This window comes from Streptomyces sp. NPDC000229 (assembly GCF_040300825.1).
Lineage (GTDB): Bacteria > Actinomycetota > Actinomycetes > Streptomycetales > Streptomycetaceae > Streptomyces.
On record NZ_JBEPEL010000037.1, the window covers coordinates 1 to 57671 of the forward strand.

Below are 57671 nucleotides of genomic sequence, written 5' to 3' on the forward strand. Positions count from 1 at the left end.
GAGCGGTAGAACCGAGGGTGATGGCGTAGGAACCGAGGTTCCTCCAGGAGGAGGCGGAGATGCCGGCCTCCTCCTGGAGTTCCCGCTGGGCGCATCGACTTGTCCGTACGCCGCCTGTACTGCGAAAACCCTTCTTGTCTGAAGGTGACTTTCGCCGAGCAGGTGCCGGAGCTGACCGTGCGGTACCAGCGGCGCACACCACAGTTGCAGCGCCTGGTGGAGGCCGTCGGTGTGGTGCTGGCCGGCCGGGGCGGTGCCCGGATGCCGCGGATCCTGAACGTCACGCTCTCGCGGTGCACCGTTCTGTCGCAGCTGATGCGGGTGCCGCTTCCGCCACTGCAGACACCCCGAGTGCTGGGGGTGGACGACTTCGCGCTCTATGGCGACACCTACGGCACCCTCCTCGTCGATGCCACCACACCCGACTCCCCCTCACACTTTGGGAGGGACGCGACGTGGAACAGCTTGGCCGCTGGCTTCGTGAACACCCGGGCGTCGAGGTCGCCTGCCGCGACGGCTCCCTCACCTACCGGCAGGGCATCACCGCCGGCGCCCCCGACGCACTGCAGGTCAGCGACCGCTTCCACCTCTGGCAGGGCCTCTCCCGCCGCGTTCAGGACATCGCCTCCGCCCACCGCGGCTGCCTGCCCGCAGCACTGCCCCCGGTCGGCGAGGCCGTTCCCGCATCGGTCGAGGAAACCGCGGAGAATACCGCGGCCAACACCCGGGCCGGGCGGCATGCCCGAAGGCTGTTCGAGGCCGTGCACGCCCTGACCCGCACCGGCCGGAGCCACAGCTCCGTGGCCCGGGAGCTCGGCCTGGACCGCCGCACCGTACGCACATACGCCCGAGCCCACACCTGGCAGGAAGTGATGCACCGCCCGCCCCGCACGCCCTCCACCCTGGACCCCTACCTGGACTACCTGCAACAACGCTGGGACGAAGGGCAGCACAGCGCGAAGATCCTGCACGAGGAACTCCAGACCAAGGGCTACCTCGGCCATTACCAGCGCGTGAAAATGGCCGTCACACCCCTACGACGGGGCCTGCCCCTGGACGAACCACGCGAGCGACCGCCCTCCCCGCGCGAAGCCGCCCGCTGGGTCACCACCCACCCGGACCGCCGCAGCCCGCACATCAACGACCGCCTACCCCGGCTCCTTGACCAGTGCCCTGAACTCAGGCACACCCACGACCTGGTCCGCCGGTTTGCGATCACGCTCGACAACCGTGACGCGACACTCTTGCCAGGCTGGCTGGACGACCTCGCCAACAGCGGGCTGGCCCCACTCGCCGGCCTCGCCGGAGCCATGCGCGAAGACCGGCATGCAGTCACCCAGGGAATCAGCACCCCTGACAACTCCGGGGGGCAACGAAGGCCGCATCACCGACGTGAAGCTCCAAAAACGCCTGATGGGCGGCCGCGCCGGCATCCCGCTTCTCCGCCACCGCGTCGTCCTGATCGCCCACCTCCGCCGCCGCTATGCGGACCGGCCGACCACCATCGCGAGATCGGCGCTGGCCCCTGGAATTTGACCCCGTGGTTTGGTCCTTACGCCTGCCCGGACACCACGTCGGGGGCCTGGCAGCCGTGGATGTCAGAATCGGCGCCATGACTCTCTGTGACTATTTCGCCGCCACTGACGACGACACTGCCGCCGCCGTGGTTGCGGTGCCCGGTGGTCCGTCCCAGGCCGCGCTGGACGTGGTTCCCCTCAAAGGCATCGACCCGGTGGTCACCATCGCCCAGCTGGAAGCAATCGCGACGGGCTGCAGCTATGAGGAAGCCAGCCAACGCCCGCGATCCGGGCAGCTGTTGTCATCGCCGGAAGCCGATGGCCCCTTCGTGTTCAGTCTGTCGGACTCTCTGATCGAGGCACTCGTCACTGCGACACCAGATGACCTCGTGCGCTTCGCCGAGTCATGGTCCATGACCGATGAACTGCAGCAGAGCCAGTTTGATGCCGAAACCGCGGCCGCTGCTCTGGAAGCCCTGGCCAGCCTTGCACATCGCGCTAAGGCGAGCCGCCTGGGGCTGTACTGCTGGTGGTCGCTGTGACTCAGCAGCGTCAGTTTGCAGGAAGCGTCAGCGCGAAATGATCTCCGGCTACGAAAATCTTGCCAGAGCCACATACGCGAGTACGTCGACAGCCCGCAAACTCGCCGCCCGGGAACGGTTCGCTTCCTGCCCGAGCCCTGGACCCTGGCCGGCTTCGACTTCGCCGCCCAGCCCGGCGTCGGCGAGAAGCCGATCCGCGACCTGGCCACCTTGCGCTTCCTGTACGACGCCTCCAACGTGCTGTTCGTCGGCCCGCCCGGAGTGGGCAAGACCATGCTGTCCGTCGCTCTCGGACGAGCGGCTGTCGACGCCGGCCACCGCGTCCACTTCGCCACCGCCGCCGAACTCGCAGGCAAGTGCCACAACGCCGCCCTCGAAGGCCGTTGGAGGATCTGCATCTGATCATCGACGAGCTTCGCTATCTGCCGCTGCCCGAGGCCGGCAGCCCTGTTCCAGGTGATCAACCAGAGGTGCCTGAAGTCCAGCACGATCCTCACGACCAACGTCGGGATCGCCGATTGGGCCGGAGCGTTCGGCGACGCCGCCGTCGCCACCGCCATGCTCGACCGGTTCTGCACCGAGCTGCCGTCGTCGGCATCGACGGCCCCCGGAACCGTCGACCTACTGGCGCCGACGGCAGTCCGGAACTGCCCGCACTGCGACCAGCCCGTCACGGTCGTCGCCGTGCTCACCGCCCAGGAAGCCGCCCGCTCCACGATCATCAACCGCGTCACCGACATCAGCCCGCTCAGACGCCTCCAGCGAGCATCGGCTGACCGTCACCGATCACCCGGCCCGCCGACCTGACGGTCGGCGCGCCCGAAACGTCAGGCCACCGAGCGCAGCCGGTCCAGTTCGCTGCCGATCGCATCCCGCAGCGCGTCATGCCGCGGTCCGAGCCTGAACTGCTCGTCACTCCACCGCTCACGCGGATAGAGCCACACCGGAGCACCCACCACGTCGGCCGGCTCCCACTCGAACCGCGGCCAGACATGTGCATGCAAGAACGGGTCCGTGTTCCCCAGGATCTCCAAGTTGACCCGGCGGAAAGCCGGGTCCAGCCGCCGACAAGCACGCTCGACCGCTTCACCGAGCTGGTCCATGTCAGACAGGAACGACAGCCGCTTCGCCCTCGGCAGGTCCGACAGCCGCTGCACATCCGGCTCGTCCACGAGCAGAACCGAGTAGCCCGGCAGGAACTGAACATCCCCGATCACCGCGAATCCCGCCGTCAGCCGCCGCAGCACGGTCGGGTTCTCGCCCCTCAGCGCAGTCCCGATCCGGTCCGTCCGCCAGTCAGCAGTCACTTGCCAAAACCTACCTTCCGGTGATCAAGGACCGCTCTTCGATCCCCATCCTCCTCACACAGTCCAAAGACCAAGCAAGTGGGGCGAGGAGCGGCCCCGGCCGTCTTCAAGGCTCTGACCCGTGATTCCGTGAAGCTGATGGTCAGTGGCGCCGCTCTTCGACGACGTCGTCGTTCTCATCAGAGAGTTCGAGGCTGTGCTGCCGGCCGAGTCCGGTTAAGAGCGTGGCCAGGTCGTCGATCCGCTGAGGGGCGATCACGCCATTGACCAGGGTTGCCCCGTCGTCGGTCTGATCGATTTCGATGCGGCACCAAGCGGTCTCGGCTTCGTAGGAGCACCAGGAGGCTGACCGTGTGCTCCAGCCAAGTGAGCCCAAGCGGAATGCCACCAGGACGGGGTCGAGGCCACCTTCGAGGATGCCGCAGACGTTGTTGGCCATATCGGCCAGGGCGGCATCGAGCGGCCGGTCACCGTTACCGCTGGTGGGTACGCCGATCTCTGTAAGATCGGGTATTCCGAGGCAGAGCTGAGTGAGGATGCGTGTCCGCAGGAGTTCGAATGAGGCCCGGTCATACACCGTCCTCTTTCAAGGTCTTGACCCGGTTCACGTGTCCTTCGACGACGCCGGAGTTCCATTCGAGGTGAGGCCGGCTGTGACGGCGCAAGGTCCTGGCGCAGGAAGCCTGCGAAGCCGCTCATAGGTTTCGGGGCGTCCTGTTCGGCCTGGCGGATCCATTCGTTCAGCAGGAAGCCGCGTCGGTTGCGGACAAGTTCGGTGAAGCCTCTGGCGAGATCGCAGGCCCTGGGAGATCCGGGCAGACGATCCGGACGTCGAGCAGGCGCCGCTCCTGCTGGGTGTGAGGGTCTCTTGGAGTTGCATGATCCAGCCGGTGATCTTGCGGGGGCTGGGGATGTCCGCCCGGACGGGTTGTCGGCTGCCGGCGCGGAGGGCGGCGAGGTGCTTGCGGACGACCTGGCGGCTGCCACGACAGGCGCGTTCGCGGATCACCAGAACAGGCGGCTGCAGCTGAGGTGGCCGAGGGTCTCGGTGCAGCGGGGGTCGTGGTAGGGCTTGAAGGGGTCCAGCACTCCGCAGGACGCCGGTCATGAGCCGACGCGCACTCGGGGCGTACCACGGCCTCGGGCACAGAGCGGGCAGGGCGGTGGGCGGCCTGGCACACCGTACGTAGAGCGACGCTCGTGAGAAGAGCGCCCCCTTGGTCGCCGGACCGGAGCTCAGGCCGCCGCGGCGCGGAACGCCCTGGGGCTCAGGCCCTTGTGTCGTTTGAACGCGGCACTGAAGCCGAAAGCGTCGGCATAGCCGACGGACCTTCCGATCTGGGCGATGCTGAGGTCGGTGTCGGTCAGGAGCGCCACGGCCTCGTCCATGCGGCATTCGGTGAGGTAGGCGAGGGGCGGGCGGCCCATCAGCTTGGTGAAGCGCTTGGCGAACAGCGCCCGGGAGACGCCGGCTCGAGTGGCCAGCGACTCCACCGTCCAGGCCTCGGCGGGCCGGTCGTGGAAGGCCTGCAGGGCGGGGGCGAGGACTGGGTCGGCGAGGCCCCGGTACCAGCCGGGCGCGTCGGCGCCGGCCTGGTCGAACCAGGTGCGCAACGTGCACACCAGGGCCCAGTCGAGGAGCCGGTCCATCAGCGCCTGCGAACCGGCCGAGAGTTGGGCGGCGTCGGCGGCGGCCGTCTCCAGCCAGGCACAGACCTCGACGTCCTCCTTGATCACCAGGACGGGCGGCAGGGCACGCAGGAGCCGCTCGTGGCGATGGCCCGAGGCGCGGTAGGCGCCCACGATCAGCGCGGTCGCCTCCTCCGAGTCGGTGCCCCAGTGGATTCCGCCGAGTTCCTGGGCGGTGCACTCGGCGTCCGTGGTGAAGCAGGCGATCTCGTACGCGGCATGAGGGCTGTGGACAGTGGTCGGATGGTCCGCGAGATGGAACGGTACGGGGCCGCGCACGATGGCCGTATCGCCCGCGCCGACCGCTCGCTCGGTGCCGTCGGGCAGCAGCAGGGTGCCCCCGCCGCGCAGCACGCTGATCATGGTGAGCGGTGCGTCGTCGGCGAAGCGGATGGTCCAGGGTGCCGTCAGTACGGCGTGGCTGACGACCGAACCCTCGGCCCGGATGCCACTCAGTAAGGAACTCAAAGGATCCACGGGAAGCAGCTTAGACGATCTCCTATGTTCTGGAGCGTTTCTCCTATGGATCATCTACGTCACCGTGGCTGTACTGGATGCATCGCATCGAACCGAGACCAGCCGGGAGACACCGTGACGCAGCACGACAGCCATGCCAGGACAGCCCTCGTGGTCGTCGCACACCACCGCACCGATTCCCTCACCGCGCACACCGCCCGCCGCACTGCCGCCCAACTCGAAGCCGCCGGGTACCGCATCGACCTGCTCGACCTGCACGCCGAGGGGTTCGACCCGCGGATGAACGTGTCGGACCAGCCGGACTGGGGCAACAGGGAAAAGGCGTACTCGGACGAAGCGCACGCCCATATGCAGCGCATCCTCGACGCCGATGTCATCGTCGCCGTCTTCCCGGTGTACTGGCAGAGCGTGCCCGCCATCCTCAAGGGCTGGATCGACCGCGTATGGAACTACGGGTTCGCCTACGGCCGCAGCAAGCCCCGCCTCGCCGGCAAGCGCATCCTGTGGCTGGGCCTGGCCGGCGCCACTGCCGACGATCCCATCGTGGAGGGGATGCAAACCGTCCTCGAGACCAATCTGAGCGAAGGCATCGCCTACTACTGCGGTTTCTCCCATTCCACCGTCGGCCTGCTCACCGACGCGGAGGAGCGCCCGCAGCGCGTCGACGCCGAAGGCAACCTCCTGGTCGGCGAAGCGGTCACGGGCGCTGAGCGGGAGGCGCAGTACGCCGATCTCGACCGGCGTGCGCGGGAGTTCGTGGAGAGCTTCGTCGCCGAGGAACTCGTGGCGGTCTGACCGCCAGGGAGCCGGCGGCCCGTACGCACCCCCCGGTCCCCCGGCCTTATCCGTCCGTCGGCCGTCCCTCGCCCTGGGAGGCGTGCGTCAGGGGCGCAGTCCAGTGTGTGCGAGGGCGGCCGCGCTGAGGGTGGCGATGACCTCCTGGTCGCCCCGGCGCCAGGCGTCGGCGAATCCGCCGGGCGGGGTGGGCAGCTTGACGAGGGCAGTCGGCGGGCCGGTGAGGGCGCGCAGGGCGAGCAGGTCGGCGCCGCCCGGCGCGTCGGCGAGACGGCGGACGATCACGCTGCGGCGAATCCAGAGCAGGCGCGGGGGAAGCCACAGAACCAGGATGAGGAGCACGAGGACGACGATGAGAGCCGTGGTCGTCACGTCGGCGACCTGGGTGACGGTCTCCTGGAACGATGCGCCGGCGTCGGCGAAGCCGGTACTGGAGTCGGCTGCGGACTGGAGCGGCTTCTTCAGGACGTCGCCGATGAGCGGTACGTCCGACGCCGCGTCCCCGGCGTTGCCGAGCTCCTCGGCGAGGCCGTCTCCGGAGCTCTCGACCTTCCGCCCCGGCTCAGCCAGCTGCATGATCACGTCGCGGACGAAGAATGCCGCCCACACCGTGAGGGCGATCAGGGCCACGGCGATCAGGTCCACGAGCACCTGGCGGTTCCGGCGTGCGGGAGTCTGGGCGTAGAGGCGCAACGGCGGGCTCCTGTTCTGTTCAGGGCGTCGAGCGGAATCGGCCGTCCCGCCGGCGACTCGGCCGGCCGGTCGTCGGGGTCAACTCTTCCACCGCGTTCCCCGGGCAAACGTGCAAGACGCGGACCATGGCCGGCCCGGCGCCGCGGTTCACCGCGACGCACCGCGCCCCTGGGCCGGTACCGCCCCGGGGCGGGACTTACCGGTTCGCTGGGAATGGAGGTCCTTCAGCGTCTCTGGAACCAGTTGCTGCCCCTCTCCCCCACCGACCTGGGCCCTGCCACGCACGTCCGTATGCGCTGCCCCTGAGGACCGCCCGCCCCTCCCGACGCACAGAGGGGCGAGACCGCCCGCCGCGAGGGCGTACCGGGCCGGCACGCGGCGACCGGTCCACCGCCACGACCCCAGGCCTTCAGCTCGGTCGAGGACGGTGGCCGCGTTCTCCTCCTGGCGCCGGCAGTCGTCTTCGGCCCGACGGTTCGCCGTCCGCTCCGCGTCGTTCTCCGGGTCCGGATACGGGTTGAGCCGAAGCGCAGTGGTTGTCACCGGCAGGGCCGGTTGAGCTGGTGAACGAGACCGGTGGAAGCAGCCTGGTTGGCAGCAGTGGGCCACCGGGCTTGTCACACATGCTTGTTCGGCAGCCTTTCTGTCACCGGTAGCAAAGAGCGAACGTTCCTGGCTCTCCGGGGAGTTTCCGTCTCGGGCACGGTGATGCCGTTGTCTTGGGCGGCATCGGTGGAGCGAATACGCCCACCGCACAAATGCCCGATCCTCAGTCCTAGGATCGCAACGGGCTTGCCTTCGCCGCTGGTAGGGGCCTGTCCGGGCCAGGAGCGGAAGGCCAGTCGCCGGCCTTCTGCATATGCGTCTTCCAGCTCGGGCCGCACCCTGACGCGGGTACTGATCTGCTCCTTGAAGACTTGCGGCACTCGGCCCGGTGCATGGCTTCGGGCCGGCTCGCCGGCTCCTGCCGCGCGGTCGACCTCCTCATATGCCCGACAGCGCATTCACTCCGCGACCCGCAGAGAGGCCGGCGGGCCCCTTCAGGATCATTCATAGCGATCACACCATGACGCGCTGTCAGCGGATGGCTCTACATTGGTCGGTTGCGCGGGAGAGCGCGCAACCGACCGGAGGGAGGGGGCTTCGGCCTTGCCGTTCGTCAAGGGCTACACCAAGCAGGACGGGACAGTGGTCCGGTCACACTGGCGGGCGCCGGCCGGGACGAGCCGGGAAACCGCGCTCGCCATCGGCATCGTGGCGGCCGTGTTCATCTTCGGCGGCTCCGGGACGTCATCAGGCGGCGGGGCGGGTTCGGAGCGGTTACCAGCGCCGCGGTCCTCGTCGGCGGTGACGTATCCGATCAAGTGGCCCGGCTGGGAGAAGCCGACGCCCCACCCGGCCCCTGCCGTGTCGTACCCGATCCGCCGGCCCGGGTGGGAGGAGACCGCTCCGCGTCCGGTGCCAACGGTGTCGTACCCGATCAAGTGGGACCGGACCAGGGGCGGGCGGTGAGCCGACGCCGGTCGCGGAGGACGAACGGCACCGACCAACTCCTCCAGCCACTGCGGCTGCGTGCCAGCCGGGTGGCGGCCGGGTCGGGGACGGGGCCGTCGGCGGGAGCGGGCTCGTGGCGGTGGTGGACTTCGTACGTGCGTATCCGTGGGTCCCGGTCGTCCTGGTGCTGATCGTCGGCGGGGCGGCGGCCTGGGCGGTCTCGCGGCAGCGGGCCGCGCAGTGGGAGGGGGTGCGCTCCCCTGGGCTGCGCGCGGCAGCCAGCCATCCAGGCCTCCGGCAACCGTCGCACAGCAGACGACTCCGCCGCCATGGCGCGCATACCTGCGTACCGCTCCCCCGCCACCGGCCGAAGAAGCCACGCCCCGCACTACGCGTACGACGGAAAGCACCCGGCTGAGGAATCGCAGCCGGGCGCTTGTCCGGGTGCCGCACTCCACTGACTGCCCATTAGCAATCAGTGGTCACGGGGTGTGTGTCCCGGAGCGGTGCTTCCTGTCCTGTCCCGGCGACCCGCTCACCAGAGGTGGTCAACAGGGGAGAGTGGTCTTGCCGGCAGCGCCGGTGATGCCGGTGGTGCCGTTCGCGAACATGGTGGCGGCGGTGCCGTTGCCGCCCGGCTTGCCCGGGCACACCGGACTGGCCGCGCCGCCGGCGCCGCCTGTGCCACCGGTGTAGCCGCCCCCGGCCTTGGAGGCTCCGCCATTGCCGCCCTTGCCACCCGCGATACCGGCACCGGCATTGCCCACGCCGCCCACGCCGCCCTTGCCACCGGTGCCGCCGACGCTTGCGCTGCCGGTGGCGTTGCCACCGGTGCCGCCGAGGCCACCGATACCGCCGAGGATCCCGACACCGTTGGTGCCATTACTGCCGGGGGCGCCGACTCCGTTGTGAGCCCGGGCGCTGCCCGCGCCGGGCTGGGCGGAGGCGAGGGCAGGAGTGACGGTCAGACCGGCTACGGCGATTGCGGCGATCAGGAAGGTCCGGGCAGTGGCCGTGGTGCGCATGGAGCGCATGAGGTACTTCCTTCGGTTTGTGCAGGGGGAGAGATTCTCCGCCCGACAGGCTTCAACGTAGGGAAGTACGACACGCTGTACACTCTCAAGAATGACTAAATGTCCCTAAAATAGCCTGACTCATCAAATTTTAGCCGCAATTCTCATTTTTAGGCCATTTGTCGATGGTGCTCCGCCTTCCGTCGCCTCACCAGCCGGGGCACCGTGGAGAGAACTGGCCACCCCTGCGCCGATCAGTGCAGCTGAATGTCGGTCACAAAGATGTGCGAGGCGTCCAGCGCGCGCCTGGAGTCTTCGGCCCACCTGGGAAGGGACGGCCGTGCGACCTGGCCCTGACGGGCTGGAGACAATCCGTAGCGAGCAGGACATCACCCACCTGGCGCCGCATCAGCACCCCCTCGATCCTCACCGGCCCGTGAAAGCAGGCGCGTAGGCACCGGCTGCGTCGACGAGGGAGTGCCGCGACGGCCAAGGCCCACGCCGAAGCCGTCGTGCCGGACCAGGCCGCCGACGGCCATTGCCTCGCCGGAACCGTGAGCTCGGTCAGTTCAGCAGTCTCGCCGGGCACTGTGAGCCGGGCGTTGACGTCGTAGCTCTGGATGGCTTCGGCAGCCTCCCGCGCGTACCGGTAGCACGGGCCTTGTCCCGGACCACAGGGCTCAGTTCGAGCTTGAACGCGAACGTGTTCATCTCTGCCACAGGCGATCCTTCACCGCGGTCGAAGGCTGCCGGCTGCGGCCTCGGGGTGAAGGCGCAGACGAGGGCGAGGCGCAGCGGGTGCTCGGCGTGTGCTCGTTCAGCACCTCCAGCCAGGCCGCGGCCGGGCCGGAGCGGAAGCAGAACCCGGTGACGCGCGGGCCCGCCGGGAACGATCGCTCGCGTGGATCAGGCATGCCGACCGACACGCACGCGACGACGAACGGCTCCTCCAGCCCTCCGAGAGCCTGATCATTTGGTCCGCCATCACCTGGATGACCCGCCGCCTGACCAAGCGTTCGCCGGGCACCTGTCGCATCGTCTCGCTGCCTGATCGGGCGCACCGGGAGGTGCGGGGATCCGCTCGGACAGTGTCGGTGGAGGAGGTCTTGCACCGGCGCGGCAGGGCTTTCCGGCAGGGTGACGAGAAGTCCGGCCAGGTCGGCTAAGGTGTCAGGGCCATTACAGCCATCGGTGGGTGAGCGCCGCTCTGCCGTGGCCGGGTATGCCCGCACGGCGGGCGCGCCCGCCACCGCGGACAGTCGCGCACGTGATACGCGGACGGATCTCCGTATCCGTGTATCCATCCGTCTGCGCGTTCGTACGTTTCATGTGTTCGGGGGAGCATCAGTGAACACCCGCCGGGGCGCGTCGTCGTCCCTCCGGTCGATACCCAGTCCGTTCGCGGTCGCCACGGCGATGTCCGCCCCGTCCCGGCCCGACCGGATCGAGGACCCGCTCATCACCGGCCTGCAGTGGGCCCGTACGGCGGTGGGCTTCATCGCCACCGCCTGGCTGCTCCTGGCGTTCCCGCTGGCCGAGGGCCGCGAGAAGGTCGTCCTGGGCAAGCTGGAGGACCTGCTCATCGGAGGCGGGCTCACGCTCACGGTCGGTTTCGTGGCGGTGACGGCCTTCATCGTCGCGGCCCGCGCGCCGCTGGGCCGCCGGTACGCCGCCCGGCTGCTCGGTCCGCTGTGCTCGTTGGGCTCGATCGCGCTGGGCGCCGGAGTGTCGTATCTGATGGTCAAGATGCTCAAGGGCGAGATCATCTCGACGGCCGACATCGGCTACCACGGCATCCTGATCGGCCTGTTGGTCATGGTGCTGTTCTTCGTCGGCACGGTGGTCTGCGCGCTGGTCCTGGTCTTCGCGCTGCTGTGCACGCTGGTCGCGCTGGTGTACGGGGTGAACTCCTGCTTCCGCCTGGGCGATGTGCACGAGCTGCTGCCGGCCCTGATCTCCCCGCTGCTGGTGTGGTCCCTCTTCGGGCTGGGCCTGTTCGACGGCCCCGACGTGGCGGCTCCGCCCCTCGTCCTCTACACCTTCCTCCTCGGCGGCCCCGTCTCGGTCACGGCACTGTCGGTCTGGGAGGTGCACAGGTTGCGGACCCGGTGGGGTGTGACGCTGCGGGGGGCAATGGGGAGATAGCCCGGGTGCCGACATCCTCAGCGACTCAAGGCGGCGCTTACGGCGGGGGATGTCCGCTTCACCCAGCGGTGGATGCCCATCTGCGTGCCGTGCCGGGTTCCACGTCTCACGACGCGGGCACCGTGCCGCCGACCCCGCAACAGCCAGCACGACGGCCGACCGAGCCGACGGCGGACGGCCGAGCCCCAGCGCGCCCCGGTGACACCGGATGCGATCCGGGCGCGACCGCGCGGGAGAGCAGACGCGGGCGCGGGCACTCGGGCCCCGCCGCGGACACGACGCCGGCGGCGAACCAAGCTCGACGGAACGGCGGACGGCCCGGCGGAGCACAGCCCCGGGCAACGGCACGACGACGGACCACCAGCCCCCGACGGAACGGTGACGCCGGAACGGGGCACGGGGAGCGGTCGACCAGACCCGCGCGGCCAGGGCGCGGCCGGGCGGGACGGCCGACAACATGGGAACAGAACGGCGGCCCCGCGGTACGGCACCGCGACGGCGCGGCGGGTTGCCCATGGATTCCTGGTTGTGCATGCCGGAGACAGCCGACCGGCCGCAGACCTCGCTGAACGTGGGGTCGGTGCCGTTCGGGGAGAACAGGTGGACCATACTGCCGTGCTGCTTGGCGTAGGTGCCAGCACACGCTGTACCCGTCGGCGTGGTCCGGCCCGGGAGCAGGGCGGGGGTCAGGCCGCCCTCAGCGGACGACATGCCGCGCTGTTGTAGGAAGAGGCGCAGGCGAACGCGTCACCGTTCAGCGCGTCGGCCGCGTCCACCAGGGCGGAGGCGTTCCCGTTCGCCGCGGCCCATCCGGTGGGTCAGATCCGGTTAGGGGTACGGGAGTTCTGCGCACTGTCGCCCAGGTAGGATCACCTGGCTGTTTCTTCTTCGGTGGCGCGGGGCCGGGGGCGGGGTCTGCCGCCGTTGATGACGCCGATCTTCTCGGTGAGTGGGTTGGACGGCGAGTCTCAGCAGGGCGGCGGGACAGGGTCAGCGGGTCCGGCTTCTGGCTGCGATTTCGGCTGCAGGCTTACAGGGCCTGCCCATGGCGGCGCAGCGTTGCTCAAAGCCGAGCGGAAGCCACCCACGGGCAAGGAGGCGGGGGTGGCTGGGAAAGGCCTCCAAAGCGGCGAGAACGAAGATCAAAGACGCCCAGAGGGTCTGGAGTCGCAAGGTGCAGGGCCGGCCCACAGTGCTGATGAAACTGGTTTCGACCATGTCGGGGCCGACGAGGTCGATGCTGTCGAGGCCGGTGTAGTTCAGCTCGTTGGACGTGTTCTGACCTGCGAAGTGCGCCTTGCGCGGGGTGACGGTGAGCTCGCCTCCGCCATCGACCACCCAGCGGGGCTGTGCGTCTCGAGCGGCCTGCCGGCGACGTACGGAGTTGCCGACCGCGTTGCCGAGGAGGCTGCCGATGACGAACGCCGGACTGCCGAACGCGACGACTTGGCTGCTGGTGTAGGAGCCGTTTCCGAAGGCGCGCCACGTCAAGCGGGTGGCGGGTCCCACCGCCAGGGCCCGTTCGCCTGGGGCCAGGGGGGCGCGGGTGGCGAGCAGGGGTCGCTGGGCGACGGTGCCGCCAAGAACGTCGGCGACGATCTCACAGGTGTGCCAGAGGTGATCGTCGAGGTAGGACCAGCCAGGGGTCTGCTGGGCGGGTAAGGGTTCGGGCACGGGCTGCTCCCAACTACTGGGGGACGGGCTCTGGTTCAGGCGGTTCGGCCGCCATTAATGATGCCTGCCTTCTTCATGAGCCTGGTGCGGATGGCGAGTACCAGCAAGGCGCCGGCGATGAGGACGAGCTCGGTGGAGGTCTGGCCACTTCGGCCGGATCGTCGGCGAGCCGGGCCATGTTGCCCCTCGGGCGCTGCACCGCGAGCTTTGTCAGCGCGGCTCGGCGGCTCCACCGGGGTTTTTGTGGTGCCGTTCGGCCAGGGCGGTGATTCCTGCCGCGGCAGCGGCGGCGAGGTCGGTGACCATCGCGTCGTCCACAGGCAGGTTGAGGATGTACAGGGCCGACGCCAGGGAGCCGAGCAGCAGTAGGTGGGCCATCGCGGGGTCGACGGCCCCGGCCAGCTCGCCGCGGGCCACGGCCTGTTCGATGATTTCTGCGAAGCGGGCCTGTTCGTCGGCCAGGAAGGTGTCTTGGAACCGGGTATCCAGTTCGGGTTTGCCGGCAAGTTCGCTGATCAGGGCTGGTGCCAGCTGTCGAGCCGCCGGGGCGGCCATGCGGACGTGGAACGCGCGGACCAGCGCCAGCAGATCTCCGTGCAAGGAGCCGGTGCCGACCAGCGGAGGCAGCTGCTGCTCGTGCATGGTGGCGACGAACGCCATCTCGGCCTTGGAGGCGTAGCGCCGGTAGATAGCCGCTTTGCCCACCCCGGCGCGCGCCGCGACCTGGTCGACGGTCAGGCCCGGGTAGCCGACTTCGTCGATCAACTCACGGGTGGACTGCAGGATTTTGTGGTCCACACGACTGTCTCGGGGGCGTCCACCCCGTTGCCTTTTCCCTGTCATGCCTGCATGATACGGAACGTCCGTATCGGAACCATGGTCTCGGAACTATGGTTTCGGAGATCACTGGCCCCGCTACGCAGAGACCACCGCGACCAAGCCGCACGAAGCGGCTTCGCGACGAGAACGGAGAACTCAGTGATCAAGTCGGCTGGTTGGATCATCACGGTGTGCGGAGCCGCACACACGGTCGCCGCCCTGACGGCGGAGAAGGCCGCGCGTCACGCCGGGACATGGTTCAGCGGCGGACTGTGGAGCGAGGACCTCGCCGATATGAGCCCGGCGGGCAGCGCGTACTTCCTGAGCCTGGCAAGCTTCGGCGTGCCGCTCACTCTGGTCGGCCTGACGGTGCTGTGGCTGGACCGCCGCGGCCTCACGCCGCCAACGTTCATCGCATGGACGCTGGGAACCTGGACCGTCGTCGACGCCGTGGTCCTCCCGTTCACGCCCTGGCCGCTCTTCCTGTTGGCGTGCGCGCTGCTGCTGATCGGAGCCCGCCGCGCCCGCCGCGACAACCCCGCGCCCAGGGCCGGGCTTCCACAAGCGTGAACACAGGTCCCGCCAGTGACAGGTGGTATGTCGGTATGAGGCTCCCCCGTTCGCCCAGCTTGAGGAGCCTGCGGCCCGCTTGCAGTCCGGCAACGCCGGCTCCCCGTTCCTGACCGGACTGAGCTCCCCGGCACCGAGGTCCCCACAACGACCAGGTCGCCTCCATGACCCTCCGGCCGACCGGCGACTACAACGCCCCTTCCACCGACACCGCCATGCTGAAGGGCGCCGACAAGAACTACCTCATGTCGGGCCTCATGGTGCCCTCTCACTGCACAGGACCGACTCCCACCACGCCTCCTTCCATGTCGCCCGCAGGCCCCCTGCTGCTCAGCCAGCAAGCGAGACAAAGCCGGTGGTGTCGGCCTGTGCCTGGATCAGCTCGGTCGGAGCGGCGACGAAGGGCTGGGCAGCGGTGTCGGCGCGCAGTACGGCGGCAACCTGCTTGAAGCGCCGGTGCGCGGCGAGGAAGACGCCCCGGGCCCGTGCTTCTTGCTCCTTGACCCGCGTGCGACACTGCGGTCCGTGCCTCTTGCTGATCTCACTCTCAACCAGTGGCGGTACTTCGAGTCGACGACTGCACATCGCGTCGCCCATGAAGCCGCCGCCCTGGTGAATGGCCGGGTGACCGACGTCGAAACCGTCGAACACCTGGGTGCCCCGCTGCACCGCGTCCGGATCGAGCGGGACGGGCAGGCATTTGCTCTGATACCCGGGGGCCCGGTGTCCCTGGGCTTCGACCTCGACACCTGGCAGCCGACGCCCGAGCAGACCGCCGACTACGCCGAAAGCCTGGAGCAAGGTTTCGGCTATGGACCTGACCTGCGGGCGCACCTCGCTGAGGTGCTCAGCCCTCGCCGGAACGTCGTCCTGGCGACTGTACTCATGGCAGTGGAGGACGAGAACCTGACCGAACTGCCTGCTGACATGCCGGCTGCTCTCGCAGCTCGTGGCCTGCGGATGCCCAGCGCCGACGAGTGGGAACACGCCTGTGGAGCCGGAGCGGACACCCTCTTCCGGTGGGGAAACGACTGCCCACTCGACCGCATCCCCTACGGAGACCGCACCGGTCCCCAGAACCGGCTGAACGCCTTTGGCCTGCGCATCGCCTACGACACCTACCGCATGGAGTTGACGAGCGACACCACTGCGATCCACGGCGGCGACGGTGGCGAGTCGGTGTGCGGCGGCTACGGCCACATGCTGGCGTGGCTGCCCCTGGCCACGGCCAACCGCAATCCCTCGATGGCTGAATTCGTCTACGGCCCGGACGGAGAGGACCTCTGCGAGGACTTTTCGACCCGTCCTGTGCTCACCTTGTGAGCACAGGAACTATGACCTGATGGAGAGCGCTTCGCTGGTCTGCTCCGCCAGGTGGGCCGTTCACAGCCGGTCGACACCCGGGTCAGGCGGCGTAGGTGGCCCGGTAGTCGGACCAAGCGTTGTCGTCGAACTGAGCCCATCGGTCTGCGGTGCCAGCGTGGATGTCGAACAGGTCGGCGATGACGACGGGCGGGAGGTTTGTGATTGCTTCCTTCATGACCGTGTCGCGTGCGGCACGCACTGGCAGCTCGTGGCGTCTCCGCCATGAGCCCGTCGTGTCCCCCACCCAGCTGTCCGGCTCACTCTTGGCGCCCAGGAGGGCGAACCGACGAAACGCGGGCACCGCAGTGACGAAATACCGATCCGAGACTGCGGAAGCCATCTCTCGCGGAGAATCCGGTGTCTTTGCGGGGCAGTGGGTTCCCCAACTGGGAACGTCAGCCAGCGCACGCTCTTCTGCTCTCCGCTGTACCCCCGCATCAGCCACTTCGTGCGGGGCCGAGAAGAAGGAGACGTGACACGGCGCACCTGCTTCTGCAGAGGGGGGCCTGCCGGCCCGGCCGGCGGCGCCCTGACCGCGATCGAGGCCCTGGCCTGCCCCTCGTGCCGGAGGGCCGTACCCCGGCCCCGGCTTCCCGGCCTCGCTCACCGCTTTCAGGGCATGCTTGCCACTCCGAGGCCGAACTCCTCCTTCGTGACGTCCTTGACGAGCTTCCAACTGTCGCCAGCCGGTTCGAAGACGTAGACGTACTGCCCTACGTAGGGAACGTCCGGCTGCGGATCAGCACCGGAGGGGCTGGTCGTGTAGGGCGTGGTGATCTCTGAGATCCGGACCTTGGCCCGCTCCCCCTGCATCTCCACCTGGTCCAGGGTGACCTTCGTCCGAGCCCGGTCCCACACACGCCCCGTGGGGGCGGGGTACGCCCGCCACTGCGCGTCCTTCTTGTCGGCCTTGGCCTGGAAGATGCTCTCGGCGGCGAGGCGGATCGATTCCCGTTCGGCCTCGCGCTTGGCCTCCTCCATCCGGCCGAGCACGAAGAACAACGCCCCGCCCGTCACGATGCCAGCCGCCAGGGCAGCGAGCAAAAGCTTGTGGATCGTACGCATGGTCCCCCCTCGAACGCCGTAAAGCGCAGCGTACGCGATCACGTATTCACGTATTCACGCATTCACGTCGGCCGACAACACCACGGCGTCCGCGATCGACGGGAACAGCAGATCAGCTGAACCGCAAGGTCGTCCGCGCCCCGAGCTGTCAGCCCACCCACTCGGCCGGGGAGCCATTTTCAGGCAACCTCACAGACCCGTCCCAACAACCTCTGTCAGTTCGGTGTGCGAGGGTCCCTACGTGATCAACAAGGACGACCATCCGTTCGCTGATCCCTCGCCGACGCCTGGGACGGAGTGGGCCACCCACGTTGCGACGGACCCGGTGAAGGCGCTGGAGATGTTCGTGCGCGCCTGGCACCCGGCACGACAGAGGGAATTGAAGCCCACGGCCGAAGCCGGTGCAGCGAGGAGCCAGGAGCTGCCGATGGCACTGGCGGCTCTCTGCGACCTGGTCCGTCGCCATCCGACGCTTCAGGATCTTCCGCACCATCTGCTTGTGCCGCCGACGGTGTCGGGTCCGGACCGCGATCGGCTGGTCTTCGCGTCCGAGAATCAGGGCTGCCGCCACTGGGGCGTGCCCTTGCCGCTCACCGGTGAGCCCGACCCGCCCGTCTGGCGCATCGAAAACCCTTATGACCCACATGAGACCGAGACGAGGGTCGAGGGCGAACCACTCAGCGGCTTCCTCCTCCAATACGTGCTGTGCCTGACCGAGCTCAACGCCGCTTGCCAGGCCTGGAGCCATGTCGTTGCTGTCGAGCACCTCACCCCCTTGCTCGACCAGTTCCGCCGAATCCCGCTGAAGCCCTTTTCAATGACCTACACAGACGGTGAGACGCACTGCGTGGGCCCGGGAATGCTTGCCGCTGTCCTGGTCGACCAGGCCGAGGCGGTGGTGTCCCTTCATGCCAGGCAACCCGCAGTATTGGAGCCGTTCCGAGACGCCCTTGCATGGCGCCACTTCATGGGCGAGGAACTGCCGAAGCGCAGCGATCCGGGAACCGAGGGCACCGATGCCGTGACCGTTCCGGACGGCCGCCACACGGCGGCCGGGAAACCGACCTGTGGACCACCGGATTGCCGCGGCCAGGACCAGTGGACCGGTGGCGATGCCACCGACCCGCCCTTCTGAGCAGCTTCGCCGGCAGAGCAGCGACAGGGCGGGGCAGCGGTGGCGGACCCGCATCGGCCGGCGCGGTGCTCCGGGGTGTTGCTTCTGGCGTGCCCCGCTACGCCTCGTTGTAGCGTCGGTCCCGCAGTCCGCGCCGGCCGCGCGACAACAAGCGCCCCTGGGCGGCAAGGTGGCGGGAGGCGGTGGACGGACAATCAGAGGCGTGCCACCGAGCAGCACGGCGTCGGCACGCGAACGCCTGGGTACGGGACCGGGGCGGTGGCAGGGAGGCGCGGCACGGCGGCGCCCGGGAACGGGACGGCGCAGGGTACCCGTGGTCCGGCACGGCCAGCGGCGGCGCCTGGGCCGCAGACGGCGGAGCGGAGGCCGATGGTGGGGCGGGGCGGCGCACAGGCGCTCGCAACTCACGGTGTGACCCGGCCCCGTGTCTTGGGGTTGCACGGGTGGGGGGCGGGGCGGTTCGGCGTGAGTGGGGTCGGCCTGGGTCCGGTCGGTATGGGTCCTCGCGGTCATACGGCCGCCTTCGCGGAGAGAAGCTCACGGCCGCGGATCGACGGCGCGAGAACCAGTTGCGCCACCGCGGCCACGACACACAGGGCGGCACACGACAGCCAGAGCACGGGCGCGCCGAGGATCAGGAGCCGGGTGCCGACCACGGGGGCGACGAGGAAACCGGTGCCCCATGCCATGCCGAGCAGGCCGTTGTAGCGGCCGCGAAGGTGGGCGGGGGCGAGGTCGGCGACGATGGACGCGGTGACCGCGAAGACGAGCACCTCGCCCAGACTCCACACCGCGATCGCGAGGCCGTACACCGCCGTGCTGGACGCGACGGCCACGACCGCGTTGCCGCAGGCTGCCACCGTGAAGCCGAAGGCGAGCACCCGGCTCTTGTCGAAGGAAGCGAGCCGGTGGCCGATGAGAGGCTGCACGGCGATGACGACGATGCCGTTGACGCCCATGACGATGCCGTACGCCCCGCTGGACAGCCCGCTGCCGCTCATCGCCAGCGGCAGGGTGGCGAACGCCTGCTGGAACACCGTGGCGTACAGCACGACGACACCGGCGAACGCCAGCATGACCGTGTCCCCGAGGACGGTGCGGAACGTGCCCTCCAGGCGTTCACCGCCCGGCCGGTGCGTCTCCGGGACGGCGAACCAGACGAGCAGGCCGAAGACGGCGCAGGCCACCGCGTCGACCCAGAAGAGGAGATGGAATCCGCGGGTCGCCAGGTAACCGCCCATCACCATGGCGGCGGAGAAGCCGAGGTTGATGGACCACAGCAGGAGCCCGAAGGCGCGTGTGCGGTCACCGGCCGGTACGGCGTCGGCGACCAGGGCCTGAGATGCCGGCCGGAACAGGTCGATGGTGACGCCGAGCGCGAAGCCGCAGGCGCTGATGGCGGGAAGGCTCTCGGCGTGGCCGAGGGTGAGCAGCACGGCGCCGTTCGCGATCATTCCGCCGGTGAGCGCGATCCTGCGACCGAACCGGTCGGTGATGATCCCGCCGAGCGGCTGGGAAATGACGGACCCCACGCCGACGGCCGCGAGGATCAGCCCCGTGGTGGCGATGGGCACGCCCCTCACCTCGGTGAGGTAGAGGCTCAGGAACGGATTCACCATGGCGCCGAGCCGGTTGACCAGCGTGCCGCACCAAAGCACCCAGAACGCGCCGGGCAGGCCACCGACCCGGACGGCGACGAAGGTCCGCCACCGTGCCCGGCCGCCGTCCGGGGGCGTACCGGTGCCAGGGCTGTTCATCGTGGTCATCGTTCTCCCGGAACGGGCGCGGTGGCGGCGGTCGGAGCAGGCGCGGGTTCGGAGGCCGCTGACGCGGCCAGGGCCGCCCGGTCAACCTTGCCGTTGGTCGTCGTGGGCAGTGTGTCGAGGAGGCGTATCTCCCGCGGCACCATGTAGGCGGGCAGGGTCCGCGCGCAGAACTCCCGTAGGTCGCCCGCCGTCGGCCGGGAGTCGCGGGCCGCCATGACGACGAAGGCGGCAAGCCGGCTGCCTCCGCCCGGCTCCGGCAGGGGCAGTGCGGCGGCCGCGGTGGCACCGGGAAACTCCATCAGGCGGCGCTCCACCTCGCCCAGTTCGACACGGTTGCCATTGATCTGCACCTGGGAGTCGGTGCGGCCGCAGAAGTAGAACTCGCCCTTCTCGCCCTGGACCGCCAGATCCCCGGTGCGCAGCACCAGTTGCCCGGACTGCGGGCACAGCGGGTCGGGGACGAGCGCTGTGCGGGTGGCCTCGGGGTCGTCCCAGTAGCCGGAGAAGAGGGCGGGGCTGCGCAGGTGGATCTCGCCGGGTGTCCCGGGGTGGTCGACGACCCTGCCGGACTCGTCGACCAGCAGCATCTCGGCACCGGGGTGCGCCACCCCGATGGAGAGGCGCTCGACGTCCTCGGGCAGGGGGTCGGGTACGTCCTCGAAGGAGCAGGCCATCGACTCCGTGGCGCCGTAGCAGTTGACGATGCGCGTCCCTGGGCGCAGTTGCTGCAGCCGCCGCAGCTCCGGCAGCGGGAACTCCTCACCGCAGAAGAGGACGCCGCGCAGGTGGTCGAGGTCCGCAAGGCGCTCGGGCTCGTGGCGCAGGACCTGCCGCCAGATCGACGGTACGCCGTTGACCTGGGTCGCCTCGGTGTCGCGCAGTACCCGCAGGAAGTGCCGTGGCCAGCGCACCAGTGCCTGCGGTACGGGGACGACGGCGGCGCCGCTGCCCAGGGCCAGGCCGATGTTGAGCAGCGAGAAGTCGAACTGGAGGGGCGAGGTGCTGGCGATCCGGTCGCCTGGACGCGCGATGTCGTGGGCCAGCATGCCCCGGTAGAAGGCGACCACGGCGCGATGGCTCATCACCACGCCCTTGGGGCGGCCGGTGGTCCCGGAGGTGAAGATGATGTAGGCGGGGTCGGTGACGGTGGGCGTCCGGCGCCTGCGGGGCGCGGGGGCGGGGCGTCGCTCCCCGACGATGCCGCCGGCTCCGAACCGGGCGGTGGCGAAGCCGGGAGGCAGGTCCTCGCGCTTGCCGTCCTGCGCCTGGAGATGCAGGGCGGGCCGTGCGGTCCCGATCAGGGAGAGCAGCCGCTCCCGCGGTGTCTCGGGGCTCACCGGTACGAAGGTGAGACCCGCGCGGGAGCAGGCGAGGAGCAGCGCGATCGAGTCGGCGGTCACCTCGGCCTCCAGCAGCACACGGGAGCCGATCTCCAGCTCCAGTGCATCGAGTTCACGGGCGTAGAGAGCCACGCGGCTGCGCAGGTGCGCGTAGGTGGTCACGGTGGTTGTCCCCGGCCGGCCGGACTCGACGACCGCGGGGCTGTCGGGGTTGTGGCGGGCGGGGGCGAGCAGGAAGTCGTGGAGGAACTCGCCGGTGGCTGAGGGCAGGGCGCCCGGTGGGTGCGTCACGTCCATGTCCTTCTCTCCCGCGCTGTCGTGTGTCGTGCGTCGTGCGTCGTGCGTCGTCGGCGTCGCGGTCGTGCGGCGCGCCGGAACCACGAGGGCCACAATTCCGCTTTACGGAATACGGATTCCATCGTCCGATGAACGTTTTCACACCCACCCGCCTGAACGCCAGTCCCGCCCGGCCGCACCGCGGGGCGGTGCGGATGGCTCGCCGTGGACGCGGAGGCGATCACCGCCCGGCGCGGGCGAGCGCCTCATGTGGGCCTGGTTTCCCGGGCATTGGAACCTCTCAGTCCGATTCGGCGACCACGCGGGGAGGCGAGTCGAGCCTGGACAGGCTTCGGTGCCATGTGGCAGGTTGAAGGTCGAACGGAAATCGTATTCCGCATTGCGGAACTACCCTGACGTGGAGTGTGAATGACCGAGGCAGGCCCCCTGTCCCTAGGGCAGCTCTCGGTGTGGCACGACATCCGGGACCTGCCGCCCGCACGAAGGCACGAGCCCAACAACGCCGCGGTATGGGCCCTCCCGCCCGGCGTCGGTGTGGAGGCGGTCCGCGCCGCCGTTCACACGCTGGCCCTGCGTCACCCCTCCCTGCGGACGCGCTATGACGTGAACGACCCCGACAACCCACGCCAGTTGTCCCCGGACGATGGCGTCCACGCGTCGGTCGACCTCACCGACGGCAGTGACGGCGGTGCGGAGCGGGCGGAAGAGACCGCCCTCGCCCTGGCCGCACGCCCCTTCGACCTGGGTCGTGAACATGGCTGGCGCGCCCGGCTGTTGACCCGAGGCGGCGCACCGTCGCACCTGTTGTTCGTCAAGCACCACATCGTCGCCGACGCCTGGGCCCAGGAACAGTTGCACCAGGAACTGCTGAGGGAACTCACCGCGCCCGGACGGCTCGGGCCACCCCCGCACGGACCCGCCGATCTGGCGGCGGACCAGTACGGCCCCGCCGGTCAGCGGCGACAGCTGGCCGCGCTCGCCCACTGGGAGCACGTGCTGAGCCGCGCCCCGTCGGCCGGGCTCCCGCGTGACGCCGACGCGCCGGGCACCGTCCTACAGGCCACCCTGCGCTCCGCCCCCGCCCGGACCGCCGCACGTGCGATCGCCGCACGGGAAGGCGTCTCCGTCGCCGGCGTCGTCCTGGCCGCCTTCGCGGGCGCCGTCGCCCGCCGCTGCGATGTCGGCGACACGGTCATGGGCAGCGCCAGTGGCAGCAGCGGCAGCGGCAGCGGCAGCGGCAACGGCAACGGCAACGGCAACGGCAACGGCAACGGCAACGGCAACCGACTGATGGTGCAGTTGATGAGCGCCAACCGCTTCACCGCGCGCTGGCGGGATGTCGTGACCTCCATGAACCAGTGGGTACCCGCCCTGATCGAACACACCGACTCCGCCTTCGCCGACCTGGCGCGCGCCGCCCACTGGAGCGCACTGGCCGCGTTCCGGCACGGGGTGCACGACGTCAGGGCGGTCGCGGCGCTCCGCGCCCGTGTCCCGCACGTGCCCGAGCCCGCCTGCGCGTTCAACTTCGTGGCCGTACCGCCCGGTGCGGGGGGCACGGCCGGCGGCGGTGCGGCCACCGGCCCCGAGGGCGAGGCCACGCTGGTGTGGGAGGAGCCCTTCACGACCATCGGCCCGCGCTGCTACGCACGGGCGGTGGAGGACGAGCACGCCCTCTCGGTCCGTCTCACCGCGAAGGACCTGCGGCGTGAGACGTGCGCCGCTCTGCTGGGAGACCTGCACGAGACGCTGCTGACCGCCGCCGGACGAGTGTGAGGCGCTTCCTACGTGACCTCTCACCGCTGTCCGATACGTCGTCGTGCCGTGTGTCCACCCGACCGGAACAGACGCCGCGCCGAAGACCGGCGCACCCGGTCCGTCACGCAGGCCCCGCGCCTGTCCGCGCGTCCCCGCCCCGGCCCCCGGCCCTCCCCCGTACATCGTCGCCGTTCCAGGAGGTTCCCGTGCCCGAGCACGTGATCGTGATACACCGGTGGACCGACCGTTACGCCGACTACGCGGGGTACGTCGACCACGCGGTTCACCGGGTCAGCTACGTCACCACCGAATCCGCCGTGCGCCATCTCCCCGTCGAACAGGCCGCCGGTGTCCGGCTCGTGGACAGCACCGAGGACGCGAAGGCGGTACGCGAGGCCGTCGACGGGCTGACGGAACAGATCGGCCCGCCGACGCGGATCGCAGCCCTCCAGGAGACCGACCTGGACCTGGCGGCCCGTCTGCGTGACGAGCTCCGCCTTCCTGGGCCGGGCGAGGAGGAACTGCGCCCGCTGCGGGACAAGCTCCTCATGGCACGGCGGCTGCACGCGGCCGGCGTGCCGGTGCCGGCCACCGCGGAGGCCGGCGACCACGGTGCCGTCGCCGCTTTCGCCGCCGAGCACGGCTGGCCGGTGCTGGTGAAGCCCCGGCGGGGCACGGCCAGCGCCGGCATCACACGGCTGGACACGGCCGAACAGCTCGCACGGTACGTCCTCCCGGACGACACCGACATGCTCGTCCAGCCGTGGGTTCCGGACGAGGTCCTGCACGTCGACGGCCTCTTCACCGGCGAGGACCTGGGCCCCTGGCGGGCCTCGCGCTACCTGAACACCTGCCTCGACTTCACCACGGGCAGTGCCCTCGGCTCGGTCGAGATCGACGACCCCGAGCTTCTCGCCGGGGTCGGCGAGATCACCCGCGCCGCCGCCCGGGCGCTGCTGTGCGGCCCCTCGGTGTTCCACCTGGAGCTCTTCGCGAGCGACGGCGGCGCGCTCACCGTGCTGGAGATGGCCGCCCGGCCGGGCGGCGCCGAAGTGCCCTTCGTGTGGCGGGACGTGCACGGCATCGATTTGATGGCGGTCGCGTTCGCCCACCAGACGGGCAACCCCGACCCGACCCCGGTCGCGCTCGCCCGTCCGGCCGCCGTGGCCGGCTGGCTGCTCGTGCCGCCTTCCGTCCCGATGCCGTGCCGGGTGGAAGCGGTCACCATCCCCGAGGACAGCGGTGCCTACGCCCACGCCGTGCCCGAGGCCGGCGCGCTGATGAAGGGCGGCGGGTACGAACACGCCGGGGCGCGGTTCCGGTTCTCCGGGACGAGCAGCGCCGGGGTGGCGGCGGCGATCCGCCGCACGGCCGAGCGGACGCGGCTCACCTGCGCTCCGGTGGACTCCGGCGCACCCGCCCGTCTGGTCGTCGTGGGCTGCGGCAACCCGCCCTACCGGCGGTACGCACTGGACAGCGCGGCCGCGCACGTGGAGACGGCGCTCGTACAGCCGGGCGACATCGACTGGCAACGCGCGTACGTGGCGGACCGGTTCCGGGCCGCCGACACCTCCGATGCGGACGAGACGACCCGGGCCGTCGCCGCGCTGCTGACCGGCCGGTCCGGTCCGGGAGCGGTGCTCACCTGGGACGAGACCCTGCTGGACACCACCGCGGAGGTCGCCCGCCGGCTCGGGTTGCCGCACATGAGCCCGCGCGCCGTGCGCGGCTGCCGCGACAAGCTCACCACCCGGCGGGTCCTCACCGCCGCGGGCGTGCCGTCCGCCGGCTTCCGGCATGTGCGCGGACGCGACGAGGCCCTGGCGGCGGCCGAGACCCTGGGCCTGCCCGTGGTCGTCAAGCCCCGGGCGCTGGCCGGCAGCATCGGGGTCGTCGTGGCGGGAAGCGCCGAGCAGGTCGCCCACGCCTACGACCAGGCGGTTTCCTCATGCTTCCCCGGCATCGACCGGCTCGACGGGGCGATCGTAGAGAGTACCTCGCGGGGCCGGAGATCAGCGTCGACTGCGCCGTGAGCGGCGGCGAGGTCCAGGTGATGAACGTGGCGCACAAGCGCCTCGGATTCGCGCCGTACTTCGAGGAGGTCGGGCACCTCGTCAAGCCCTGGCACCACGAGCCGTGGGCCGACGAAGTGCGGGCCATGCTCATGGCGGCTCACGACGCCCTCGGCATCCGTACCGGCGTCACCCACACGGAACTGCGGCTCACCGAGGCCGGACCGCGCATCGTGGAGGTGAACGGCCGGCTCGGCGGGGACTTCATCCCGCTCCTCGGCCGGCTCGCCACGGGTGTGGACCAGATCGCCGTGGCCGCCGACATCGCGCTCGGCCGCGTCCCCGCCCCGGCGCGCACCCATGACCGGTGCGCCGAGGTCCGGTTCGTCTACCCCGACCACGACGCCGTCGTCCGCTCGCTGGACCTCGACCGGGCGGCGGCTCAACCCGGCATCGAACGCGCCGTCGCCCTCGCAGGGCCCGGGACGGTGCTCCGGCTGCCGCCACACGGCATCGTGCCGCGCCTCGCGGCGCTGGTGGCCGTGGGCGACACCCCGCAGGAGTGCGCGACCGCCCTGGACAGCGCGCACCGGAGGGTGCGCTGCGCACTCGACCCGCTCGGCGCGCCCGGCGACGCGCCACGCCCCTGACACCGCAACACCCGCAGCACCCGCACACCCGCACACCGGCAACACCCGCAGCACCCGCAGCACCCGCAGCACCCGCAGCACCCGCACACACACCGACCACATCCGGCACTCCGGCCGCACGGCCCGACCGGCCCCGGGGAAGAGGAAAGGAACCCGCTCCATGTGGATTCTGGGCGTCAACGCGCCGCCGACCGGCTGGCACGACACCGCCGCCTGCCTCGTCAACGGTGACGGCGAGATCGTCGCCTTCTCCGAGGAGGAGCGGATCAACCGCCGCCGCCACTCCCTCTACCGCAAACCGCTGAACGCCGCCCGGTTCTGCCTGGAGCAGGCCGGCATATCGGCGTCCGACATCGACGTCGTCGCGGTCGGCTGGGACGGGGAGCAGCTCTACCCGTGCCGTTTCACCGATGACGCCGACTTCCTCGCGTACGCGGTCGGCCTGGACTTCGGCACCCGCACACCGGAGGTCGTCCGCGTGCCGCACCACCAGGCGCACGCCGCGTCCTCCTTCCACGCCTCGCCGTTCCCCAAGGCCGGCGTCCTGGTGATCGACGGGCACGGTGAGAACGAGTCCTCGACGATCTGGACGTATGAGGAAGGTGCGCCGCCGCGCCTCGAACGCAGCTGGCAGCGCACCTCTTCGCTCGGCTACGCCTACGACGCCGCATCCACCTGGCTCGGCTTCTCCTTCCTCAACGCCGGCAAGACGATGGGCCTGGCCGCCTACGGGCGTGCCGCCGGCCTGGAGGTCGAGCCGCTGGTCGACCTCCAGGGTGACGACTTCCGGCTCGCCGTCGAACCACTGGTGGAGAACACGGGCCGGGCCACCGCCGAGGAGATCAAGGAGCAGTACGAGACCGTCGTCGGCCGCTGGCGCGAGCGCTACACCGCCATCGCCGGAACGGACGCGCCGACCCTGCCCGAAGGGCGCCTCGCCGAGGACCCGAAGGCGGTGCTCGTCGCCTACACCGCGCAGCGCATCATCGAGGAGACGGTCACCCATCTCGCCTCGCTCACCCGGAAGACCGCCGGGGTCGAAGCGCTCTGTCTCAGCGGCGGCGTCGCCCTCAACTGCAGCACCAACGGCACCCTGTCCGGCCCGCTGTACGTGCCGCCCGTGCCGCACGACGCCGGTGTGGCGCTGGGCGCGGCCTGGACCGTCCGCCCGCCCAAGGTGCGCACGGCGGCGCTCAGCCCGTACCTGGGCACGGACATCCACGGCTCCGGCCTCGCCGGACGCGGCGAGCCGGTGGACACCTCGGGCCTGCTGCGGTCCTCCCTGGACATCGACGAGGTGACGGAACTGCTGCTCGGCGGCGCCGTCGGGGCGGTCGCCCAGGGCCGCGCCGAGGTGGGCCCACGGGCGCTGTGCCACCGGTCGATCATCGCCGTACCGGACACCGCGGGCGTCAACACACGGGTGAACACCATCAAGAACCGCGAACAGTGGCGCCCCTTCGCGGGCGTGACCCGCCCCGGCTACGGCGCCCGGCTGTGGGAGCAGCAGGAGTACCTGAGCCTGTACATGCTGGGCGCGGCGCGCGCCACCGAGCTCGGCCGCGCGGTCGCCCCTGGGGTGGTGCACGTCGACGGCACCACCAGGCCGCAGGTGCTGCACGGTGACGAGGCGCCGGCGGTGGGCGCGGTCCTGGACGCCATGGAGGCGCAAGGGGCGCCGCCGGTGCTGCTGAACACCTCGTTCAACGACCGGGGCGAGCCCATCGTGAACACCGCCGGGGACGCGGTGGCCGCGTTCCGCTCCATGGACCTGGACTTCCTGGTGCTCGGTGACGAGCTGTACCGCAAGGCGGACGGGCCGGGGGGTGCGCGCTGATGCCGGCCGGCGCCGTGGAGGCCGAGCGGTTCCGGGCGTACGGGCCCCGCCACATCGACGAGATCGCCGCGCGCCACGGTCTGTCCGACGAGATCCGCGAGACCGTGCGCCGGGTCTCCCTGGTGCTGCCCTTCCGGGTCAACGCGTACGTGCTGTCCGAGCTGATCGACTGGGAGCGGGTGCCCGAGGACCCGATGTTCCAGCTCACCTTCCCGCAGCCGGGCATGCTCTCCGCGGCGGACGAGGAGCAGTTGGCCAAGCTGTCGGCCGACCGTGCGGACCGGCTGCTGCTGCGGGACGCGGTGAAGGAGATCCGCGCCCGGCTCAATCCGCACCCGTCGGGCCAGCAGCAGCTCAACGTGCCCCGCGATCCGGGCGGCGCCGAGGTGCCCGGACTCCAGCACAAGTACCGCGAGACCGTGCTCTACTTCCCCGGCCAGGGACAGACCTGTCACGCCTACTGCACCTACTGCTTCCGGTGGGCGCAGTTCGTCGGCGACGCGGACCTGCGCTTCGCCGCACCCGACCCCTCCGGCCTCCTCGGCTACCTCGGTGCGCACCCCGAGGTGAGCGATGTTCTTGTCACCGGTGGCGACCCGATGGTGATGTCGACCGAGCGGCTGCGCGGCCATCTCGAACCCCTTCTGGCGGTCGGCACGGTGGACACCATCCGCATCGGCACCAAGTCGGTGGCGTACTGGCCGCAGCGCTTCGTCACCGACCAGGACGCGGACGAGGTGCTGCGGCTGTTCGAGCGGGTGGTCGCGGCGGGCAAGCAGCTCGCCGTCATGGCGCACTTCAGCCATCCGCGCGAGCTGGAGACAGGCCTGGCCCGCACGGTGCGCGGCCCGGATCCGCTCCACCGGCGCGGTGGTCTACTGCCAAGCGCCGCTGATCGCGCACGTCAACGACGACGCGGCTGTCTGGAGCGCGCTGTGGCGGGCCGAGCTCGCGGCGGGCGCGGTGCCGTATTACCTGTTCGTGGAGCGGGACACCGGGCCGCACGACTACTTCAAGGTGCCGCTCGCGCGGGCCGTGGACATCTTCTCCGCCGCCTACCGCACACTGCCCGGACTCGCCCGCACGGTGCGCGGCCCGGTCATGTCGGCCACGCCCGGCAAGGTGGTCGTCGACGGGGTCGAGGAGACCGGCGGGAGTTCCTTCTTCCGGCTTCGGATGCTCCAAGCGCGCGATCCGGCCCTGGTGGGCCGGCCCTTCCGGGCCCGCTGGTCGGCGGACGCCTCGTGGCTGGACGAGCTCGAGCCGGCCCCCGGGACCCCCCGTGACCTCGCCGCCGCCGTGTGGGGCGAGGCCGATCCCTCGCCCGAACCGGACCATGTCGAAAGGAGCCGGACGTGAGCACGTTCCTCCTGCTTCCCCCTTCCCCGAACCTGGCGCTGAACCAGCTGGTCGACGAGCGCACGGCCGCGGGCGAGTCCCTGGTGCACCTGGCCTTCGGGGAGGCGAGGTTGCCGGTGCTCCCCCAGCTGGCCGAGCAGTTGTCGGCCGGCGCGGCCCGCGCCGCGTACGGTCCCGTCGCCGGCGGTGCGGGGGTACGCCGGTCCGTGGCCGGCTACTTCACCAGGCGCCGCCTGCCCACCGAGGCGGACCGGGTCGTGGTGGCCCCGGGCAGCAAGCCGCTGCTGATGGCACTGCAACTGGCCGTCCCGGGTGATGTGCTGCTGCCCCGGCCGGCCTGGAACACCTACGGCCCCCAGGCCGAGTACGCCGGCAAGCGCGTCTTCGGTGTACCCGTCCCGGACGGTTGCGGCGGCGTACCCGAACCCGGGGCTCTGCGCGAAACCCTCCGGCAGGCCAGGGCCGACGGGCACGACCCGCGGTTGCTCGTGCTGACCCTTCCGGACAACCCGACCGGGACGCTCGCCCCGCCGGCCCTCGTGCGGGAACTGGCCGCGCTCGCCCGGGAGGAGGAGCTCCTGATCGTCTCGGACGAGATCTACCGGGACGTCGTGCACGACCCCGGCGCCACTCCCTTCCTCAGCCCGGCGGAGGTGGCCCCCGAGCGCACGGTCGTCACCAGCGGCCTGTCCAAGTCCCTCGGTCTCGGCGGCTGGCGCATCGGCGTCGCGCGCTTCCCGGCCGGGGAGACGGGCGCGCGGCTGCGTGACGCCGTGGTGTCGGTCGCCAGTGAGATGTGGTCCACGCTCGCCGGACCGATGCAGCAGGTGGCCGAGTACGCCTTCGCCGAACCCCCCGAGATCACCGAACGGCTGCGGGCCTCCGCCCGACTGCACGGCGCGGTGGCGCGGGAGGTGCACCGCATCGCCGTCGAGGCGGGCGCCCTGTGCCGTCCACCGGCCGGCGGGTTCTACGTGTACCCGGACTTCGAGCCGCTGCGGGCCACGCTCGCCGGCCGGGGCGTCACCGACTCGACGGCACTGGCCCGCCGCCTCCTCGACGAGTCCGGCATCGTCGTCCTGGCCGGGCACCTGCTGGGCGACGAGCCGCGGGCGCTGCGCTTCAAGGCGGCCACCAGCCTGCTGTACGGGGATGAGAAGCAGCAGCAGCAGGCGCTGGAGTCGGACGATCCGGTCGGCCTGCCGCACATCGCCGGCCAACTGGACCGGATCGCCGAGGGATTCGCCCGGCTGGCGCGGTAGGCCCGCGCCCACCGCCCGACCACTCTGTGAAGGACACACGTTGAAGGAACTCGACCCCACCACCGCCTCCTTCGGGGAACTCGCCGCGGCGGCGCGGCGGCTGCTGACCGGCCTCGGCCGGCTCCAGGACGCCGACGTCGCCGCGCCCTCCCTGCTGCCCGGTTGGACGCGCGGCCATGTCCTGAGCCACCTGGCCCGGCAGGCCCCGGCCCTGGAGCGGCTCCTGGAGTGGGCGCGCAGCGGAGTGGAGACCCTGCAGTAGACCGACCGGCAGGCCCGTGACGCCGAGATCGAGGCAGGCGCCCGACGGCCGGCCGCGGTCCTGATCGTGGACGTCCGGGACACCGCGGCGCACTTCCAGCGGACCGTCGAGGAACTGCCCGCTCCCGCCTGGAACGCGACCATCAGGCCGTTCACCGGAGAGCTGTGCACCCCGCGCCGCGTCCTGGTGATCCGGCTGCGCGAACTGGAACTGCACCATGTGGACCTGGCGATCGGCTACGGCTTCCACGACATCCCCGAGACCGCCCGGAACATCGTCCTCGACGACATCCTCGGCTACTACGCCGAGGCCGATGGCGTACCGCAGTTCGAGCTGCGCGACGGCACGGACGCGGAGCTGGCGCGGTTCGGTACCGGCGGGCCCGTCGTGTCGGGCGATCGCGCCGACATCCTGGCGTGGCTGTCCGGACGGGCGCCCGGTGACGCCCTGGAGAGCACCGGGCCGCTTCCGGGGCTGCCTCCGTGGATCTGAGACCCGGTCCTCTCCCGCCCCACGCATCGCTGGCGCCGTACGGGTGGTTCGCGAAGCCCGCGTTCTCCGGACCGGCCACTCCCGCACCCGCGTGATGCGTGAACCGGCGTCACTCCGAGCCGACGTCACTCCCGACCCGGCGTCACTCCCGAACTCCCGTCATTCCCGAACCCGAGGACTGTGCAACGACATGGCCGACACCGCTCAACCGGAGCGTTTCGAGCTCGACTCGCTCCATACCGGTCTCCTCGACTGCGTTCAGGTCAATCTGGCCGTACTCGCCGACCACGCCCATGGCCCGGGCACGCATCTGCGGCTCGGCGCGCACCTCGGTTTCGCCTGGTGGCCGGCGGACGACGGGCTGCCGACGGTCGATCCGCCGCTGGACGTCCAGCTGGACGCGGCGAGCGCGCTCCTGGCCCTGCGGCCGGTGCGCAGGGAGCGGCTGCCCCGTGAGGGCCTGCTCGACGCGGTGCGGCGGCGCGGCGGTACGCATTACGTGGTGGCCGACGCCTACAACCTGCCCTGGCTGCCCTACCACGGCCAGGCGCACATGGACCACAGCTTCCTCCTCTCCGCCGGGCCCGGGGGCTGGCACGTGACGGACGGGTACCGCATCCAGACGCAGTGGGGCGCGGCCGTGCCGGGCTCCTGGGTCTTCTCCTCGCAGGAACTGGCGGGGCTCGGTCCGGCCGAGGTCATCGCGTTCGAAGCGGTGGCTCGGGGGGCGGACGCCGCCCCGCCGCCCACGGCGTACGCGGCCGGGGACGCCGACGCGGTGGCGTCGTACCTGGCCGCGTACGAGGCGTGCGCGGACCGGGCGCTCGCCCTGGAGCGGCTCACCGCCGAGACGTGGCTCCTGGCCCGGGCGCGCAAGCTGCACGCCGCGTACCGGGCCCGGTTCGCGGGGCGCGAGGAGGACGACGCCGAGCGGAACCTGCTGGCCGCCTGGGACAAGGTGGTGGAGCAGACGTATCTCGCGCACCGACGTGTCGGCCGGGGCCGGGCCGAGCCGCCGGGCGTGGTGGACCGACTGCGGGCGGTACTGGCCGACGAGGTGAAGGTCTTCGGCGAGACGGCCCCCGGCCGGGGTGCGGCGGCCGGCGCCCCGGCCGCCGCACCCGGCGAAGCGGGGGGCGAGTCCCTGCGCCGCCGCGTGGCCGCCGTCGCCGCCGCCGTGCTGGGGGTGGACGAGGAACCGCTGCTCCGGGGGGCGGAATTCGAGTCGTTCGCCTCCTTCAGCTCCTTCCGGCTCGTCGAGATCATCGAACGCGTCGAAGGCGAACTCGGCCGGGAGCTGGACGCCGACGAGCTCGTGCCCGAGAACCTGCGCCGGGTCGAGGACCTGTGCCGTATCGCCCGCTGAACCCGCCCCGGGCGGACGCGGCTCACGCCCGCTGACGAAAGGACCATCATGGACCCCCGTTTCACCGACCTCCTGCGCCCCTTCCTCAGGAACGCCGCCGAGGAGACCGTCATCACCCCGGATACCGACCTGCACAGGCTGGGCATCGACTCCATGCAGGCGATCGAGCTGCTCTTCGCCATCGAGGACACCTTCGGGATCTCCCTTCCCGACGAGGATCTGAACGACGTCACCTTCGCCTCCGCCGGCAACCTGTGGCGGGCGATCGCCGCGCAGCTTCCCGACGGGGCCAGTGGCGAGGAGGCGGCGTGACCGCGGTGCCCGAACGCCCCCGGGAGCCGGACCTCACGAACGCGCTGGCCCGGGTCCGCGAGGTCACCGAGGCGCATGTGGTCCGCACCGACCGGGAGGCCGCCTTCCCCGTGGAGGCGCTCGACGAGATGCGCCGCACCGGGCTGCTGGGTCTGCTCGTGCCCGTCGAGTACGGCGGCCTCGGCGGAACCGTGCGCGACCTGGTGGTGGCGGCGCAGTCACTGAGCCGCGGCGACATGTCCGTCGGCATGATCTTCGCCATGCACTGCCAGCAGACCGCGGCCGTGGTGCGGTACGCCGACGACCGGCTGCGCAAGGAGCTCCTGCCCCGCATCGCGGCGGGCGAGGTCTATCTCGCGTCCGTCACCACGGAGGCGGGCAAGGGCGGTCATCTGCTGACCGCCCGGGCCCGGTTGGCGGGCACCGCCGACCGGCTGGAGATCGACCGCTTCGCGCCCATCGTGACGGGTGGCGCGTACGCCGACGGCTTCCTCATCACCATGCGCGGACCGGGCGACGCGGCGGACACCGACGTGTCGCTGGTGTACGCGGACCGGGAGCAGGTGGAGGTGACGGGGTCGGGTGACTGGGATCCCATGGGGATGCGGGCGAGCCACAGCGTGCCGCTGCGGCTGGCCGGGAGCGTACCGGGGCACCACGTGGTGGGGGCGCCCGGGCGGTTCCGGGAGATCGCCGGAACGGTGTTCGGCCCGCTGGCCCATGTGGGCTGGTCCGCCGTGTGGCTGGGCACGGCGGCGGGGGCGCTCTCCCGGGTTCTGGGGCTGCTGCGCAGCCCGGCGGGCCGGGAGCGTTTCGACCTCGGTTCGGAGCTGCTGCTGACCCGGCTCTCGCGGGCCCGTCAGCGCCTGGACACGGTCCACGCGCTCCTGGCGCACACGGTGGAGGTGGTGGAGTCGGGCGAGGACCTGTCGCGGCCCTCGCGCCAGTTGCTGTTGAACTCGCTGAAGATCACCGCGTCGGAGGAGTGCCTGGCGGCGGTGGACGGCCTCGTGGAGGCGGTCGGGCTGCGGCACGGCTACCTCAAGGACTCGCCGACCCGTCTCGAACTGGCCCTGCGCGATCTGCGGTCCGCCGCCCTGAACTACAGCAACGACCGGCTGCATCTGGCCGATGGCCGGCTGGCGTTGCTCGACCGAGGAGTGACCTTTGCCTGAGTCGTCAGCACGGGCCGCTGCCGCCGTCGCCGGCCGGACCGCCCCCCTCCCCCGGGCCCGCCCCGGCTCCGGCTCCGTACCGCGGTGGCCCGTCGGCAGCGGACTGGACGCCCTGCCGTCCACCGCCGACGGGGCCGGGGTGTGGGCCGCGCTCGGCGCGGCCGGGGGCGTCGCGCGGGCGTACCGCGAGGGCTCGGTACGGGCCGGTGTCGATCCCGGCGGGCTCGGCGAGGTCCTCGGCGCCCTGGACGCCCGGTTCTCGATCCCGGCCACCCTGTCGGCGAGCGTGCAGTTGGCGACCGCGCTGCCGATCCTGGCGACCGGCACCGGTCCGGCGGTGGAGGGGCTGCTGGAGCGGGCCTTCGCCGGGCGGGCGACCGTCGCGCTCGCGGCCACCGACGCGACCGCCGGAACCGACCTGACCGGCCTGCGCACCCGGGCGCGGATCGACGCGGACGGCGTCGAGGTGACCGGGGAGAAGCAATGGATCGCCAACGCCACCACCGCGGAGGCGTTCCTGGTCCTGGCCCGGCACCGTGAGGGCCGGCACTTCACGCACTTCAGCTGGATCCTCGTACCCGCCGACGCGCCGGGCGTGAGGGTACGGGCCGCCGTGTCGGCGCTCTTCGCCGGTTCGGGTGCCGGGCATGTGGAGTTGGACGGCGTACGCCTGTCCCGCGGCCATGTCGTGGGGCGGGTCGGGCTCGGGCTCCCGGTCTTCGCCCGGCACATCGCCACCGAACGACTGGCCGGTGCGCTGTGGGGCGTCGCCCTGTGCCGCCGGGTGCTGGCCGATACCCACCGGTGGCTGTCCGGGCGTGCCCACGGCGACGACAGCCTGTGGGCCCTGGACTCCGTGCGGCAGCGTTTTGCGGTCTGCCTCGTGCGGGCGCGCGAACTGCGGGCCCTCACCGACGGGTTGGGGGAAGCGGTGGCGGTCCGACACGACACGGTGGCGGCGGCGACGCTCAAGGCGGCCGCCGGTGCCACGGTCACGCATGTACTGGCCGAGTGTGCGCAGTTGTGGGGGGCGGCCGGGTTCGCCACGGGCGGGATGCAGGAGATACGGGCTCAGGCGGCGCTCTTCGGCATCGGCGGAGGGGCCACGGAGGTGGTGCTCGACCTGGTCGCCGAGGACGCCGAGGGGATCCTGGCGGACCTGGCGCCGTCCGGTCCGCTCCCCGGTCCGCTCCCCGGTCCGCCTCCCGGCGCGCTGTCGTGACGGAGCCGTTCGCCGTCGCCGACGGAGTGTGGGTGATCACCGGGGACGTCGCCGGTGCCACTCCCAGCGCGCACCGCGGCGACCTGCTGCGGGCGGCCGCGCTGCCCGAGTGGCGGGCCCGGGAGTTCCTGGCGGGGCGCGGTCTGCTGCGGCGGCTGCTCACCGCGGTTCGGCCGGAGCTGGCCGCGGGCGCCGTGGTGCCGGACCCACGCGGCAAGCCCTGGCTGCGGGCGTGCCCCGAGGTGGGCGTCAGCGTCTCGCACAGCCGGGGCGCGCTGGCGGCCGCCGTCGCGCTGGGCGCGCGCGTGGGCGTCGACGTCCAGCGGCCGGAGTCCGCCGTGACGGCGTCGTTCGCGCGCCGGCTGCTCGGTGAGCGGGGCGCGGAGGAGCTCGCGGGGCTGCCCGCGGCCCGTGCGGCGGAGGAGGTCGCCTGGGTGTGGACCGCGCAGGAGGCGTGCGTCAAGGCGGACGGGCGGGGGCTGGCGGCCCGGCCGTGGACCGTGGGTATGGCGCCCGGGGCCCGCACCGGGTGGTGGGGTCCCTACCGGTGGATCGCTCTGCGCGAGCGCTCGGCGACACCGCTGAGCTGTGCGTTCGGTCCGCCGTATCAGGCCGTCGTGTGAGCAGGTGGCGAGGAGCGGCCATGGACGGCCGGGGAAATGACAACGGAAGGATGATGGCGCCGATGGCAGGTGAGTTCCGCACGCTGCACGACTGGTTCGCGGATTCGGTTCCCGCCCATGGGGACCGGATCGCGCTGGAGGCCGGCGCCACCCGGCTGACGTACGGCGAGCTGTCGGCCCTCGCCGACCGGGTGGCGGCGCGGCTGGTGGAGGTGACGGGCGGTGAGGTGCCACGGCGGGTGGGGCTCGCGGCGGGGCGCACGGTGGTCGCGTACGCCGGCTACCTCGCCGTGCAGCGGCTGGGCGCCACCGTCGTGCCGCTGGGGCCGGCCTTCCCCGCCGAGCGCAATGCCGCCGTCGCCCGGGCGGCGGCGCTCGACGCCGTGCTGACCGACGGCACCTGCCGTGACGGCGCCGACCGGCTTCCCGCGCCGGTGCTGCGGCTGACCGATGACGAACTGCCCGCTGTCGCGGCCGCGCCGGACCCCGGCCTGCCCTCGCTGCGGCCGGATCCGGACGACCTGGCGTACATCCTGTTCACCTCGGGTTCGACCGGCGTCCCGAAGGGCGTGCCGGTGCGGCACCGTCATGTCCACGCCTATCTCGCCCACGCCGTGCCGCGCCACGGGGCGGGCCCCGGTGACCGTCTGTCGCAGACGTTCGACCTCACCTTCGACCCCTCCGTGCTGGACATGTACGCGGCCTGGGGCACGGGCGCCACGCTGGTGGCGGCGGCGCGCCAGGACCTCCTGCGGCCCGTACGGTACGTGCAGCGGCACGCCCTGACGCACTGGAACTCCGTGCCCTCAGTGATCTCGCTGGCCCAGCGGCTGCGGGCACTCAAGCCCGGCAGCATGCCCAGTCTGCGCCACAGCATGTTCTGCGGCGAGCCTCTGACACTCCAACAGGCCCGGGCGTGGCGGGGGGCCGCCACGCAGAGCACGGTGGAGAACGCCTACGGCCCGACGGAACTGACCGTCACCTGCACGTCGTACCGGCTGCCGGCTCGGGAGGACGAGTGGCCGGAGCCCGCCAACGGAACGGTGCCCATCGGCCCCCTGCACCCGGCCCTCGAAGGGCGCGTGCACGACGGTGAGCTGTGTGTGCGCGGCGGTCAGCGATTCTCGGGGTACCTCGATCCGGCGGACAACGCGGGCCGGTTCCTCGCCCCCGACGGCACCCCGTACGATCCGGCCACCGCCCTGACCGACGCCCACTGGTACCGCACCGGCGACCGCGTCACGACCCTCGACGGCGGTGACGCAGTGGGCGGTTCGGTGCTCGTCCACCTCGGGCGGGTGGACCAGCAGGTCCAGGTGCACGGCTACCGTGTCGAACTCGGTGAAGTGGAGGCGGCACTGCGGGCCCTGCCCGGCGTACGCGACGCGGTCGTGCTCGCGCTGCCCACCGCGGACGGCAGTGTCGAGCTCACCGCCGCCCACACGGGCGAGGCGGGAGCCGGTGACGCGCTGCGCGAGGCGCTGCGCCGGCGCCTGCCGCCGTACATGGTGCCCGCGCGGCTCTCCGCGCTGCCCGCCCTGCCCCTCAACCGCAACGGAAAGGTCGATCGTGCCGCGCTGCGTGAGCTGCTCACGGGGACGTGCGCGCCGGACCGGTGACATGTCGCAGGCCGGCACGGCGCCTGCTCTCCGGGGCGAGCGTCTGCCGGTGGTCACGGCAGTCACACAGCCTCCTGAAGGCGCCATGTTCCGTTGCGCCGGCGGCATTGAGCGGTCCCCAGCCCTGCGCCCGCACCAGGAGGTCCGCCCGCCGGGCCACGGTGACGTACGAGCCGGTACCGCAGCCACGGCGGGATCACCGGCCGGTGAACGCCCGCCGTGTCGGCCCCGCCACGTGCCGCGCATTCGCGCTCCGGAGCGGGGCACGGGTGAGCCTGGTCCACGCCTCAGGCCGCCTTCCTCCAGACGTTCATGCTCAGTTGCAGGAAGGCGGCTTCTCGTATAGCCGTCTGCTTGACCTGGATCGCGAGGATCCCGATGTCGCCGGAGGCGTTCTTGACGCAGAACTGGGTGCCGTCGTCCGCCGCCGCGAGCGACCAGGTGCGGTATGCGGAGCCGGTGGCGCCGCTGAGGAGGTGACGGCAGGCGTCGAGGGAGGCGGCCTTTCCGTTGAACATCTGCAGGAACACGCTGGTGTCGCTCTGCAGCGCGCAGTCGACGCCGTCCTCGCAGTCGAGGCGGATGTCGCCCGCGCGGTCATCGCGCAGCATCGGCTCGCGCAGGCTCAGGGAGTTCTTCTCGTTCAGCCACACCGGGGACCGCACGTCGGCTCCCGGCGCCAGGGCGGCGTTCGGGGCAGGCTGCAATGCTCGGGGGGAGCCGCCGGCGGTCGGCGGGGTGCTTGACGGCGGCGCCGTGGACCGTGCGGACTTCGTCGGGCCGGGTGCCGAAGCGGGTGTGTCCGCGGCACCCTCGCCGAGGCCGAACCGGTGCCCGCCGAGCCACGTCAGGCCCGTCAGGACCAGAGCGCCCGCCGTCACGGCCGCGGCCGTGATCAGCGCGGGACGCTGTCCGGGCGCCCACCGGGCGGGGCTCAGCAACAGCGTCGTGGCCGCGGTCGACGGAGCCACGGGGGTGCGCACCGGGTCCGGAACGGTCGCCTCGGGTCCCCTGACCTCGCGCCAGACGGCCGGCCCGGCGTCCGCGTCGGCGTCCGTGTCCAGGCGCCGTCGGCACCACTCGACGACCTCCGCCAGCGTGGCCCGCTCACCCGGATCGTGCGCCAGGCACCGGGCGATCAGCGGGCGCAACGGCTCGGGCAGCCGGGACAGATCGGGTTCCTCGTGCACGATCCGGTACAGCACGACGGGCACGATGCCGTCCCCGTACAGCGGTTCGCCCAGCGCCGCGAAGGCCGCCGTCTGGGCCAGGGCGAAGACATCGGTCGCCGGGGTGATTTCGCCGGCGACCGCCTGCTCGGGAGCCATGAAATGGGGTGTACCGACGGTGGAGCCGGTGGCGGTGTGGGAAGAGAGGTCGGCGGCGATCGAGATACCGAAGTCGATCACCCGCGGCCCGTCGGCGGCCAGCAGCACATTGGACGGCTTGAGGTCTCGGTGCACGATCCCCACGGCGTGGACCGCCTGGAGCGCCTCGGCCACGCCGGCCATCAGCCACAGCACGGCGGGCACCGGCAGCGGACCCTGCCGGGTGACGGCCTGGGTGAGGGACGGCCCGGGCACGTAGAGCGTGGCGAGCCAGGGGGGTACGCCGTCGGTGTCGGCGTCGATCAGTTCCGCGGTGTAGGCGCCCCTGACCCGGCGGGCGGCCTCCACCTCCCGGCGGAACCTTCGCCGGAAGGCCGGGTCGTCGGCCAGCTCCGGCCGCACCAACTTGATCGCCACCGGGCGGCCACCCTGGGTGTGCGACAGGTACACCCGGCCCATGCCCCCCGCGCCGAGCCGGGCCGCGAGGCGGTAACCGGCCACGACGGGAGGGTCGTCCGCCTGGAGCGGCTGGAACACCTCGGTTGTGCTGCTCATCGGACTGTCGTCCCCCTTGATCCCCGACCGGCCGACGGACCGGCCCGGGACGGCAGCCTAAACGGGATGAGTGGACCCGGCTGACCTGAGATGCTCCCCCTCCACGACGCATCCGGCCCGGCCGCGCCCGTCACCGGCAACGGACCAGCCCGCCGGCCGGGCCCCGCCCACCGGTCAGCCGCCGGCCGCCCGAGGGCCACGTTCTACCGGCGTCAGCGCCCCCAGCCGGCGCTCGCCCTACCCCGCAGCCCGACGGCGAACTGATGCCGCCCCTCCAGGCCGCATGGAACTTCCGATTCCACCCCGTTCGCTGCTGGATCTCCGTCCGCCGGGCCCTCTCCGCGCGTTGTTGCCCGACGTGCAGGAGCTGCGCCGTCGGGTACGCCTCGATGGCGGCGCACCGTGATGGGTGCTGGACGGTGCCCTCTGCTCGGCCACGGCCTGGTCAGCCGCAGCCGGGTCGGCCCATCGGCCCGTCTCCATCGGGCTCCACGCGGGTGCCCCGTGGGGTGCCGACGGCTTTGAGGTCGGCAGCCGCGCAGAAGATCCGGCTCACTCCCGGGACTGCGACCGAGGCGTCACACCCCGCCCCGAACGTCCGGAAGGCGTCGGCCAGGAGACGGCCCGTCGGCCCGTCGGCCCGTCGATGGCGTTGCGGGCGACTGGCCGGGACAGCACCACCGTCGTCACGCGCCCGTCACGCTCCACCCGGACGCCGGGGCGGCGGGAGCGCCGGGGAATCCGTCCGGAGGCTCATGTGGCCGGCGGCCGGACCGGCTCCGCGGCGGGCGGTGCGCCTTCCGCACGACCGCCGCACAGGAGGCGCCGGATGATAGGTCATCAGGGATGGTGCCCTCCTGGATGTGTACTGGCCCACATTTTTCCCTCACATGTTCCTCACCAATGCGGACCGACGTGATCCGGATGGACACCCGGGACGAACGAGCCGTGTGCCGTCTGGGCCGGAAGCGTGCCGCGGGTGCCGTGCGATGCCGTACTCCCTGGTCACACACAACACGGAACGCGGCATTCCGTGTTACTCGTGAGTTCTGCATCAGTCGGCGCAAGTTGTCTTTGAGTCGAAGATTGGCGTCAAGTAGCGCGTTAAACAGCCATATAGGCGAGTGATCGGATAGGAGCTGTCAGTTCCACTTTGACTCCCCCTGGGTGATCTCCAAGACTGCGCCCCGACCACCTGGCACGCGTCGGGAACCGCGTGCGGGACCTAGCAGGGGGACCGAAACCGAATGAAAATCACCAACCCGAACTCCGCCCGCGTGCGGAGAGCCGTCACGCGCGGACTCGTGACCGCCACCGCGCTCGCCTCCGTCACCGCGGTGGCCGCGCCGCAGGCCGCCATCGCCGCCCCGCCGGCCGCCCCGGCAGCGGCGGCCGGGATAGGCACCACCGACACGCAGCGGGTGGACGCCGCCGCCGTGGTGCGCCTGGACCCGAGCCCGGAAGTACTACTGCTCAGCGACCACGACTTCATCCACGCCCTCTGGCAAAAGGCCCGCGACGGCGGGGAGACCTTCGACGCGGTCCGGCAGGCCGCCGAGGCCGCCATGATGAGTGAATCGGCCGACGACCACGTGCAGTTCATCGTCACCGGTATCCACGAGGCGTACGCCGTCGACAAGCAGCGCGAGAAGGACAAGGCCGACACTGCGCGCGCCGCCCGGCTCGCCAAGTCCCAGGCGCTGATCGCGATCGGCATCCCCAACAGCCCGGATCTGCTCGACCTGAGCGACGACAACTTCATCCGCGCCGTGATGCGGCACGAGGCCGCCGGTCCCCAGGTCCGCGCCGCCGCCGCGACGGCCCTCGCCGGAGACCCGGCCGTCTGGCAGGAGTTCATCGCCAACGGCGCCCGCGAGGCCCACCAGCGCGACGTGGCCGACGAGCTGAAGGAACTGGAGGAGAGGGACCGCGCGGAGGCCGAGCGCCGCAAGGAACTCGCCGCGCGCGCCAACGCGGCCGCGCTCTTCCGCATCACGCCCTCCGAGGCCATGCTCGCCCTCAGCGACGACAACTTCATCCGCGAACTGCTGCGCACCGCACCGGTCGACGCCAAGGACAGCGAGCTCTACGCGGCGGCGCAGCGCACGGTCCTCAGCCCCGACCCGGCCGTGTGGAAGCAGTTCATCCACACCGGCGCCGAAGAGGCGTACAAGAAGGACGACGAGGCGCGCCGCAAGCAGATCTCCGAGGCCAACCGCAGGCTCGCGCTCCAGATCCAGGCGGCCGCCGAGAAGACCGGCGTCCACCCCAACCTGGTCGCCGCCGCGAAGAAGGCCCTGGCCGGCACCGACGAGGACGTCGCCCGGTTCCTCAAGGAGGACAGCCAGTACCGGGCGAAGCGCCAGTCGTTGCAGCCGGCGAGCGGCAAGCCGGCGGGCTTCCACGTCCGGCAGTCCTCGCCCGACGCCGGGGAGGCGTTCATCGCTCCCCTGTCGGCCTCGTCCAAGCAGGCCGACCGGGAGGACGCCACCTGGGTCGTCGTCCCCGCGCTCAACGGCCGGCCCGGCTGCTACTCGTTCGAGTCCTCCCGCAAGCTCGGCCACTACCTCACGCACAAGGACCTCCGGGTCAGGATGGCCGCGAGCGACAACAGCGCGCAGTTCCGCAAGGACGCCACCTGGTGCGCCAAGAAGGGGCTGAGCGGCTCCGGTACGTCCTTCGAGTCCGCCGGTCAGCCCGGCCGCTTCCTGCGGGAGCACTACGGCGACCTGTTCGCGGCCGACAAGAGCGCCAAGAACCGCTTCGACGTCGAGAAGGACTTCGCCCAGGACGCCTCCTGGAAGATCGTCACCCCGCTCGCGCGCTGACCGCCGCCCGCCGGGCCCTCTCCCTTCAGACCTGAGAAGAACGGAAGCACCCCATGTCCCGGATCGTCCGATCCGCCCTGGCCGTCGCGGCCGGTGTCGCCGCGCTCGCCGGCGGCATGACCGTCGCCGTCGCCGACGAGGCGCGCACCCCGTCGGCCCCCACCGCCACCACGGTGTCCACGGCCACCGTGGACGCCGACGACGCCAGGGCCGCCGCGGCCCCGGCCCCCTCGGCCGTACAGCTCAGGGTCGCGCACAGCGACCAGTGCCTCACGATCCCCGGCGCCAGTCTCCGCAACGGCGTCAACACCGTCCAGTCGGCGTGCGCCGGTGACGCCGAGAACCAGCGCTTCACCATGGTGCCCACCGGTGCCGGCACCTTCGAGCTGCGCTTCGGGCACAGCGGCAAGTGCCTCGACGCGGAGGCCTCCGGCACCAAGGCAGGCACGGCCGTCCAGCAGTGGTGGTGCGTGGGAGCGCAGAACCAGCGCTGGCGCCTGGTCATGGCCGACATCGCCAAGGAACTGTACGAGCTGAGGCCCGCCCACACGGCCGTCGGCACGAACCTCTGCCTGGACATCGAGTCCGCGAGCAAGAGGGACGGCGCGACCGCGCGACTGTGGGCCTGCAACGGCACGCCCGCCCAGCAGTGGCGCATCCAGCCCGTCACGGCCGCCTGAGCCCCCCGAACACGCAAGAGAAACGGATCCCCACATGTCTCGGATCATCCGGGCAGCCCTGACCGCGGGCGCGGCCGTCGCCGTCCTCGCCGGCACGGCCACCGCCGTCCAGGCCGACGGCGACACCGGCAGGCCCACCGCCGCGGCGACCGCCGCCGAAGCGGCCCGCGAGGCGGCAGCCGTCGCCGCGGCTGCGCGGCAGGAGGCCGTGGCCCGCGCCGGGATGCCGCAGCAGGTGGTCACCCTCACGGCCGCCCACAGCGGCAAGTGCCTCGAAATCGAGGGCGGCAAGACCACGGACGGCATCAACGCCCAGCAGTACGCCTGCAACGGCACGGACTCCCAGAAGTGGACCGCCGTCGCCAAGACCGGCGGAACCTTCGAGCTTCGCTCCGTCAAGAGCGGCAAGTGCCTCGAGGTTCAGCAGGAGAGTGTCAAGGCCGGCGCGGCCGTCCAGCAGTTCACGTGCGGCCAGGGGGCGCACCAGCGCTGGCGGATGATGCTGGTCGACCCCGTGCGCAAGCTGTACGAGCTCCAGCCCGCGCACGCCGAGGAAATGTGCGTCGACGTTCCCAGCGCCAAGCAGGACAACGGCGTCGACGCCCAGCTCTACACCTGCAACCGCACCGACGCCCAGCTGTGGCAGGTCCGGCCGGTCGCGTGAGCCGGCCGACCGACGCGCGCGGGCGCGTCCGTTGAACGCCCAGGAGGGGCGGGGCCGTGCGAACGGCTCCGCCCCGGCGGTTGTGAACCGTACTTCTTTCCCGAGGGGGGCCTTGAGTTGAGTCGTCAGTGGAGATGCACGCGGGCGGTGACCGTCGGCGCGCTGGCCGGCGCGATCGTCCTCGCGGGCGGCGTACCGGCGTGGGCGGGGACCACCCCGGCCGCCGCGCCACCGCAGGTGGCGTCCACCGTCACCGCCGTACCGGCCGACCTGCCGCAGCAGGCACTGTCGCCGGAGCTGGCCGCGGCCGTCGAGGAGGCCCGCAAGCGGGTCACCTCGATGGCGAAGACCCACCCGGCCGCCGAGGTGCGGACCTCGGCGTGGAACGCGTTGCGCAGTTCCCGGGGTGACCAGGCACTCGTCGAGTGGCTCGCGCCCGGCGGCGGCTTCGACGCCGCGAAGCAGCGGGCACGGGACACCCGCGCCCGCAACAGGGCGTTCTGCGAGCGGGTGATCGCCACGCACACGGCGGAGTTCTCCCCCCAGGTGCGGGCGGCCGCGACACGGGCGCTGAAGGGGAGCGCCGCCGAGCAGGCGGCCTTCGTCGCCTCCGGTTACGCCGAGGCGCAGCGCCGCGACCGCGACGCGCGGGAGGCCGGCGAGCAGCAGCGGCTGGACGTCGCCGCCGCCGACCGGGACTTCGTACGCGGCCTCGGCGTGCAGGACCCGGGCGAGCAGGTGCGGGTCGCGGCCCAGTGGGCGTTGCGCCCGGGGGCCACCGACGCCGACGTGGCGGAGTTCTTCGGCTACGGCTGGGCCACCGGCGCCGCGCTGGACCTGGCGGCGTACCGGACCCGGGTGGCCGACGCGGAGGCCGTGCGCCACCACACGCTGACCCGCCTGATCGCGGAGGCCACGGCGGCCGAGGCGGCTGTGGCCGGCGCGGCGGACGCCGCACGCGCCCGTGCCGAGGCGGAGCGCGCCTGGCAGGCGGTGTCCGAGCACGCCGGTGCGGCTCAGCGGGCCTGGCAGGCCGAGCAGGCCGCAGCGGCCGCCCAGGCGGAGAACTGGCGGACCGTCGCCCAGCTGTCCCGGGAGTCCGCCGAGCGCCTCTGGCAGGCGATCTCCGGCGCCGCCGAGGACCACGAGGCCGCCTGGGCCGGGGAGCGGGCCGCGGCGGACGACGCGGCGGGGTTCTGGAAGGCCATGTTCGACCGCGCCCAGGACGGCGAGAGCCGCAGCCGGGACTGAACCCGGAAAGTGCCCGGCGGAACCGGGCGTTGGGCTGCACCACCACCGAACCGTCGACTTATCCATGTGTCGACTCATTGAAGGAGTTTCCCGTGAGGGAAGGAGTCCGGCGCAGAGCCGGAAGAACTCGCGGCCGGATATCCGGTCTGCTGGGTGGGGCGGTGTCGACCGTCCTTGCCCTGGCCGTCCTCGGCGGTGTGGCCGGGGAGGCCGGAGCCGTCACCCGGGAGGGCCCCGGCGAAGCCGCCCGTGCGGGCGTCGCGGCCGGTCTCCATGCCGCGGGGACCGCCCAGCCCCCGCGGACGGCGTCCGAGCTGGACCGGATCAGTGACGAGCGGGACCGGCAACTGGTCGAGGACTTCGCCGAGTTCGACGAGGAGGAGGAAGTCCGCGAGGCCGCCAGGAAGGCACTGGAGAGCACCGACCCGAACGCGATCCGCGACTTCTTGGAGCGCGGGGAGGCCGAGGCACGGCAGCGCGCCAAGGACAAGCGGGACACGGCCGATGTCGCCAACCGTCGCGAGATCGAGGCGCTGCGCGGGACGGGCGGCCCGTTCTTCAACGCGGAGGTCGAGCGGGTCCTGAAGGGGACGGCTCAGGACCGGGCCGACTTCCTGGCCTTCGGCGCCGACATCGCCCGCCAGCGGGACAAGGCCACAGAGCAGAACGAGCAGCAGCGCGCGGCGGAGAACCGCAAGCGGGTCGAGATGCTCGTCGCGGTCGGCGGGCCCGAGGTGAAGCGGACCGCGCAGGCCGCTCTGGCCACGGGCGACGACAAGGTGATTGCCGAGTTCCTGGTGAAGGGCTACCTGGTCGCCGCTCAGCAGGACGCCGACGACCGGGCGGCACACGAGAAGGCGCAGAAGGAGGCGCTGGAGGCGGCGGAGCGGCTGCGCGAGCTTGCGGAGAAGGCGGCCACCGCCGCCGCGGCCCGCACCAAGCTGATCGCCGCGCACGGCGACGCGGTCCGGGCCCTCAAGACGGCGTCGAACGCGATGAGCGCGGCCGCTTCGCAGTCCCGTGAGGCCGACCGGCTGCTGGCGGCCGACCGGGCCGGGAAGCGGCTGTCGGACTACGGGCCGGTGAAGGCGGAGGTCGCCCGGCAGGTCGGGATCGCCGAGGACGCCGCCAAGGCGGCCCAGGTGGCGGCCGGCCAGGCCAAGGTGCAGGCCGACGTGCTGGTCGGGACCGGCCTGACCCATGGGGTGCAGTGGTCGGATGTGGCCTCGGGCCTCGCGGGCTCCGCGGACGCGGCGGCGAAGGCCGCGGCGACCGCGCGGCACGCGGTGGACGCCACCGCCGCCGACGCGGCCGGGCTGAACGCCAAGAACCAGGCCGAGCTGCATGCCCAGCAGGCCGCCAAGTGGCGGGCCAACGCCGAGGAGCACGCGAAGGCTGCGGCCCGCCTCGCCGAGGCGGCGGCCAAGCAGGCGAAGACCGCGGCAGACGCGGCGGCCAAGTCCCGCCAGGCCAGGATCGCGGCCGAGCAGGCAGAGAAGGAGGCGTGGGAGCACGCCCGGAAGACGCGGGACGCGCGGATCGAGGCACAGCGTCAGGCCCGGATCGCGGCCGAACAGCGGGCGGTCGCCGAACGCGAGCGCGACCTCGCCGCCGCCGCCCGGGCACGGGCCGAGCGGGAACGGGACATCGCCGCGGCGGCACGCGCGCGGGCCGAGGCCGAGGCCCGTACCGCCTCCGCCCGAAGGGCCGACGCACAGGCCGCGGCGGCCGTGGCCGCCGAGAAGCGGGCCACCGCGCAGGCCCAGGAGGGCATCGCCGCCAAGGCCGACGAACTGGCGCGGGGCGAGGAGACCAAGGCCCGTACCGCCCGCGACAAGGCGGTGGAGGCCGAACGCGTCCACAACGCCGAAGCGGCGAGGGCCAGGGCGACCGAGGCGATGGCCGCCAAGGCCAAGGGCACCGAGCACGCCGAGACCGCCCGCGCGGCGGCCACCGAGGCCAGGTCCGCGGCCGACGCCGCCGGTACGGCGGCCGGTACGGCACGGGGCGCGGCCGACCAGGCGTCGGCGGCAGCGGTACGTTCCCGCTCGGCGGCCATTGAGGCGGCCGGCGCAGCGGCGCGGGCCCGCGCGGCGGCCGCCGAGGCCACCGCGACGCTGCCCGCGCCAACGCCGCCGCCAACAAGGCCGAGGCGGCCGCCTTCGCCGCGAACGCGGCGGCGAACAAGGCCGAGGCGGAGGCCGCCGCCACCCGCGCCGCGGCCCAGCGGGCAGGCGCCAAGGCGGCCGAGGCCACCGCGCAGGAAGCCCGGGCCGGTATCGCCGCCCATGAGGCGTCCCGGCTGGCCGGACTGGCCGCCGTCCACGCCAACCAGGCGCTCCAGGCCGCCAACCGCACCCGCGACGAGGCCGACGGCGCCACCCGGGAAGCGGCGATGGCCCGCCTCCAGTCCACCATCGCGGTCCAGGCCGCCACCTCGGCCCGTACCACCGCCGCGGGCATCGCCGACCCGGCGAACACCGCCATCGTGCTCACCGCGCCGTTCACCGGCACGGACGTCGACGCCGACTTCGCCACCGAGGTGGCGAAGGCCGCCCAGGCGATGGGCCAGGCGGAGGTCACCAAGGCCGAGACCCGCGCGACGGAGGCGGTCAAGGCCGCCGAAGCGGCCGAGGCCGCCGCCCTGCGCGCCAACGCCCAGGTGGCTCCGGCCTTCAAGGCGGCGGCATCGGCGGCCCGTTCCTCCGCCGACGCGGCCCGCTCCTCGGTGGCCGCGATGAAGTCCGCCGCCCAGGCCGCCGAGGACGGCGCCAAGGCCCGCGCCGCCGCGGCCCGCGCCAACGAGGCCGACGCCCAGGCACAGGCCGACGCGAAACTCGCCCGCCAGTCCGCCAACCAGGCGTTCGCCGACGCGGCCGCCGCACGCAACGCCGCCACCCAGGCGGAGGCCGAGGCGGCCCGCGCCCGGGGTGCCGCCGCCGAGGCGGACAACCACGCGGCCGCCGCCAACAGCGCCGCCTCCATGGCCGAGAAGGAAGCGAGCGTCGCCCAGGGCGCCGCCGCCCAGGCGGAGAAGGACGCCGTCGACGCGAACACGTTCGCGGAGTCGGCCGAGAAGCACGCCACCTCCGCCGAAACGGCCGCCAAGAACGCCGGCACCTACGCCAAGGAAGCCGACGAGGCCGCCAAGAAGGCCGAGGAATACCAGCGCGAACTCGAGCGCAAGGAACACGAGGAAGCCGCCAAGGCCAAGGAGAAGGGCGACCCCTACTCCCTGGACGCGGCCGAGCGCAAGGCGCTCGAGGCGGCGGGGATGAGCCCGGCCGAGTTCGAGGCGGCCCGCGCCCTCGCCCAGCAGGACCTGCTCGACTACCTGATGGAGAACGGCGCCGAACTCCTCGTCGAACTCGCCGCCGGCAAGATCAAGGAGTGCTGGGACGACCCGGACATCCCCACCTGCCTGTGGGCGATCGTCGAGAACCTGCCGTGGACGAAGGCGGCCGCCATCGTCAGCAAGCTCCCGAAGATCGGCAAGGCCATCTGGGGCATCAAGGAGTTCCTCGACAAGTCGGCCAAGGCGAAGAAGCTGGTCGACAAGGGCGAGGAGATCCTCGACGACGTATGGAAGAAGCTCCCCGCCTGCGCGACGGACAAGAAGAAGAGCGGTCCGGCGGCGAGGAGCGCCGCGGCGAAGGCTTCCGGCCCGCAGCGCGTCCTCGCGGCGCGGTCCGGCGGCGGCAAGGACGCGGAGAACATCGGCCTGGCTCGTGAGGAGTACATCGCCAAGCTCGTCGGCGGGAAGGTCGCCAAGGACGACAAGGGCCAGGACATCAAGATCGTCATGCCCAACGTGGGTTCGAGCGGCCTCGACGTCATCGGGCCCGATGGTTCGTACGTGTACGTCGGTGGTGGCGCCAAGGCGGCCAATCCGTCCAAGTTCGGCAAGGCCCTTAAGATCAACAAGTACGCGGCCGACGAGGCGGGCGTGAAGGCGGTCTACTACCTCGCCGACAACACCCCGGAGTCGGCCATCAAGCAGGCCAAGAAGGTCTTCGGAGAAGAGAATGTCCACATCTTCACGCTGCCGAGCTGCTGACCATGACTGACGGATTCATCCGCTGGTACCGCGAGTCGGCGGCCACGCCGGTGTTCGCCGCACAGGCGGAGCTGTTCGAGGCGCACGGCCTCCGGCTCGTACACCCCGCCAAGGGCGCGGCCGTCGTGCTCGACGTCGAGGGGGACGACGTCCTCATGAGCCCGGAGGAGCTCGGCCGGCTGCTGGGTCTGCGGATCGCGTCCCTCACCATGAACTGGTGGCTGTCGGCCGACGTCGACGTGGTCGACGAGTACGCCTATGAACCGCTCGGCTGTGAGACCCAGACCTTGTGGCTGGACGGTCTCACGCCGGAGCAGGCGGACACGGTCGAGGCGGCCGTCCTCGCCTCGGCCGCCGCGCTTCCGGTACCGACCCGCGCCGTGATCGTCGACCGGAAGGGCGTGGGTGACCCCGGCGCCTGGGATTCACCGGTGCTCTACGACGGGGAGAACCTGCCGCCCGTCCCGGACCGGCTGCTGCTCCACCCGCTGCTCGCGGACCGGTTCCTGACGGCCCGGCCGGAGCTGAGCGGCGAGACGACAGAAGGAGGGCTGACCGCGCTCACTCCCGTCCGTACCCGCTGACCACCCCCGAGGAAAGCCCCGCCGGAGCCAGAACCGGCGGGGCATCTCAATGCCCCGTGCCGGGCCGGAGGGCATCTGGTTCGTAGACCCGCCGGAGCCTGCACCTTCCCACCGAGAGATCATGGGGGGCGTGAACCCTTGGATTCGCGCCGACGACGACCAGAGTGACACCTGGTCGTTCTTCGGACTCGACGACGAGGGGCGGGCACTACGGCGGGTCGCCCTGCAGGGACCTCAGTGTCGGCCCCTGACTGCGGCCTGTCCGGCGGAGGTCATGAAGGCCCCGGACCACGCCGGTCTCGCGACGATGGCCGCCTATGAGGGGAATCACGGAGTCCTCGCGGAGGGAAGACTGCACGGGCGGCAAAACGCGGGCCGAATTGCCGAGATCACCCAGCACGAATGTGGGTCGACGTGGGCCGCTGCGCGAGAGACCCTCGACGCGAATCGCACCGGGGAGACAAGTTGATCACGGAGTACCAGCAGAAGCTGCGCGAGCGCTACCTCGCCGCCCCCGTCATGCCGGCCCCGGAGCCATGGCAGCCGGTTTCCGACCGCAGAACTCCCATCGGCGGCCTGCTTGGCATCGGCTTCGCCGTCCACCCCGACAGCGGGCACGACCTCGTCATGGTCGTCTCCAGCAACGGTCACGGGCTCTTCGACGCGGCCACCGGCGAGAAGATCGCCCGAGACCGGGATCCCGACCCCGCCACCAGCATCCCCGACGCCCACCCGGACCTCACCTGCCCCGGCCTCGGGCCGATCGAAGGGACCCCCGTCCGCATCGCCGGTCTCTTCGGCGGCGGCCTCCACACCACCACTCCCGACGGCTGGACCCTGGACGTCGTCAGCCCTGAGTGGCCCCACGACCGCGTCATCCTCTCCGCAGACGGCGGGAGCCACAAGGGCCCGGCGGGAGAGGCGTGGTGGCACGTCTTTCACTCAAAGTACTCAGAACTCCGCGCTGCCGGTTTCTCGCCCTCCGGCCTCACCCTGGCCGTCGCCACCAGCAGCGACCTCACTCTCTGGACTCGCCAGGGACTCCACTACATCGACTGAGTGCCGCTCCGACGTCAAGGGTGGTGGACGAACCGGGCAGAGCTGGCCGAGCCCCTCAACGACGCACCACCCGCAGGGACGGTCGGGTCGTCGGCGGATCGGCGAGCGGGCCCGCAAGCCGGCGGCGAGGTCGTCGACGACGCGGCGCGGCGCGGCGAGCGCGGGGACCGCCGGCGGATCGGCGGGTGCGGGGGCGGTGCGGTGCGGACGTCGCGGTCGGCCTGGCGGACCACGGCGCGCACCGTGGGCTCATCGAGGGCCTGGAGGCGCGGTGGCGAGGGTGGCGAGTCGGCGGGGAGCAACTCCGCCACGTCGCCGGTACGGCCGGAGACGGTGATCAGGACGCGCTGGGACAGGCCGTAGTCGGGCGCGACCACGGCCGGGTCGCTGTTTCGCGGGCGGGACGGCTTGGTGCCGGCCCTCAGCAACCGACCCAAGCAACACGCTTCATGCCATGTTGTGAAAGTGCTGGTCACCACGGCTGTTGACTGCGACCAGTACGGTCGCCTCCTGGCGGACGGCGAGCTTCCCGTGGCGACGGCGCGGTGGCGCTTGAGCCGGTAGATGCCCCGTTCGACCGCATGGCGCTCGCGGTAGTCGGTCTTGTTGATGGGTCCGAGCTCTTCTCGGCGCTGCCACCGACACGCACACAGCGTGGCCGGCTCCTGCAGCATTCAGAGCCGGCCGTGCAGGGGGACGCCCTGACCGTCACCCTCAGCGTGGCCGGCGAGGCAGGAGGATGCGCACCTCCCGTCCGTCTTCGCGAAGCCGGGCAGCGACGACGATCCCTTCGACAGAACGAGGACGGTGCCGCTGTCCCTGGTCCTCGGGGTAAGGTCCGCCTCCATCCTGGACTCCGTGATCGTCCGCACCGCCGTCCGGGCGGCGGGCACGGTATCTCAACTGCCCGCCAGGGGCTGTTCCGTCCAGATGGTCTTGCCGGCCGCCGTGTACCGGCTGCCCCAGCGGTGGGTGAGCTGTGCGACGAGGAACAGGCCGCGGCCGCCCTCGTCGGTGAGCTGTGCCCGGCGCAGATGCGGTTGTGTCTGGCTCGGGTCGGAGACCTCGCAGATCAGGACGCGGTCCTTGATCAGCCGCAGGCCGACCGGACCGCCCGCGTACCGGATGGAGTTCGTGACGAGCTCACTGACGATCAACTCCGTGGTGAAGGCCAGATCTTCCAGTCCCCAGGCGGTCAGCTGGTCCGAGACGAGCTCGCGGGCCCGCCCGACGAGAGAGGGGTCGGCGGGCAGCTCCCACGCGGCGGTGGCAGCGGCGGACACCTCCTTGATCCGCACCACGAGCAGTGCCAGGTCGTCATCGGGCGGCTCGTGCGACAAGGCGTCCAGGATGTCCTGCCCGATCTCGGTGACATGCCGCCCGCTGTCGGCGCCGTCCCGCGCACCCGCCCGGACCGCCTCCAGTTGCCGCTCCGACCGGTCGGTGCCCTTGGCGAGCGCTCCGCCGTAGAAGGCCAGTACATCACCGGACCCCAGGGACAGCACCACCGGTTCGAACGGCTGCCCGCCGGTTCCCAGGACCGGACCTGGGCGGTACGTCACCGTGCCGCTCCCCAACCGTCCCCTGGCGGCCAGCACGGGCGGCGGGTGGCCGGCTCCGGCCAGCACGCAGGTACGGGACACCGGGTCGTAGGTGGCGTAGAGACAGGTGGCACCGGCCAGCGCGCTCGGCGCCTCCGCGTCCGGCTCCTGTCGGTCGTCGTCCTCGATGAAGCGCATCACGAGGTCGTCGAGGTGAGCCAGCAGTTCGTCCGGACTGAGGTCGAGATCGGCCAGGGTCTGCACGGCCGACCGCAAACGCCCCATCGCGGCCGTGGCGTTGAGGCCGTGTCCGGCCACCGTGCCCATGACGAACGCGAGCCGCGTCGATGGGAGTTGGATGACGTCGAACCAGCTGCCGCCGATGGCCGCGGTCGTGGCGGCGGGCACGTAGACCCCGGAGGTCTCTGCACCGGTGACGTCCATGACGGGTCTCGGCAGGAGGCTGCGCTGCAGGGCCTCTGCGGTACGGCGCTCACGGGTGTACCGGCGGGCGTTGTCCATGCTGAGTGAGGCCCGGGAGCCGATCTCCTCGGCGAGGACCGCGTCCTCCTGGTCGAACGGGCGGCGCTCCGCGGTGCGCCACAGGGCCAGCGCACCGAGCACCGTGCCGCGTGCCTGCAAGGGGACCAGCATGAGGGAGGCGGCCTGTGGCGGAAGGATCAGCCGTACGCGCTCATCCTCGCCCGCGAGCACTGCGCGGAGCTCGCTCAGGTCGGGGAGGAAGACCGCCGATCCCCCGCGCAGATGGACGCTCTCGACGCTCCGCAGCCGGATGGTGTCTCCCACGGAGTAGCTCTCCGTCGGCCACCGGCCGTCGGCGGCCCTCACGGCGACACGTCGCATCGGCGCTCCGGTGACCAGCTCTCCCGGTTCGTCCCCGCGCAGCACGGGTTCGGTGAGGTCGACGGCCACGAGGTCGGCGAATGCGGGGACGAGCACTGCCGCCAGTTGCTCGGCGTCGCGCACCATGTCGAGGGAGCTGCCGATCTCCGCGGCGGCCGCGTTGAGCAGCGCCAGCCGCTCGGCGGAGCGCTGGTCCGCCGGCGGCGGGGGCGGGACCCGGCGGATGTCACCGGCGACGGCGACCGGTACGGGGCGGTCCGGGTCGGCGGGGTGCACGCACAGCAGGAACCGCGCCGACGAGCCCCCCATCAGGGTGGTGATGTCGACGTCGGCCTCCAGCTGTGCGCCGTTCGGCCGCAGCAGCCGGGCACGGGCACTGCGCCCGGCGCCACCGACGGCTCCGGCGACGAGACGGGCCCACAGGGCGGGATCCTCGAAGAGTTGTTCCGCGTGCAGCCGCTCGGCACCGGGGCCACCGATGGCCTCAGGAGCGCCCAGGAGCGTCGCTGCGGAACGTGTGCCCGTCAGGACCTTGCCGGCGGCGTCGAGTACCAGAACGGCCGTGGGGAAGTCCGCTGCCGCGACGGGTTCCCCCGGGCCGTTCTCGCTCACTCGTCTCTCACCCCGGCAGGTTCGAGGGGGCTCCTGATCTCATTGAACACCTCGCGCGCGGCGTGCGCGCGCCGGTGGGCAGGGGGTGCGGGCGCGACGGCCGCCGGGTGCCACCTGCCAACGGCGCGAACCAGGGCAGGGGCGGGTAGATGTTGGGCATCAGTTCCTGGAACCGGGAGTCCCTGGAACTGGACGGAGAACCACCGGCGAGCGTGTGGCGAAGGGCCGGTGCCCCTACCCGGTACATGAGTGCCCGCGCACTTCGGGTCGTGTGTGGGGAGCCGGCTGCCGGAGCTCTCGGGCCGGCCGGGTGGCTTCGTCCACACGTAGGCGCCGCCCCCGGAGCGGGGTGCGCCGCCGGACGCTCACCGGAGCCCTGCCCCCCCGGACTGGTTCGCGCCGGTTTCCGATGCGGATGCGGCGGACGAAGCGGCCTCCCGCCGACGTACGTGACCACGCCGGCCGGGGAGCCGGCCGCTGGGCCCGGCGGCGCCGCCCCGGCCGTTGCGGGAGGTGTCGATGAGCGCTTTCGCGCGCCACGGGCGAGTCGGGGCCATGTCCGGCGGCACTGGCGGCACTGGTGGCTGCGAGCTCATCGCTCGGGTGCTGCGGCGCAAGGGGGCCGTCTCGGTCACCGTGTCCCAGCCGCACGGGGCCCAGTGCCCGGACCTCGCGGATGCCGCCCGCCGTCGCGGTCGGCGCAGGCTCTCGGCCGCGTCGGCGCGAGGCCCCGCCAACAAGGGTGTCGGCTCGGGGAACAGGGGCATCCGGATCAAGCCGTCACCCTCTCCTTCGGGCCGCGTTACGAGCTATATCAGGTCAATATTCCGTTATGTGAAGTGTGTCCTACTGGCTGGTAGGGCCTGCGGCTAGCTTCTGGGCCATGACCAAAGCCAAGAAGACGACAGTGGACGCACGTCGGGTGCTGGCCGTGGCGGCCGCGGCCATCGGTGTCGCCACGATGGTTCCGGGCACGGGCCAGGCGCAGGCGGCGACGGCTCAGCGGATCGCGGTCGACAGCGTGGTAGACGCACCGGACGCGTCCACACGGGACGGGAAGTGCCTGTCGACCAAGGGGGGATGCACCCTGCGTGCGGCAGTCATGGAGGCCAACGCACACCCGGGTTCGACGATCACCCTCCCCGCGGGCCGTTACCGCCTCAGCATCCCACCGCTGCTCGGTCGGCCCTTCACCGACTACACCCTGGCCGATACGGCACACGGCAACCTGAAGATCTTCGCGCCCACGACGATCACCGGGGCCGGAGCGGACGCCACAGTCATCGACGGGGGCGGGATCGACCGGGTGTTCACCGTCATGCGACCGTCGACGATCTCGGACCTGACGATCACCCGCGGCCGCTCCGAGCCCACGGCGTCCCTCTACAACTACTACGGCGGCGGTGCCGCGCTGAACTCCTCGCAGCTGACCATGGAGCGGGTGCGCCTCACCAGGAACACCGGCAGGATCGGCGGGGCCGTACAGAACATCCCCTTCAGCTCCTTCACCCTGCGCGACAGCCTCGTCGACCACAACGAGGCCGGCGAAGCCGGTGGCATCCGGTTCGACTCGGCGGGCCTGGTCGAACGGTCCACGATCACCGACAACCGGGTCACCGACCCGTACGATCCCACGCGGCCGGGCGAACTCGCGGGCTACGGTGGCGGCATCGACGTACGAGGAGTCAGGGACGTCACCCTCGTGGACACCGAGGTGACCGACAACTACGCCGAGAAGGGCGGGGGTGGCATCAACATCACCCTCGGCTACACCCCCGCCCCGCCGGTGCGGGTCGGCCCTGGCAGCGTCCGGCTGAAGAACTCCACCGTCACCGACAACTCCCGGCTGGACGGCGCGGACAACTGCCGGGCCGTGCTCGCGAGGTTCGTCGACCTCGGCGGCAACACCGACTCCGACGGCACCTGCGGGCTGAATTCCTGACCGTCGTCGATCGGCTCGGCCAGGATCATCGCGCTCGATGTCCGGATGCAGGCCGCACGGTGTCGGACGAGCGGTGCGGGGCGCGGGCCAGGGCGCTGCGGAGGCCGCAATCCTCAACGTGCTGCCGGCCCTACGGCATGCGCCTTACGGGCTCGAAGACGTCGCCGTGGTCTACGAGGGCCCCGGACTCGGCGACCGGGCCATCGTCGAGACCACCGCACCATGTTCGTGCGCTTCGCCCTCGCTGGCCTGCCCGTCAATCGGCCCTCACGCGCGGTACGACCTCACCGCGCAGCTCAAAGCCGAGCGCGGTGGAGTCGAGGACACAGGATGGGCTCCTCATCGAGTCAGAGGGAGTCCGGGCCACCGCTCAGCATGACGTGGATGTAGCGAGGCCCGAGATGGCCATCACCGACTGGGCGACGAGGGCCGGCCTGCGGGTGCGGAACAGGGAGCGGGATCTCGTACCGCCTCCTCCCCCACGGGCATGTTGTACTGGCTCATGACTGCTCTCCGGACAGGCGGTCGAGGCGATCACGCTGGGCCTCGGTCAGGTGGAGGCGTTCCGCGGCGAGGTTTTCCTCCAGGTGGTCGATCCGGGAAGTGCCCGGGATCGGGAGGATGACCGGCGAGTGCCCGAGAAGCCAGGCGAGCGCGACCTGCGTGGGAGTGGCCTCGACCTCGGCGGCCACGGCGGCGATGTCGGCCCTCGCCCCCGACTCCCCCCAGGCGACGGGGCGCCAGGGCAGGAACGCGATGCCGGCCGCTTCGCAGGCCGCGAGCACGGGCTCGTGTTCCCGGTCGAGCAGGTTGTAGCGGTTCTGCACGCTCGCGATGTCGACGATGTCCCGTGCCCGGTCGAGTTCGTCGGCGGTGACCTCGGACAGCCCGATCCGGCCGATCTTGCCCTCGTTCCGCAGGTCCCGCAGTGCGCCGAGCTGGTCGGCGAGGGGCGTCTCCGGATCAACACGGTGCAGCTGGAGCAGCTCGATCCGTTCGACGCGCAGTCGGCGCAGCGCCTGCTCGACCTGCTCGCGCAGCACAGGCGGCCGCCCGTCGAGCTTCCACTCGCCCGAGGGGAGCGATCGGGCGACTCCGACCTTGGTGGTGATGAGGACCCCGTCCGGGTAGGGGTGCAGGGCCTCGGCCACGAGCTCCTCGTTGGCGCCCGCGCCGTACATGTGAGCGGTGTCGATCAGTGTGACGCCCAGCTCGACGGCCCGCCGGGCGACGGCGAGAGAGGCCTCACGGCCCGGGCCCGGGTCCGTCCGCAAGTGCATGGCCCCGAAGCCGAGCCTGCGTACTTCCAGATCCCCGCCGATACGAAACGCAGTCGAAGTCATGTGATGTTCCTCCCCCTCGTTCAAGGCGCAACGTTAACAGCGCAGTTGGCAACCGCCCCTGCCAACCGTCGTGATCGACCGCGGCACGCCCCGACGGCACGGCGCGCCGGAACGGCTGGGCAGCACAGCACGGCGGCACGTTGCCGGCCCGGCGGGGCAGCGGGTGACCCGGCAGCAGCGTGACGAGGCGGGGAGACCTGCGGCGGAGGCGCCGGAACGGCCGACGGGCGCAAGCCCAACGGCCCCGACGGCCCCGACGGCGGCAGTTCGGCGCGCAGGCGCCAGCGGCACGGCCACTGCCGATTACCGCGCCGGGCAGGCGCGGTAATCGGCGCATCGGCCGGGCCGGGAACGAGCGGGCTGGGGCCGCTACTGCTCGTACCAGCCCAGCGCTCCTGCCCCCTCGGAGGGATCGAACGCCTGGTGGAGCCCCACAATTGCGTGGACCAGGCGGGGGTCCCAACCGGGCCTCAGCACCTGGTAGTCGTCGGCCAGCCCGCGGAAGACCAGGTGGGCACGGCCCGTACCGTCACGCCAGATGACCCGGCGGGGCGGGCCGAAACCTCCGTCACCCGCGCCCATGACGGCCGCGATCAGGCACAGCAACCTGATCGGCAGCCCCACCGGCCACCACACCGCCCACCACACCAGGCGGCCCTGGTACCCCGTGAGGGCGGGGCCCGCCGCGGGCTCCACGGTCCACCGTGTCCG

The 57671-nt window shown here is 71.7% G+C and carries 43 protein-coding genes and 4 pseudogenes (1 of these 47 running past the window's edge); 29 read left to right on the plus strand and 18 right to left on the minus strand.

Annotation, left to right across the window (positions count from 1 at the left end; all coding sequences use genetic code 11):
* Positions 1-455 precede the first annotated feature (455 nt).
* The 3 genes and pseudogenes from ABT360_RS19245 (at position 456) to ABT360_RS19255 (ending at position 2866) form a co-directional block, all read left to right on the plus strand.
* The gene (locus ABT360_RS19245; RefSeq protein WP_351817485.1) at positions 456-1616 is read left to right on the plus strand and encodes a hypothetical protein; all 1161 of its coding nucleotides are present in this window, start codon (positions 456-458) and stop codon (positions 1614-1616) included.
* Positions 1613-2059: a hypothetical protein gene (locus tag ABT360_RS19250; protein ID WP_351817488.1), complete on the plus strand. Its 447-nt coding sequence runs from the start codon at positions 1613-1615 to the stop codon at positions 2057-2059. Before ABT360_RS19245 ends, ABT360_RS19250 begins: the two co-directional genes overlap by 4 nt.
* Before the next feature lie 15 nt (positions 2060-2074).
* Positions 2075-2866: pseudogene (locus ABT360_RS19255) on the plus strand (ATP-binding protein).
* Positions 2867-2886: 20 nt separating this feature from the next.
* On the opposite strand, the gene ABT360_RS19260 reads toward ABT360_RS19255, so the two are convergent.
* From ABT360_RS19260 to ABT360_RS19270, 3 genes are all read right to left on the minus strand, one after another.
* The gene (locus ABT360_RS19260; RefSeq protein WP_351817491.1) at positions 2887-3366 is read right to left on the minus strand and encodes a diadenosine tetraphosphate hydrolase; all 480 of its coding nucleotides are present in this window, start codon (positions 3364-3366) and stop codon (positions 2887-2889) included.
* A gap of 142 nt (positions 3367-3508) precedes the next feature.
* Positions 3509-3943, minus strand: a complete 435-nt coding sequence (locus ABT360_RS19265) for a hypothetical protein (RefSeq protein ID WP_351817494.1) — start codon at positions 3941-3943, stop codon at positions 3509-3511.
* A gap of 659 nt (positions 3944-4602) precedes the next feature.
* Positions 4603-5532 (minus strand): AraC family transcriptional regulator, encoded by a 930-nt coding sequence (locus ABT360_RS19270; protein ID WP_444852277.1) that lies wholly within the window; start codon positions 5530-5532, stop codon positions 4603-4605.
* Between the two features lie 114 nt (positions 5533-5646).
* Here ABT360_RS19270 and ABT360_RS19275 point away from each other — a divergent pair, with 114 nt between their 5' ends.
* Positions 5647-6327 carry an NAD(P)H oxidoreductase gene (locus ABT360_RS19275; RefSeq protein WP_351817497.1) on the plus strand — a complete coding sequence of 227 codons (681 nt, stop codon included), beginning with the start codon at positions 5647-5649 and terminating at the stop codon, positions 6325-6327.
* Positions 6328-6414: 87 nt separating this feature from the next.
* Here the strand turns inward: ABT360_RS19275 and ABT360_RS19280 are convergent, their stop codons facing one another.
* Together ABT360_RS19280 and ABT360_RS19285 are read right to left on the minus strand one after the other, a co-directional pair.
* On the minus strand, positions 6415-7020 hold the full coding sequence (locus ABT360_RS19280) for a hypothetical protein (protein ID WP_351817500.1): 606 nt from the start codon (positions 7018-7020) through the stop codon (positions 6415-6417).
* 2042 nt (positions 7021-9062) lie between these two features.
* A complete protein-coding gene (locus tag ABT360_RS19285) occupies positions 9063-9548 on the minus strand; it encodes a hypothetical protein (protein ID WP_351817503.1) in 486 nt (161 codons plus the stop codon).
* A 1326-nt stretch (positions 9549-10874) separates the two neighbouring features.
* Between ABT360_RS19285 and ABT360_RS19295 the strand changes: the two genes are divergently transcribed.
* The gene (locus ABT360_RS19295) at positions 10875-11672 is read left to right on the plus strand and encodes a hypothetical protein (RefSeq protein WP_351817506.1); all 798 of its coding nucleotides are present in this window, start codon (positions 10875-10877) and stop codon (positions 11670-11672) included.
* A gap of 990 nt (positions 11673-12662) precedes the next feature.
* Here ABT360_RS19295 and ABT360_RS19300 read toward each other — a convergent pair.
* Together ABT360_RS19300 and ABT360_RS19305 are read right to left on the minus strand one after the other, a co-directional pair.
* Positions 12663-13346, minus strand: a complete 684-nt coding sequence (locus ABT360_RS19300) for a hypothetical protein (RefSeq protein WP_351817509.1) — start codon at positions 13344-13346, stop codon at positions 12663-12665.
* Between the two features lie 210 nt (positions 13347-13556).
* The gene (locus ABT360_RS19305) at positions 13557-14144 is read right to left on the minus strand and encodes a TetR/AcrR family transcriptional regulator (protein ID WP_351817512.1); all 588 of its coding nucleotides are present in this window, start codon (positions 14142-14144) and stop codon (positions 13557-13559) included.
* A 180-nt stretch (positions 14145-14324) separates the two neighbouring features.
* Between ABT360_RS19305 and ABT360_RS19310 the strand changes: the two genes are divergently transcribed.
* A complete protein-coding gene (locus ABT360_RS19310; RefSeq protein ID WP_351817515.1) occupies positions 14325-14735 on the plus strand; it encodes a DUF6463 family protein in 411 nt (136 codons plus the stop codon).
* A 330-nt stretch (positions 14736-15065) separates the two neighbouring features.
* Here ABT360_RS19310 and ABT360_RS19315 read toward each other — a convergent pair whose 3' ends face one another.
* Complete coding sequence (locus tag ABT360_RS19315; protein WP_351817517.1) at positions 15066-15386, minus strand: hypothetical protein; 321 nt, start codon at positions 15384-15386, stop codon at positions 15066-15068.
* Between ABT360_RS19315 and ABT360_RS19320 the strand changes: the two genes are divergently transcribed.
* Entirely contained in the window at positions 15360-16058 is a 699-nt protein-coding gene (locus tag ABT360_RS19320; protein WP_351817520.1) for a hypothetical protein, read from the plus strand. The two genes, ABT360_RS19315 and ABT360_RS19320, sit on opposite strands and share 27 nt — an antisense overlap.
* Positions 16059-16140: 82 nt before the next feature.
* Here the strand turns inward: ABT360_RS19320 and ABT360_RS19325 are convergent, their stop codons facing one another.
* On the minus strand, positions 16141-16440 hold the full coding sequence (locus ABT360_RS19325; protein WP_351817523.1) for a hypothetical protein: 300 nt from the start codon (positions 16438-16440) through the stop codon (positions 16141-16143).
* A gap of 272 nt (positions 16441-16712) precedes the next feature.
* Positions 16713-17165, minus strand: coding sequence for a hypothetical protein (locus tag ABT360_RS19330; RefSeq protein WP_351817526.1), 453 nt, complete (start codon positions 17163-17165; stop codon positions 16713-16715).
* Positions 17166-17406: 241 nt separating this feature from the next.
* On the opposite strand from ABT360_RS19330, the gene ABT360_RS19335 reads away from it, so the two are divergent.
* Positions 17407-18300: a hypothetical protein gene (locus tag ABT360_RS19335; RefSeq protein ID WP_351817529.1), complete on the plus strand. Its 894-nt coding sequence runs from the start codon at positions 17407-17409 to the stop codon at positions 18298-18300.
* Positions 18301-18809: 509 nt separating this feature from the next.
* Here the strand turns inward: ABT360_RS19335 and ABT360_RS19340 are convergent.
* Both ABT360_RS19340 and ABT360_RS19345 read right to left on the minus strand, forming a co-directional pair.
* Positions 18810-20057, minus strand: coding sequence for an MDR family MFS transporter (locus ABT360_RS19340; protein ID WP_351817532.1), 1248 nt, complete (start codon positions 20055-20057; stop codon positions 18810-18812).
* Positions 20058-20062: 5 nt separating this feature from the next.
* Positions 20063-21703, minus strand: coding sequence for an AMP-binding protein (locus ABT360_RS19345; RefSeq protein WP_444852278.1), 1641 nt, complete (start codon positions 21701-21703; stop codon positions 20063-20065).
* A gap of 408 nt (positions 21704-22111) precedes the next feature.
* On the opposite strand from ABT360_RS19345, the gene ABT360_RS19350 reads away from it, so the two are divergent.
* The 13 genes and pseudogenes from ABT360_RS19350 (at position 22112) to ABT360_RS19410 (ending at position 37652) form a co-directional block, all read left to right on the plus strand.
* Positions 22112-23479, plus strand: coding sequence for a condensation domain-containing protein (locus tag ABT360_RS19350; RefSeq protein ID WP_351817538.1), 1368 nt, complete (start codon positions 22112-22114; stop codon positions 23477-23479).
* A 188-nt stretch (positions 23480-23667) separates the two neighbouring features.
* Entirely contained in the window at positions 23668-25494 is a 1827-nt protein-coding gene (locus tag ABT360_RS19355; RefSeq protein WP_351817540.1) for an ATP-grasp domain-containing protein, read from the plus strand.
* Positions 25491-26123 (plus strand): ATP-grasp domain-containing protein, encoded by a 633-nt coding sequence (locus ABT360_RS19360; RefSeq protein ID WP_351817542.1) that lies wholly within the window; start codon positions 25491-25493, stop codon positions 26121-26123. Before ABT360_RS19355 ends, ABT360_RS19360 begins: the two co-directional genes overlap by 4 nt.
* Positions 26124-26283: 160 nt before the next feature.
* On the plus strand, positions 26284-27960 hold the full coding sequence (locus ABT360_RS19365; RefSeq protein WP_351817545.1) for a carbamoyltransferase C-terminal domain-containing protein: 1677 nt from the start codon (positions 26284-26286) through the stop codon (positions 27958-27960).
* A pseudogene (locus tag ABT360_RS19370) lies at positions 27960-29319 on the plus strand (KamA family radical SAM protein). The gene ABT360_RS19365 and the pseudogene ABT360_RS19370 overlap by 1 nt, the downstream one beginning before the upstream one ends.
* Entirely contained in the window at positions 29316-30581 is a 1266-nt protein-coding gene (locus ABT360_RS19375) for a pyridoxal phosphate-dependent aminotransferase (protein ID WP_351817548.1), read from the plus strand. Before ABT360_RS19370 ends, ABT360_RS19375 begins: the two are co-directional and overlap by 4 nt.
* A pseudogene (locus tag ABT360_RS19380) lies at positions 30472-31335 on the plus strand (maleylpyruvate isomerase family mycothiol-dependent enzyme). The gene ABT360_RS19375 and the pseudogene ABT360_RS19380 overlap by 110 nt, the downstream one beginning before the upstream one ends.
* A gap of 190 nt (positions 31336-31525) precedes the next feature.
* Positions 31526-32701, plus strand: a complete 1176-nt coding sequence (locus ABT360_RS19385) for a hypothetical protein (protein ID WP_351817551.1) — start codon at positions 31526-31528, stop codon at positions 32699-32701.
* A gap of 48 nt (positions 32702-32749) precedes the next feature.
* Positions 32750-33013, plus strand: a complete 264-nt coding sequence (locus ABT360_RS19390) for a phosphopantetheine-binding protein (RefSeq protein ID WP_351817554.1) — start codon at positions 32750-32752, stop codon at positions 33011-33013.
* Positions 33010-34188 carry an acyl-CoA dehydrogenase family protein gene (locus ABT360_RS19395; protein WP_351817557.1) on the plus strand — a complete coding sequence of 393 codons (1179 nt, stop codon included), beginning with the start codon at positions 33010-33012 and terminating at the stop codon, positions 34186-34188. The genes ABT360_RS19390 and ABT360_RS19395 overlap by 4 nt, the downstream gene beginning before the upstream one ends.
* On the plus strand, positions 34181-35410 hold the full coding sequence (locus ABT360_RS19400; protein ID WP_351817559.1) for an acyl-CoA dehydrogenase family protein: 1230 nt from the start codon (positions 34181-34183) through the stop codon (positions 35408-35410). Before ABT360_RS19395 ends, ABT360_RS19400 begins: the two co-directional genes overlap by 8 nt.
* Positions 35407-36033, plus strand: a complete 627-nt coding sequence (locus ABT360_RS19405; RefSeq protein ID WP_351817561.1) for a 4'-phosphopantetheinyl transferase family protein — start codon at positions 35407-35409, stop codon at positions 36031-36033. The genes ABT360_RS19400 and ABT360_RS19405 overlap by 4 nt, the downstream gene beginning before the upstream one ends.
* 62 nt (positions 36034-36095) lie before the next feature.
* Positions 36096-37652 carry an AMP-binding protein gene (locus ABT360_RS19410; RefSeq protein ID WP_351817564.1) on the plus strand — a complete coding sequence of 519 codons (1557 nt, stop codon included), beginning with the start codon at positions 36096-36098 and terminating at the stop codon, positions 37650-37652.
* Positions 37653-37939: 287 nt separating this feature from the next.
* Here ABT360_RS19410 and ABT360_RS19415 read toward each other — a convergent pair whose 3' ends face one another.
* On the minus strand, positions 37940-39535 hold the full coding sequence (locus tag ABT360_RS19415; protein ID WP_351817567.1) for a serine/threonine-protein kinase: 1596 nt from the start codon (positions 39533-39535) through the stop codon (positions 37940-37942).
* Between the two features lie 437 nt (positions 39536-39972).
* Positions 39973-40276: pseudogene (locus ABT360_RS19420) on the minus strand (crotonase/enoyl-CoA hydratase family protein); the annotation flags it as partial.
* Positions 40277-40782: 506 nt separating this feature from the next.
* Between ABT360_RS19420 and ABT360_RS19425 the strand changes: the two are divergent.
* The 7 genes from ABT360_RS19425 (at position 40783) to ABT360_RS19455 (ending at position 50658) form a co-directional block, all read left to right on the plus strand.
* Positions 40783-42363: an AbfB domain-containing protein gene (locus ABT360_RS19425; protein ID WP_351817570.1), complete on the plus strand. Its 1581-nt coding sequence runs from the start codon at positions 40783-40785 to the stop codon at positions 42361-42363.
* A gap of 53 nt (positions 42364-42416) precedes the next feature.
* On the plus strand, positions 42417-43043 hold the full coding sequence (locus ABT360_RS19430; RefSeq protein ID WP_351817573.1) for an RICIN domain-containing protein: 627 nt from the start codon (positions 42417-42419) through the stop codon (positions 43041-43043).
* Positions 43044-43077: 34 nt separating this feature from the next.
* Entirely contained in the window at positions 43078-43707 is a 630-nt protein-coding gene (locus ABT360_RS19435) for an RICIN domain-containing protein (RefSeq protein ID WP_351817576.1), read from the plus strand.
* A gap of 147 nt (positions 43708-43854) precedes the next feature.
* Entirely contained in the window at positions 43855-44958 is a 1104-nt protein-coding gene (locus ABT360_RS19440; protein ID WP_351817579.1) for a hypothetical protein, read from the plus strand.
* A 92-nt stretch (positions 44959-45050) separates the two neighbouring features.
* Complete coding sequence (locus tag ABT360_RS19445; protein WP_351817582.1) at positions 45051-47699, plus strand: hypothetical protein; 2649 nt, start codon at positions 45051-45053, stop codon at positions 47697-47699.
* 1318 nt (positions 47700-49017) lie between these two features.
* Entirely contained in the window at positions 49018-49599 is a 582-nt protein-coding gene (locus tag ABT360_RS19450; protein WP_351817585.1) for a hypothetical protein, read from the plus strand.
* Between the two features lie 465 nt (positions 49600-50064).
* Positions 50065-50658, plus strand: a complete 594-nt coding sequence (locus tag ABT360_RS19455; RefSeq protein ID WP_351817588.1) for a hypothetical protein — start codon at positions 50065-50067, stop codon at positions 50656-50658.
* A 14-nt stretch (positions 50659-50672) separates the two neighbouring features.
* Here ABT360_RS19455 and ABT360_RS19460 read toward each other — a convergent pair whose 3' ends face one another.
* Positions 50673-51095: a hypothetical protein gene (locus tag ABT360_RS19460; protein ID WP_351817591.1), complete on the minus strand. Its 423-nt coding sequence runs from the start codon at positions 51093-51095 to the stop codon at positions 50673-50675.
* Positions 51096-51557: 462 nt separating this feature from the next.
* Positions 51558-53675, minus strand: coding sequence for an ATP-binding SpoIIE family protein phosphatase (locus ABT360_RS19465; RefSeq protein WP_351817594.1), 2118 nt, complete (start codon positions 53673-53675; stop codon positions 51558-51560).
* An 883-nt stretch (positions 53676-54558) separates the two neighbouring features.
* Here ABT360_RS19465 and ABT360_RS19470 point away from each other — a divergent pair.
* Positions 54559-55617 (plus strand): hypothetical protein, encoded by a 1059-nt coding sequence (locus ABT360_RS19470; RefSeq protein ID WP_351817597.1) that lies wholly within the window; start codon positions 54559-54561, stop codon positions 55615-55617.
* A 500-nt stretch (positions 55618-56117) separates the two neighbouring features.
* Here ABT360_RS19470 and ABT360_RS19475 read toward each other — a convergent pair whose 3' ends face one another.
* Positions 56118-56960, minus strand: coding sequence for an aldo/keto reductase (locus ABT360_RS19475; protein ID WP_351817600.1), 843 nt, complete (start codon positions 56958-56960; stop codon positions 56118-56120).
* 369 nt (positions 56961-57329) lie between these two features.
* Positions 57330-57671, minus strand: partial view of a hypothetical protein gene (locus ABT360_RS19480; RefSeq protein WP_351817603.1) — the 3' portion only. Its footprint extends 126 nt past the window's final position; 342 of the gene's 468 nt are visible here — the last part of the coding sequence; the start codon falls outside the window, past its right edge; its stop codon occupies positions 57330-57332.

Excerpts from the sequence above, each read along its gene's own strand:
- ABT360_RS19250 (WP_351817488.1), top strand. The coding sequence starts at position 1,613 with ATGACTCTCTGTGACTATTTCGCCGCCACTGACGACGACACTGCCGCC.
- ABT360_RS19285 (WP_351817503.1), bottom strand. The coding sequence starts at position 9,548 with ATGCGCTCCATGCGCACCACGGCCACTGCCCGGACCTTCCTGATCGCC.
- ABT360_RS19325 (WP_351817523.1), bottom strand. The coding sequence starts at position 16,440 with ATGGCTTCCGCAGTCTCGGATCGGTATTTCGTCACTGCGGTGCCCGCG.
- ABT360_RS19330 (WP_351817526.1), bottom strand. The coding sequence starts at position 17,165 with ATGCGTACGATCCACAAGCTTTTGCTCGCTGCCCTGGCGGCTGGCATC.
- ABT360_RS19340 (WP_351817532.1), bottom strand. The coding sequence starts at position 20,057 with ATGAACAGCCCTGGCACCGGTACGCCCCCGGACGGCGGCCGGGCACGG.
- ABT360_RS19345 (WP_444852278.1), bottom strand. The coding sequence starts at position 21,703 with ATGGACGTGACGCACCCACCGGGCGCCCTGCCCTCAGCCACCGGCGAG.
- ABT360_RS19350 (WP_351817538.1), top strand. The coding sequence starts at position 22,112 with ATGACCGAGGCAGGCCCCCTGTCCCTAGGGCAGCTCTCGGTGTGGCAC.
- ABT360_RS19365 (WP_351817545.1), top strand. The coding sequence starts at position 26,284 with ATGTGGATTCTGGGCGTCAACGCGCCGCCGACCGGCTGGCACGACACC.
- ABT360_RS19385 (WP_351817551.1), top strand. The coding sequence starts at position 31,526 with ATGGCCGACACCGCTCAACCGGAGCGTTTCGAGCTCGACTCGCTCCAT.
- ABT360_RS19390 (WP_351817554.1), top strand. The coding sequence starts at position 32,750 with ATGGACCCCCGTTTCACCGACCTCCTGCGCCCCTTCCTCAGGAACGCC.
- ABT360_RS19410 (WP_351817564.1), top strand. The coding sequence starts at position 36,096 with ATGGCAGGTGAGTTCCGCACGCTGCACGACTGGTTCGCGGATTCGGTT.
- ABT360_RS19415 (WP_351817567.1), bottom strand. The coding sequence starts at position 39,535 with ATGAGCAGCACAACCGAGGTGTTCCAGCCGCTCCAGGCGGACGACCCT.
- ABT360_RS19425 (WP_351817570.1), top strand. The coding sequence starts at position 40,783 with ATGAAAATCACCAACCCGAACTCCGCCCGCGTGCGGAGAGCCGTCACG.
- ABT360_RS19430 (WP_351817573.1), top strand. The coding sequence starts at position 42,417 with ATGTCCCGGATCGTCCGATCCGCCCTGGCCGTCGCGGCCGGTGTCGCC.
- ABT360_RS19435 (WP_351817576.1), top strand. The coding sequence starts at position 43,078 with ATGTCTCGGATCATCCGGGCAGCCCTGACCGCGGGCGCGGCCGTCGCC.
- ABT360_RS19450 (WP_351817585.1), top strand. The coding sequence starts at position 49,018 with ATGACTGACGGATTCATCCGCTGGTACCGCGAGTCGGCGGCCACGCCG.
- ABT360_RS19470 (WP_351817597.1), top strand. The coding sequence starts at position 54,559 with ATGACCAAAGCCAAGAAGACGACAGTGGACGCACGTCGGGTGCTGGCC.
- ABT360_RS19475 (WP_351817600.1), bottom strand. The coding sequence starts at position 56,960 with ATGACTTCGACTGCGTTTCGTATCGGCGGGGATCTGGAAGTACGCAGG.